Origin of the sequence: Candidatus Accumulibacter phosphatis (assembly GCF_000024165.1) — a bacterium.
Lineage (GTDB): Bacteria > Pseudomonadota > Gammaproteobacteria > Burkholderiales > Rhodocyclaceae > Accumulibacter > Accumulibacter phosphatis.
In genome coordinates this window covers 3,268,038-3,324,679 of the sequence record NC_013194.1, presented here as the reverse complement: position 1 = coordinate 3,324,679, position 56,642 = coordinate 3,268,038, and the positions used below count along the sequence as shown (strand labels likewise).

Genomic DNA, 56,642 nt, shown 5'->3' with positions numbered 1-56,642 from the left:
AAGTGCGAACGGGTCGCGCTCACACGGGTCTGCTCGACCATGTGCAGGTCGAGTACTACGGGTCGCTGGTACCCATCAATACGGTGGCCAACGTGACCCTGATCGATGCCCGCACCCTTGGCGTTCAACCCTGGGAAAAGGGAATGGCAGGGAAGGTCGAGAAGGCCATTCGTGACTGTGATCTGGGCCTCAACCCTGCTTCACAGGGGGAGTTGATTCGTGTGCCGATGCCACCCCTGACCGAGGCGAGGCGCCGCGATCTGATCAAGGTGGTAAGAGCGGAAGCCGAAGGCGCCAAGGTGGCGGTGCGCAATCTCCGGCGGGATGCCAACGCGACGCTCAAGGAAATGTTGAAGAACAAGGCGTGTTCGGAGGATGAAGAGCATCGCGCCCAGGACGAAATCCAGAAGCTCACTGACCGCTACGTAGTGGAAATCGACAAGCAGCTCAGCCACAAGGAAACCGAGTTGATGGCCATCTAGCCGCCGTCCGAAGAGATATCACCATGGCGCGCTTTGCCAGTTCAACTCGCGATATTCCCGCGACATCGGTGGTGCCGCGGCACGTCGCGATCATCATGGACGGTAACGGACGCTGGGCCAGGAAACGCTTGTTGCCGCGCTTTGCCGGACATCGCCGTGGTGTCGAAACCGTGCGGGCAACAGTCCGGGCCTGTCTGGAGCGAGGCATCGAGTACCTGACGCTGTTTGCGTTCAGTTCGGAGAACTGGCGTCGCCCCGAAGAAGAGGTTTCCCTGCTCATGCAACTCTTCGTGCGCGCTCTCAGGGAAGAAGTCACCAAGCTCGATCGTAACGGCGTTCGCCTGCGGGTCATTGGCGATCTGTCACGTTTCGAGCCTGACCTGCGGGCACTTATCGACGTGTCCGAGCAACGGACGGCTACCAACACGCGATTGGTCCTGACGGTTGCAGCGAACTACGGTGGACGCTGGGACATCCTGCAGGCGGTAAACCGCCTGTTGACCAGCGAACCGGAAAGGCGTGGCGAGCTGACCGAGAGCGATCTCGCCCCGCACTTGGCGATGCACTATGCGCCTGAGCCGGATCTCTTCATCCGCACCGGCGGGGAGCAGCGGATCAGCAACTTCCTGCTTTGGCAGCTCGCCTATTCAGAGATCTACTTCACCGACGTCCTGTGGCCCGAGTTCGACTCGAAAGCTTTTGATGCGGCCTTGCAGTCGTATCAGCAACGCGAACGGCGTTTCGGGCGGACCAGCGAACAGGTGACGGCGACTTCGCCAGTGGCGTCACCACCGACCGGCACGCGCCTAGATGCTTAGGACGCGGGTGATCACCGCGGCCGTTCTGTTTGCCGCCTTCTTCTGCGCGCTCTTTTTCCTCCCCCCGATCGGCTGGTTGATGTTCGTCACGGCGGTGGCTGCCGTCGCCGCGTGGGAGTGGGGCGCGTTGATGCAACTGGGAGCGCCGACGCGGATTCTGCTCGGCGCGCTGCTCGCCGCGGTTTGCGGAGTCCTTGCTGCCGTGCAGCCGGCCGCCCTTGGTCTTGCCGAGGGTTTCGTGGAGGAGGCATGGCATCTTGGTGCCTGGCTGTACCTGCCAGCTGCTGGTTTCTGGCTGGTCGTGGTGCCGCTCTGGCTCAACCGCCGCTGGCCCCTGTCCAACCCTGCTCTCGGCCTGGCGACCGGCGTCGTGCTGATCCTGCCGGCCTGGCTGGCGTTGGTGCAACTCCGGCAGGCCGGTCCGCTGGCCTTGCTGGCCATCATGACCGTCGTCTGGCTGGCCGACATTGGCGCCTATTTCGCCGGCCGCAGCCTCGGCAAGCACAAACTGGCCCCCGCCATCAGCCCCGGCAAGACCTGGGAGGGCGCCGTCGGCGGCGGTGTGATGGTCCTGATCTACGGATTTTTCCTGTCGTCGAAGCTGCCTGCGGCGTTGTCCGGCAACCTTGTGTTGCTGCTGGTGATTCTTGTCGTGCTGACAGCGATCAGCATCCTCGGCGATCTGTTTGAGTCGCTGCTCAAGCGTCAAGCGGGGCTCAAGGACAGCAGCAACGTGTTGCCGGGGCATGGTGGCGTCCTTGACCGCATCGACAGTCTGACATCGACGCTGCCGCTGGTGGCTCTGGTCTGGCTGCTGACGCTACGCTGATGTCTTGCCCCGCGGCTGTGCAGCAACTCACCATCCTGGGGTCCACCGGCTCGATCGGAGTCAGTACGCTCGATGTCGTTCGCCGGCACCGGCATCGTTATCGCGTCGTCGCTCTCTGCGCGCATCGACAGGTGGATCGCCTCTTCGAGCAGTGCGTCGAGTTCCAGCCGCAGCATGCCGTCGTCGGCGACGCCCGCTTGGCTGCCGATCTCGCCGCGCGCTTGGCGGGCGCCGGATGCCCGACCGAGGTGACGCACGGCGCCGAGGCGCTGGTGCGTATGGCACAACTACCGGAGGTCGATTCGGTGATGGCGGCGATCGTCGGCGCGGCGGGCTTGCCGCCCACTCTGGCTGCTGCCGTGGCCGGCAAGAAGATTCTGCTGGCGAACAAGGAAGCGCTGGTCATGGCCGGCTCGGTTTTCATGCGCGCCGTGCGCGAGAATGGGGCGACGCTGTTGCCGATCGACAGCGAACACAACGCCATCTTTCAATCGCTGCCAAGCGGCTACTCCGGGGATCCGGCCGAAAGCGGCGTGCTTGGCTTGTTTCTCACCGCCTCTGGCGGTCCGTTTCGCACCATGGCGCCGGCCGATCTCGAGTCGGTCACCCCCGAACAGGCCTGCGCCCACCCCAACTGGGTCATGGGCCGAAAAATCTCGGTCGATTCGTCGACCATGATGAACAAGGGGCTCGAAGTCATCGAGGCACACTGGCTGTTCAACATTCCCGCCGAGCGAATTCAGGTGGTCATCCACCCGGAGAGCGTCATTCACTCGCTCGTTCAGTACGCCGATGGCTCGGTGATCGCCGAACTCGGCAACCCGGACATGCGTACGCCGATTGCGCATGCTCTCGCCTATCCGCGGCGGATTGCCGCCGGGGTCGCGCCTCTGGATCTGTGCACGATCGGGTCACTGCATTTCGAACGGCCGGACCTCGGCCGCCTTCCGTGCCTGGCTTTGGCGTATCGGGCGCTGCGTGACGGTGGCAGCGCACCGACGACGCTGAATGCCGCCAACGAAGTTGCCGTACAGGCTTTTCTCGACGGCAGAATCGGCTTCCCGGCGATTCCCCGCGTCATTGCCGGCGTCATGGACGGCCTGCCGGCGGGCAAGGCGCTCGGCTCGTTGTCCGAGGTCCTGACGGCAGACCGGCTGGCCCGCGAGGCCGCCGAGCAGTGGCTTGTGCAGGTGGCGCGGCAGTGAGCAATTTTCTCTATTACCTCGCCGCATTTGCCGTCGTGCTGGGGGTTCTGGTTGTCGTCCACGAGTTCGGTCACTATCTGGCCGCGCGTTGGGTGGGCGTCAAGGTCTTGCGCTTTTCGGTCGGCTTTGGCCGGCCGCTCTGGGCCAAGCGGTTCGGCAAGGATGACACCGAGTGGGCGATCGGCGCTTTTCCGCTAGGCGGTTACGTCAAGATGCTCGACGAGCGTGAGGGCGAGGTACCGGCGAGCGACTTGGCTCGCAGCTTCAACCGGCAGCCAGTCCAGCGCCGGATGGCGATCGTCGCAGCCGGACCGCTGGCCAATTTCCTGCTGGCCATCGTCGTCTACTGGGGGCTGTTCTGGCACGGTACCGAGGAGTTCAAGCCCATTCTCGGCGTGCCGGTCGCGGCGAGTCCTGCCGCCGCCGCGGGGCTGGAGAATGGCGAGCTGGTGCTCAAGGTGGCTGGCGAGGCGGTTCAGACCTGGCAGGAGATGCGCTGGGTTGTGCTGCAGCGGGCCGCGGAGCGCGACGAGGTTGACCTCGAGGTGGTCAACCCACACCACGAGATAGCAATCCGCCGCCTTGATGTGTCGTCGGTCCGGCTCGCCGGGTGGGAGGGCGATGCGCTGGACCGGCTCGGACTTGCCCTGTTCCGGCCACGCTTGCCCCCCATTCTGGGCAAGGTGAACGCGAACAGCGCCGCGGCCGCTGCCGATCTGCAGCCCGGGGACGAGATTCTGGCCATTGACGATCAGCCTATCGGCAGTTGGGCCGATGTCGTACACAGCGTCCGTCAATCGCCCGGGAAGGCCCTTGTCCTGGACGTTCTGCGTGGCGGCGAGCGGATTCTGACGACGGTGACGCCAATGGCTGTGGACGAGCGCGGTCGAGAGATCGGCCGAATCGGTGCGGCGGTCAGTGACGGCGGGTTGTCGCGGGCGGAGCTGGTGGTTACCGTCAGCTATGGGCCGTTTTCGGCCCTGGGCAAGGCGGTCGCGGAAACCTGGGACAAGTCGACGTTCACGCTGCTGATGATCGGCAAGATGATCACCGGCGAAGTCTCGTGGCGGAACATCAGCGGGCCGGTGACCATTGCCGACTACGCCGGCCAGTCGGCAAGGCTGGGGATCGACTACTACCTCAAGTTTCTCGCCCTGGTCAGCATCAGCCTGGGTGTTCTCAATCTGCTGCCGATCCCGATTCTGGATGGGGGGCATTTGTTGTATTATCTGGCCGAAATCATCAAGCGCGGCCCGGTTTCCGAAAAGGCGATGGAAATTGGCCAGCAGATCGGCCTGGCTCTCCTGCTCATGCTCATGGCGTTTGCCTTCTACAACGACATCAATCGATTGTTTTCCGGCTGAGGATATGAAGAAAAACCTGCTCGCAGGTCTGCTGGCCACCCTTTTTGCCTGTGGCGCGACGGCCATGGAGCCGTTCACCGTCAAGGACATCCGCGTCGAAGGTATTCAACGCGTCGAGGCCGGCACGGTTTTCAGTTACCTTCCGGTCAAGGTCGGCGAGACGATGACTGACGAGAAGGCGGCACAGGCCATCAAGGCGCTCTTTGCCACCGGTTTCTTCAAGGATGTCCGGATCGAAGTCGACGGCAGCGTGCTGATCGTCGTGCTCGAGGAACGTCCGGCGATAGCACAGATCGACTTTGTCGGCCTCAAGGAGTTCGACAAGGACCAGTTGCTCAAGGGGCTCAAGGAAGTGGGCATCGCGGCGTCGCGCACCTTCGACCGCGCTACGCTCGAGAAGGCGGAGCAGGAGTTGAAGCGCCAGTATCTGGCGCGCGGACGGTACGCGGTGGCGATTACCACGACGATCACGCCGCTCGATCGTAACCGTGTGGCGATCAACTTCAACATCGACGAAGGCGAGGCGGCGCGGATCAAGCAGATCAATATCGTCGGCGCGCAGGCATTCAAGGAAAAGGAACTGGTTGGCGTGATGCAGCTTCGCACGCCCAACTGGATCAGCTGGTATACCAAGAGTGACCAGTATTCGAAGCAGAAGCTCTCGGCCGACCTGGAAACGCTGCGCTCGTACTACCTGGATCGCGGCTATCTCGAGTTCAGTGTCGAATCGACGCAGGTGTCGATCAGCCCCGACAAGAAGGACATCTACATCACGGTCAGTATCAACGAGGGCGAACGCTTCATGGTTTCGTCGGTGAAGCTGGCAGGTGAACTGATTCTGTCCGAGGAGGAGTTCAGGAAGGCTGTCAAGATCAAGGCGGGCGACGTTTTCTCGCGCGAGAAGCTCAACGAGAGCACGAAGGCCATCGCCGACAAGCTGGGTGCCCAGGGTTACGCGTTCGCCAACGTCAATGCCGCCCCGGAACTCGACAAGGAAAAGCGTCAGGTGGCCTTCACGATCTTCGTCGATCCTGGCAAGCGAGCTTACGTTCGGCGGGTCAACATCACCGGCAACACCAAGACGCGTGACGAAGTCATTCGTCAGGAGATGCGCCAGATGGAAGGCGCCTGGTACGACGCCGAGCGCGTCTCGGCTTCACGCGAGCGGATCGACCGCACCGGCTACTTTGCCGAGGTGAACGTGGAGACCCCGCCGGTTCCTGGAACCATCGATCTGGTCGATGTCAATGTCAACGTGACCGAAAAATCGACCGGTAACATCTCGATTGGTGCCGGCTACTCGAGTGCGGAGAAAGTCATCCTTTCGGGCTCCATTTCGCAGTCCAACATCTTCGGCAGCGGCAAGTTTCTGTCCCTGCAGGTCAATACGGGCAAGTTGAACCGTACCCTCGGGATCAACTATACCAACCCCTATTTCACCGTTGACGGCATCAGCCAGGGCTTCGACCTCTACGACCGCAAGCTCAATCCGACCTCGCTCGGCTACGCGTTCCAGTCACACTCAACGGGCGGTGGAATCCGCTTTGGTTTCCCGATTGACGAGAAGGACACCCTCAGCGTTGGACTCGCGGTCGATCAGACGACGATCGACATCACTCCGATCACACCGGGAGTCACACCGGTCCAGTACATCAAGTTCCAGGCCGAGCACGGCGACTCGAACATCACCGTGCCGGCCACCGTCGGGTGGACGAGGGATACCCGGAACAGTTCGATCTACACGACCAGTGGCGGCATCCAGCGGGCAGGCCTGGAGTGGGCGATCCCGGGTGCGGATCTGACGTTTTACCGACTGACCTACCAGAATCAACAGTTCTTTTCGCTCGCCAAGGACGTGGTTCTGATGCTCAATGCCGAGTTCGGGTATGCGAATGGTTTGCAGGGTCAGACCTTGCCGTTCTACAAGAACTTCTTCGCCGGTGGTGTCAATTCGGTGCGTGGTTACGACACTGCCAGTCTCGGCCCGGTGGAGATCACGAATCCGGATACGCGACTCGGCGGTACGCGCAAGGCCGTGTTCAATGCCGAAATCCTGATGCCGATTCCCGGGATGGACAAGGCGTTTCGTATCGGCCCGTTCTTCGACGCCGGCAACGTCTTCACCGACAACAACGCCGTGCCGTCGTATACCTACTCCAAGGAAGGCTTGCGCTACTCGGCAGGCCTGGCGGCGGCCTGGATTTCGCCGCTGGGACCATTGAAGTTCAGCTACGGTCAGCCGCTCAACGAGCAAAGTAATGATAAACTTCAGAAGTTTCAGTTCCAGTTGGGTACCACCTTTTGATTCAGGAGAATTAGCTTGAAGAAGACGATTGCCGCGCTGCTGGTGGCGTTGATAGGCTCGCTGCAGCTGTCTTACGCGTCGGCGGTAGAACCACTGAAGATCGGGTACGTCAACACCCAACGTCTGTTTCGCGATGCGCCGGCGGCCGTACGCGCTGCCAAGAAGATAGAGCAGGAATTCGCCAAACGCGACCAGGATTTGCAGCGTCTCGCCAAGCAGGTTCAGGGTTTGCAGGAAACGCTCGAGAAAAGTGGCCTGACGATGGCCGAGGCGGATCGCCGCGCCAAGGAGAAGGACCTCGCCGAGTTGTCGCGGGAGTTTCAGCGCAAGCAGCGCGAGTTTCGCGAGGACCTGAATCTGCGCCAGAACGAAGAGAACGCGGCGATCATCGAGAAGGCCAACAAAGCGATCAAGCAACTCGCCGAGAGCGAGAAGTACGATCTGATCGTTCAGGATGTCGTCTGGGTCAGCCCGAGATTGGACATCACCGACAAGGTCGTCAAAGCGCTTTCCGACTCCAAGGACGCTAAGTAAGCCGTCGCCAGATCCCCCGGATCGCATGTGTCACGATACCGACTCACCGGTTGTGGTGTAGCGGTCGTCGCCGGCCAATTGCCTTGAGGCGCCGACTCGCATGTCGTGGCCGGTACCGGTGTCAGTCGGAACGGGCCGATCGCCAGACGAAGCTGGCAGGGCGCGTTGCCGAACCCGACAAGAAACTCGAACGTATGGAGACAACAGCTTGAACGCAATGGATATCCACGAAGTCCTGGAGCATCTGCCCCATCGCTACCCCTTCCTCCTGGTAGACAGGGTAGTCGATTGCGAGCCGGGGAAGGCCATCCATGCCTACAAGAATGTGACGATCAACGAGCCCTTCTTCGTCGGACATTTCCCGCATCACCCGGTGATGCCGGGCGTGTTGATCATGGAGGCGCTGGCACAGGCTTGCGGGATCCTCGCGTTCAGGACGCTTGGCGAAAAGCCTGACCCCACTTCGCTGTTCTACTTCGTCGGAATCGACAAGGCACGCTTCAAGAAGACGGTGACTGCAGGCGATCAGTTGCACCTGCATGTCCGGATCCAGCGCCAGTTTCGCAATATCTGGAAGTTCGCGACGGTCGCCTCGGTCGATGGCGAGACCGTAGCCGAAGCCGACATGATGTGCGCCAAGAGCAACATCGGCTGAATTTCGGGGTGCTGCGGCCATGATTCATCAGAGTGCAATCATCCATTCGGGCGCGCAGCTCGGCGCGAGTGTTCAGGTCGGTGCCTATTCGATCATCGGCGAGCATGTGGAGATCGGGGACAACACAACGATCGGTCCGCATGTGGTGATCACCGGACGCACCCGGATTGGTTGCGATAACCGGATCTTTCAGTTCTGTTCGCTCGGCGAGGCGCCGCAGGACAAGAAGTACGGTGGTGAGCCGACCCGCCTCGATATCGGTGACCGCAACACCATTCGCGAGTTCTGCACCTTCAACATCGGCACCGCGCAGGATGCTGGAACCACGCGCATCGGCGACGACAACTGGATCATGGCGTATGTGCATATCGCGCATGATTGCCAGATTGGCAACCGCACGGTGTTTGCCAACAACGCGCAATTGGCCGGTCACGTTCACGTTGACGACTGGGCGATCCTGGGTGGCTTCACCGGGGTGCACCAGTTCTGTCGCATCGGGACTCACACCATGACCGCTGCCGGGACGGTGGTCTTGCAGGATATTCCCCCGTACGTGATGGCCGCCGGAAACACTGCCGGTCCCTATGGAATCAACGCTGAGGGACTGAAACGCCGCGGCTTCTCTCCGCAGGCGCTGCTCGCGCTCAAGCGGGCCTACCGCACGCTCTACAAGTCGGGCCTGATGCTCGAGGAGGCCCGTGCCAAGCTCGAGCAGGAGGTCGCTACGCATCCGGAGATTCAGCCGCTCATCGATTTCCTGGCAGTGTCGAAGCGCGGCATCATCCGATGACGGCTTTGGCCGTCCGGATCGCCCTGGTTGCCGGGGAGGCATCGGGCGACCTCCTGGCCAGCCAGCTGATCCAGGCGCTCAGGGCGAAGCTGCCGAACGCCGTTTTTTTTGGTGTGGGTGGTCCGAAAATGCTTGGCATGGGTTTCGATGCCTGGTACCCGCTCGAGACCCTGGCGGTCCGCGGCTATGCCGAGGTTCTCGGCCGCTTTCGCGAAATCGCCGCCATCCGCCGCCAACTGTCGCGCCGGCTGCTTGCCGATCCGCCCGACGTGTTCATCGGGGTCGACGCGCCGGATTTCAATCTGAGTCTCGAGAAGACGCTCAGGAAGCGCGGCATCTCCACCATCCATTACGTCAGCCCATCGATATGGGCGTGGCGGGGTGGACGCATCCACAAGATCGGCGCTGCCGCTTCGCGCGTTCTCGCCCTCTTTCCCTTCGAGCCGGCGCTATACGAGCGGCACGGCATTCCGGTGAGCTACGTCGGCCATCCGCTGGCTGACATGTTGCCGCTCGCGGATGGGCGCGACGATGCCCGGGCGCTGCTTGGCCTGTCGCCGCAGGAGCCGGTTTTTGCACTGTTGCCGGGAAGTCGCCAGGGTGAACTCAAGTACATGGCCGATGCCTTCATCGAGACGGCCCGCCGGATTCATCAGGCGATCCCGGACGCCGTTTTTCTCGCGCCGATGGCGACGCGTGAGACGCGCCTGTTGTTCGAGGCGGCGCTGCATCGGTGCGAGGTGCCTGAGCTGCCGATTCGCTTGCTGTTCGGCCACGCACATCAGGCGATGATGGTTGCCGATGTCGTGCTCGTGGCAAGCGGGACCGCGACGCTCGAGGCGGCGCTGCTCAAGCGGCCGATGGTCATGGTATACAAGATGTCGCCGGTTTCTTATTGGCTGATGCAACGCATCGGCGGCTATCTCCCCTACTACAGCCTGCCGAATATTCTCTGCGGGCGCTTTGTCGTTCCGGAATTCATCCAGGATGACGCGACGCCCGAGAACATCGCCCAGGCAGTTCTCAACCTCTACGCCGACAAAGCGGTGTGCGAACGACTCCGGGCAGTGTTCCGCGAGATGCACCTCAAGCTGCGGCAGAATGCCGCCGAGAAAGCGGCGGCGGCGGTTCTCGGCCAACTCTCGTCGACAGTCTCCGCCAGTGTCGCTGTTAACGCCTGAAGGTCTGGTCTGCGGGATCGACGAAGCCGGTCGCGGTCCGCTGGCCGGACCCGTCGTGGCCGCCGCGGTGATTCTCGATCCGTCGCGGCCGATCGCCGGCCTCAACGATTCCAAGAAGCTTTCCGCCCGGCGGCGCGAGGTCTTGGCCGAGGCGATCCGTGCCCGGGCACTGGCCTGGGCTGTGGCGGCAGCGAGCGTCGAGGAGATCGACCGGATCAACATCCTGCAGGCCAGCTTGCTGGCCATGCAGCGCGCCGTCGCAGCCCTCGCTGGCGGACATGGCGCCTGGCCGGTGCATGCGCTCGTTGACGGCCAGCACTGCCCGCAACTGCCCTGCAGCGCCGAGGCCATCGTCGGCGGTGACGGCAGGATCGCCAGCATTGCCGCCGCATCGATCCTGGCCAAGACGAGTCGCGACGCGGGCATGCGCGAACTGCACGCGACGTATCCGCAGTATGGATTCGATCGGCACATGGGTTATCCGACGGCGTTTCACCTGCGGGCGCTCGAAGAGCACGGTGTGAGTCCGCACCATCGCCGGAGTTACGCACCGGTGGCCCGTCTGTTGCAACGATGAGACGGATCGTCTCGCGCGACAATCCGCACTACAAAGTACTCAAGAAGCTCTTGCAGAGTGGCAGGGAGCGGCGCCGGACCGGCCTGGCCGTCCTCGACGGCATGCACCTGATCGATGCCTATAGCCGGCATTGCGGGATTCCCATCGAGATCGTCGTCAGTGACAGTGGTACCGGCCGGCCGGAAATCGCCAGCTACCTGGAGAGCGGCCAGGTCGGTGTGACGATAACGGTCCTTGGCGATGTCCTGTTCGCCGAACTGGCGGTGGTCGAGACGCCAAGCGGCATCATGGCGATCATCGACCGTCCGCGGCCGCTGCAGGGACCCGCACCGGACATGCAGGCGGACACCGTCGTGCTCGACGGTGTTCAGGATCCGGGCAATGTCGGTTCGATTCTGCGCAGTGCGGCGGCGGCCGGCTTTCGCCAGATTCTGCTGTCGCCGGATTGCGCGCAGGCCTGGGCACCGAAGACGCTGCGCGCAGCGATGGGCGCACACTTCCAGCTCGACGTTCTCGAACACTGTGATCTGCCGGCCTTTCTGTCCGCCTATCGCGGGCAGCCCGTGGCAACGCTCCTCGGCGCATCGACGAGCCTCTACGGCGCGGATCTCGCGGGGCCCGTGGCCTGGGTCTTCGGAAGCGAGGGGCTCGGCGTCAGGCCAGCGGTGGCGGCCTTGACCCGCCTGCAGGTACGGATTCCGATGCCGGGGCCGAGCGAGTCGCTGAACGTCGCTGCGGCAGCGGCGGTGTGCCTTTTCGAGACGGTCAGAAGACGCCAGACCGAAGCTTCGCCATCCCGAGTGGCGGGGGGCTAGGTCCGCTGGCGGGCAACTCGCCAATGATTTCCCTCCCTCGCCACGGTATTCATCGGCGCCATGGCAGGCTAGAATCCGGCTTTCGCCGGTGCTGGATGAATGGAGATCCCATGTGGTCGATACGCAAGCTGCTGTGCCCCTTCTTCCTCTTCTTCGTTTTCCTGGCGCCGGCCCTCGCTCTTGCCGCCGACGCAGACCCCTACGCTGCCGACCGTCAGGCTTTGATCAAGCTTTTCCGGGAGATGGAAGCCAGCATCAACGCCCAGGATGTCGATCGAATGGTCGCCCAGATGCATCCGCAGGCGACTGTCACCTGGCTCAATGGCGAGGTCTCGCGCGGGCATGACGAGATCCGGGCCTACTATCAGCGGATGGTCAAAGGCGAGCAGCGCATCCTGGACCGCTACGTGACCACCGCCAAGCTGGGTGACCACGCGCGTTTTTTCGGCAATGGCGAGGTCGCGGTCGCCGACGGGACGATGGAAGACGAATTCTTTCCGGTTGCCAGGGGGCCATTCCGTTTGAGCTCCAACTGGACCTCGACGTCGGCGAAGATCGACGGCCAGTGGAAAGTGGTGTCGATGCACCTCTCGTCGAACGTGTTCACCAATTCGCTGCTTGCCGAAGCGAAGGCGGCCATCTGGTACGCGGGTGGTGGTGCTGCCTTGCTCGGCCTGCTGCTTGGGTGGCTGCTCGGTCGGCGGCAGCGCCGGTAGGCATGTCGGGTCAGTCGGCCCAGCCATAGCGAAGCACGTAGTAGAAGACCGGTGCCGGCAGGATCAGCGAGTCGAGCCGGTCAAGCACGCCGCCATGGCCGGGAATCAGCTTGCCCCAGTCCTTGATGCCACGGCGGCGTTTGACCGCCGACATCGCCAGCCCGCCGGCGAAGCCGAGCAGCGTGATGAGCAGCGAGATCAGAGCGGCCTCCACCGTCGTGAAGGGCGTCAGCGAAGACAGTCCGGCGCCGAGCATGCTGGCGCTCGCGATGCCGCCGACCGTTCCCTCGACAGTTTTCGAAGGTGACAGTTTCGGCGCGATCGGGTACTGACCGGCGAGCTTTCCCCACAGGTATTGGAGCACATCGCTGATCTGCGCGATGAGCAGCAGGAAGACCAGTAGCCAGCCGGCGCGCGCTGGATCGCCACCGACGTGCAGCGTGAGCAAGGCGGGAACGTGTGACACGCAAAACACGCAGAGGAGGAGTCCATGCCGCAGCGTACGGGTGCGGCTCAGGAACTCTTCGGCATTCCCCGATAGCTGCCCGAGCAGCGGCAGCCCGACGAAGACAAGCGACGGGATGAAGGTCGTGTAGGCCAGGTAACTTCCGTGCCAGACCAGCAGGTATTGCAAGGGCACGATGATCAGGCAAGCGCTCAGCAAGAGCGCGCGCGGGCATCTCGCCGGTACTTCTGTGGTGACAAACTCACGCAGCGCCGCCAGCGACGCCAGGGCAAACAACAGCGTCACGCCGCCGCTTCCACCGAGCAGGGCCAGGCCGACGATGATGGCGATCACCCACCAGGAATTGATTCGCTTGTTCAGGTTGTCGATCAACGCATGCGGCTCGCTTCTGGCGACGACGATCCTGAGCACCTGTCCGGACAATGAGGCCAGAGTCAGTACCGCGGCGATGCCGGCGACCAGTCGCCAGGCCTCAGTGCTCACGTCCAGCACCGACGGAGGGTGGTTGGCCATCCGCTGCAGAAAACTGTGACGCCGGGAGTCGGTGTTCCTGCCATCGGCTGAGGAGATCGATCTCGTCGCGGCCAAGAACTACCGACGGCCGTGCCCGCTGTACTTGCGCGACCGCTTCGGCCGGTGAGTTGGCAGCACCCGTGCGCAGCAGCCAGGCAGCGACCGCCAGCGCACTGCGGGCGAAACCCAGCGCACAACAGACGAGGACCTGGCCGATCTGGCGGGCATCGTCGATGGCTGCCGATGCCCGTTCGAGCTGCGCCAGGCCCGGCGGGACCAAATCGAGCAGCGGCACCACCGTGTGCCGTACGCCGGGCGTTGGGCAGGGTAATTCGGCGCAGAGGTCGACAATCGCCACCACGCCGTGGCGGCGCAGCTCGGCCTCGCCGGGTAGCCGTCCGAGGAGGATCCCGGCGGACACGGGACTTGCTGCGGGGAGCCGGCGCGTCCACCAGCGCGAGTTCAGCCAGGCAGCGAGCAGATAGGGTCCGAGCAGGCAGCGCACCGCGCCTGGCATCGACCCGTCAGCCCGCTTCTCGAACGCTTCGGCGTCGAGAACCAGATAGATCAGCGCTACCAGAGCCAGCGCGCCCGCTGCCCAGAGCAGCCACAGCCAGGCGCCGCCGGCGCTCGTCGCGAGCAGGCCGATACCCAGTGACCCGGCGGCGTAGCCGGCGGCGAGCCGGCGGCGCTTACGGCTGCTCGTCAGTATGGCGCGCCACAGCGGCGGGGGCCGGTCGGTCGGGAACAGCCAGACCGCGAAGCAGCCCAACCAAAAGCCCGTCGGGATGTCGACGAAGTGGTGTTGCCAGGTCGTCAGTACCGATACGCCGATCAGCAAGGCGGCAGCATAGACCAAGGTATGCCACGCCCTTGGGACGGCCCGCAGGTACGGTTCGAGCAGAACCACGAGCAGGGCAATGTGGAGCGATGGCGCCTGGTTGTAGGGTTGGTCGAAGCTCATCAGTACGTCGAACATCCAGCCAAAGCTGCCTTGCACGTCGCCGCGCTGGAAAGTGCAACGCAGCGGAAAGACGAGAAACGCGCTGACAGCGAGCAACTGTGTTACGAGCAGGCGCGCGGCATGCGTGTCGAGTTGACGCCGTGTCGCACAGAGCAGCAGCGACAGGCCATAGAGCAGGTCGACCAGCCAGTAGGGCACGATCGTCCAGGGCAGCAGCGGAATCTGCCGCTCCCAGGCGAAGACGATGAATCCGACGTCCGAGCGCTGGGCTGTCACCCAGGTCGCGAAGCCATAGCTGGCGAAGAAGAACGGCCCGAGGACGAGCAACCAGACGATCGCCCGTCGCCAGGGGCGGGCTTCACTCACACTGGCAATCGCCTGATCGGCGCCACGCAAAGTCAGGCCCGGTGCGCCAGTGAGACCGTGAACATTCCCCAGTCGTCGATCCACTCGTCGATCTTCACGAATCCCGCGACGCCGACCAGCTCGTCGAGTTCGGCCTGTGTGCGGCGACGCATCACCCAGGCCTGCTGCTGACGGTGGCTGGTCAGTGTGCGGGCGATCATTTCGATTTGCGGGTGCCATGGCTGGCCCGTATAGATCAGGTAACCCCCCGTGTCGACAGCTCGCGCCAGGCCCCGGAGCGACCGCGCCACCAGTTCGTTGTCGGAGAACAGCTCGTAGAGACCGGAGACGATCGCCAGGGTCGGTTTCGGAGTCAACGCGGCCAACGCCTCTTCGTCGAAGGCGTCGCCGGTTTCGAAGCGCGCGACGTCGCCAAGTTGCCTCTCGGCGATCAGGGCCCGCCCGTGCGCCACGTTCAGCTCGCTGTAGTCGCGCAGCACGATCGATGTCGGCCGTTCCGGCAGTTGATCCACCGCGTCGAGCACGTAGCGTCCGTAGCCGGCAGCGATGTCGGCAACGCACAGCGCCAGCCCGGTAGTCCGGAGTTCCTTCGCCGCGCGGACGATCGCCTGCATGAGGTGTAGCCGGCGCACGCGAATCCCGCGCCAGCCGATCGCATCGAGGTAGCCTCGGTCGATCAGCTTGCCGATGAGAAATGCGCCGCGCGCCTCATTGCGGTACACATGGTCGAGGCTGCTGCCGGAATCGAATCCCGTGGCCAAACCAGTTCGGATGCCTTCGGACAGACGGCCCAGGGTGCGCATGCTCAGGCGGGTCAGCGCGAAGTTGACCCGGCGCAGCGAGACGGTCGGCAGCGGCTCGCGGAGACGAACCTCCTCGTCACGTGTATAGCCGCTGCGGTGCGCCTGCAGCAGCGATTCCCTCGGCGGCGGAGCGCGGAACATCCGTTCGATGAAGCCGCGAATCGTGTCGATCGCGAGCTTTCGATCGCGCTCGCCGAGCGTGTCGTGGAGAAACCCGGGAAGGACGTGACGCTCCTTTATCGGCGAGCCCAGACGCTCGAAGAAATCATCCTGCGGCTTGCGCTGGACGACCCAGTCCTTCTCCGAAATCAGCAGTTGCAGCGGCAGGCGAATTGCCTGGGCGTCCGCGACCACCCGGTCGGCGGCGTCATAGAGGCCTAGCAGCACGCGTGCCGAGATGGACCGGGTGACCAGTGGGTCCTCGTCATACGAACGGACGCGTTCGGGATCGTGTGTCAGGAACTTCGCCTTCACGTACGAGGTGATGAAGAAGTTGCCGAACAGCCGCCTGATCAATGCCAGCCCTGGGCGCGCCAGTGGAACATAAAGCTTCACCTTGAAAGCCGGGGCGGTCAGCACCAGGCAGCGGATCCGGGGTGCGAAATCGTGCACCCAGGTCGCCGCCAGGACGGCGCCAACGCTCTGGCCAATGATCGCAAGGTTGGTGACTGCGATGCCGTGGGTGTTGCCGATGTGGCGGACGAAACAGTCGACGTCCCTGACGAGGGCGGCAAAGCTCGGGCTGTCGCCACGCGGCCCGGGCGAGCGACCGTGACCGCGCGCATCCCAGGCGAACATCGCGACCTCAGCGAGCGCGAGTTCGTCCACGACATGCTGGAGGCGCCCCGAGTGCTCGTGACCACGGTGCAACAGCACGACGGCCCGCGGCTCGGTCGTCTGCGACGCGGCCGGCGGCCAGTAGCGGTAGAACAGCGTGCTGCCGTCGTGGGTGATGAAATGCTTTTCCTGGGCGACGCGCATGCCAGTCTTCTCCACGTGTATCACTTAACCGCGCAACCGGTCGCCGTCGTCGGCGATGCCTCGCCTGACCCGGTTCGCGACGGTGCTGACCAGCAGCAGGGCCACGATCGCCAACACCCAGGACAACCACGGCGCGGCAGCGACGCCCATACCGACGAGAAGCCCCAGCACGCCGAAAACCAGTGCGCGGTCGCTCTTGCCCATCGGCCCGTCGTTACGACGCGTGCTCGTCGGCGGGATCCGGAGTACGCCTGCCATCTCCGCGAGATTCGCGAGAAGGATGACGAGGATGGTCAGGGCAGGGCTCTGATCGGGTAGCAAGGCAAAGGGCAGGTAGAGCGCCGCGTCGGATACCATATCGCACAGCTCATTGAGGTAAGCACCGAGGGTCGAAGACTGAGCGAACTCACGGGCAAGCATCCCGTCGATCGCATTCAATGCCATACGCAAGAGCAAGCCGATCGGCAGCAGCAGAAACCAGCTCAGGTGAGCGGACTGGGCGGCCGCTGCGAGAGTCGCTCCGAGTCCCACGGATGCGGCGCAGGCGGCGACCGTGACCTGATTGGCCGTCACACCGAAGCCGTGCAGGGTCCGTACCGAAGGGCGCAGCAAAGCCTGAAAACGAGGCTTCAAGGTGTAAAGACTCATCAGCGGACGCAGAAAAATCACGAATGATAGCACTGGCCGGAGCGACAAGCCGCGTAGGGTCCAGGCAACCGTCCGTTGTCTTCCCCGCATCTCCAGGTTTGGTGTTCGGCCCTCCTTCTGCTAGAATTCGCGGTCTTCTGGAGAGATGGATGAGTGGTTTAAGTCGCACGCCTGGAAAGCGTGTGTGGGATAACATCCCACCGCGGGTTCGAATCCCGCTCTCTCCGCCATGAATGACCAGCAAAGCCAGTAGCAGCAAGGGTTTCAGGTTTATGCTAATGGGAATCCCATCATGCATACCATCAATTCTGATGCGCTTGTGTGGCGTGTCGTGAGACAACGAAGCGTCAGCTTGATGACTCCGTGACTGTCACGGAAATGCAGGCAAGGCCGATCCGATCTGTCCGCCACCTCGACGCGGACGCCCCCCGCAGGCTTGCAGCATCGCGCTACAGCGAACGATCGGCGCCCGGGCCATGCCCCCAACTGCACCAGCGAAACCCGCCTGAGCGCCGTCCGGGAAGGCTTGCTTCTGGCATTGCGCAGTGCAGCGTCAGCAATTTCTGCGCCAGAAGGGACTGATGCCCGCCGACAGTCAGGATGCGCAAGGTGTGGCGCGCTTCCTGCTGGGGGTTGCCCTCGGCATTGTGCGCTGCGCGGTTTTCCTCGGTTAAAAAAACGGCGCGCACGCTTCCGAAAACCGTATCGGGCCGTATTTTTTGGCCGCGCAGTGCGGTTTTCTGGCCGTTACAAAAACGGCGCCGGGGCCTCCGGGATCCCAATCCAGCCCAAGTGTTAGGTCAGGCAGCCGGATCGTCTATGCCGGCCCGCGGATGAGACATTCTTGCTTGCGCTTCGCCATTATTTCGCCCCTCGCGCGTCGTTGGTCAATCCGGGCCAGCGTTCGCGCCCGGGTCGTTGTTCGGTGTCGCTGGCATTCGGTGAGTAGCCCGCGCAGCGAATCGGCACATCTACCAACGACGGCCGATACCCTCGAACCGCCGACACCGCACCGCCCGGCCTGGCGACTACGCAGACGCCACCCCGCAGGTTGGAACACTCCAAGCACGCCTGGCCATCTACCAGCGCCGGCGGCAACGGCATGCCGTTTTCAATGCCGATTATTATCCTGAGAAAACCCCCGGCTCTGCCGGGGTGACCGTAGCAGTTTGACATTTCCGGGAGTCGGCCTTTCTTGAGACGTTCACCGCCGGTAGTGGCATCGTGGTTCCGTCAAGTTCTGGTATGGCAGTTGCAGAAGACGAAGGAACCGCTCTCACCCGTCGCGAATAGGCCCCTTTGAGGGGCCAGCGACGGAAAGCCCCCGGCTCTGCCGGGGGATGATTATTCGCCGTCCGTCACCGTCGTCGTCCCCGCTTTCAACGAGGAAAAGGTGATCGTCCAGACCATTGCGTCACTGCTTGCCTGCGACCCGCCGCGCGACTTCCAGATCGTCGTCGTCGACGACGGCTCCAGCGATGCGACGTATCGCGTCGCCTGTGATGCCTTCGGCAGCGACCCGCGTGTACGCATCTTCACGAAGGAAAACGGCGGCAAGCCCGCTGCCCCCAACTTCGGCCTGGCGCAAACCCAAGCCGAGGTCATCGTCGCCCTCGACGCCGACACCATTTTCGCCAGGGACACTGTCCGTAAACTCGCCCGACACTTTGAAGACCCGCGGGTCGGTGCCGTTGCCGGAAACGCCAAGGTCGGCAACCGCATCAATCTGCTCACCCGTTGGCAGGCCCTCGAATACATCACCAGCCAGAATCTCGACCGCCGCGCCTTCGACGTTCTCAATTGCATCACCGTCGTCCCCGGCGCCGTCGGTGCCTGGCGTCGCGAACTCGTCGAGCGCGCCGGCGGTTTCGATCACCAAACCCTCGCCGAGGACGCGGACCTCACGCTCGCGATCCGCAAGCTCGGCTACAACGTGGTCTATGAGGACGAAGCCGTCGCCCTCACGGAAGCGCCCGATAGCGTGCGTGGGTTCATCGGCCAACGCTACCGCTGGATGTACGGCACCATGCAGGTCGCCCGGAAACATCGCGACGTACTTTTCCGCCCGCAATCCGGTGCGCTTGGCTTCGTCGCCCTGCCGAACGTGATCGTGTTTCAGATTCTCTTCCCGCTGGTGTCGCCGATCATGGACCTCTTGCTGATCGGTTCCTTGGCATCAGCCGCCGTTAACCACTGGCAGCATCCGGAAGAGTTCTCGGCGGGCAACCTCTGGCGCGTGCTCTTCTACTACGCCCTGTTCGTCACCGTCGATTATCTCGCCGCCATTCTCGCCTTCGCCCTCGAACGTAAGGAAAGCTGGTGGCTGCTCATCTGGCTCTTCTGGCAGCGCTTTTTCTATCGCCAGTTGATGTACTACGTGGCTATCAAGAGCACCGTCACCTAGCTGAAATGCGCGCTCGTCGGCTGGGGCAAGCTGCAGCGCAAAGCCACCGTGCCATCGCTTGGCTGACTGCCCGGTCATCCCGCCCCGTTCGATGCCGGCAGCCCGGCGACCCTGTTCGGCCGTCGCGCCAGCCTGTGCTTCGGCCTCAACTGGTTCTACTACGGCGGCATTCTGCTGGTCGGCGGAACGCCAACGGCCATCCCCAACAATTCCGCCGCCCTGGTCTTGACGGCCAGCGCGACAAACTACATTGAAGCCACTGTGGCCGGTGTCGTCTCCAGGAATACGGTGGGCTTCACCATCGGTAGCATTCCGCTCTACGTGGCGGTGTGCGGACCGTCGTCGGTGACGAGCTACACCGACAAGCGGGCGCTGGCCTTTGCGGCCGTGGCCGGCGGCGCGTCGTCGACTGACTGGGGGTCTGGCCGCGTCTATCACGTCGGTCAGTCGCCATGGATGTATGCGAGCCTCGGCGCCGCGGTCACTGCCATCAACGCCGCCACTCCGGCGCCAGGCGCCACCAAGCGGGTGGTGATTCTCGTCTGGCCGGGCAAGTACACGATGTCCTCAGCCATCACCGTCCCGTCCTACGTCGGCATCAAGGGCGTCAGCAAGGGGCTCGTCCAGTTCCAGAACAACACCACGGACATGTTCGTTTGCTCGGGCAACAACTGGTTCGAGGATTTCCTGGTGGAAGGCGGAACGCTGTCGAGCGTCTACGCCTTCGACGGCAACAACAAAGACCGGATTCACATTCGTCGCGTCGACATGCTCAACAATGGCGGCACGGCCGTGCAGAAGTTTCTCAAGCAGGTGGGTAGCACTTGGAAGGTGCTGTTCATCGAGGATTGCATTGTCGATTACTACGCCACCAGCGGCTATGCCGTCCTGCTTCAGAACAGTGGGGCGGCCGCCCGGTACTGCGACACCGTCATCAACGATGTGTTCTTCGACGCGTACCAGCTCACCGGCTACGGTGGGTCGTTCCAGCTCAAAGGTGTGCAGGATGTGCGTTTCCGCAACTCGACGATCCGCGGTGCGGCGACCTGGAACACGGGCATTCGTCATGAACTGTCCGGGGTCACTGGGGTGCCAGAAATCCACGTGCGTCATTGCTTCCTGGAGGGCGGGGTCCCGATCTACAGTGAGTCTGGCACCCTCATCTGGTTGAGGCAGGTTACGGCTCTCGGGGCGTTGTTTGACGGTTCGGCCGGCTGCCGCAACAGTGCGGTCAACGACACCACCTCCGTCACGGTGACCACGGCGGACGTGACGATCAGCGGGCATGCCAGTGCCGCGAGATACCTGACGACAACCGGTGCGCTGACAGGCAACCGCAACGTGATCATTCCCACGAACTGGGAAGGCGTGGTGTTCTGCAACAACACCGGCGCGTTCACGACGACGATCAAGACCGCCGCGGGGACGGGCATTGTCGTTGCGCAGGGCAAACGAGCCTACCTGACAGGTGACGGCACCAACATCGTTCGGGTGACGCCGGATACGTGATCGGGACAAGGGCGGTGTCATTCATTTCGGGAAACGCAATCATGCAAGGAGTGCAGGTCGAGCGGCGCAAGATGGTGACGGTGCCGCAGGAAGAATTCGAGGCGATCCTGGAGCGGGCGGCGGAGCGAGGCGCGCGGCATGCGCTGTCGGACGTCGGGCTCGATGGCCCGGAGGCGGCACGCGACATCAGCGAACTGCGCAGTCTGCTCGATGCGTTCAACGAGGCGAAGAAGACGGCGGGGTTGACGATCGTCCGGATGCTGGTGACGGGCTGGTGTTGGCGTTGCTGGCGGGGGCGTTCGTGAAGTTAAAGGTGTTTGGCGGGGGGCAGTGAGGCGGGAAGCCGAGAGGTACGCGCCGAGCACGCGTGCCGGGATCCGAAGGCGGTTGCGGCCACCTTCGACGAGGTCATGAGGAAGATGCGGCAGGATGCGAGGGCAGGGGCGAGATCGAAGTTGAGTCGTCTCGCGTATGCGCAAAGGGCCATTGGAATTCTGTAAGGATCGGACGCTGGGTTGAAGTCTCGCTGCGCTACCGAGATTGCGCGTGCCGGCGTTGATTCCGATTTGCGCAACCACTGGGATCACTGTTGGGACGCCAAACGCATTGACCGCCCAGTCGAAAATTCTTACACCTGGCCGGAGATCTCAGGGAAAACATGAGTAAGTTGCGGATATATATGCGCGTATGGTCTTAGGCACGAATACTGCTTTACGGGCATAGACGCTGCATGGGCAGCATCGTCGGGGGCGCCTGACTCTGTCGAACAGGTGGAGCAACTTCTATGATTGCTCCGGGTACCCGAGTCAGAGATCGTTGAACAGCGACGCCGCCGGCTGTAATCGATTCATTCTCGGCACGTGCCGGGGACAAACAAGGAGTTCTAGATGAGAAGAGGGCTTTGCACTGCCGCAAGATGCAGTTTGTTGGCACTAACCCTGGCCGCGGCGCAAATGCCAGTGCAGGCTGCCCTGGTCTGGAATTGGGGCTATGACGGGGCGGGCGTCACCGCCAGCGGCACCTTCACCACCGATGACGCGCCAAACGCCTCTGGTTACTTCACCATCTTGAACATCACAGGCCAGCGCAATGGCGTGGTCATCACGGGTCTGCAGGACGCAGGTACTTCGATCCCCGGCAACGACCCCTTCCCTGTCGACAACTTGCTGGGCGAGACGGGTTCTCTGTTGAGCGTTAACGGGTTCGGATTCGCGATGGCGAACGGAACCTACGCCAATCCGTTCTACGCTTCATTCTTACCCGGCTATTTGGAGGTTCTCTCAGCTGCGCCTTTTTTTGGCGGCTCCGGATCAGAAGACAGCGAGTTGGAGGTCAGCTTCCGGGCGTCGATCCTGCGGACAACCGTCCCCGAACCCGCGGGATCGGGGCTGGTGGCCTTGGCGTTGGCTGCAATAGCATTCTGTCGTCGGGCATTGCACAGGCGGACGAGCGTGAGCCGCGCAACAAAGGCGTGGACCGAAGCCAAAACCTGAGCGAGACGGCATGCTCGGGCAGCAGACTTGCTGCCGCATGCGGCATTGCTGCGATGCTTCGCGGCTAGCAATGCGGCCGACCCCGCCCTAACCCATCTTTAACAAGCCCCACGAAACCCATAACTGAATCAATTGGTTGCGAGCCAAGAAGAACTCAAGTGGCACTACAAGCCCGTAATTTCGGATTCAGCTGATGAGTTTTCTGGTCCCTCCTGGTGCGGCGCTGATGCCCAGGGCGCGATAGATGGCCAGCAGATCGGGTTCGGCGACGGTGGCTTTGCGGACATGCAGGGAGTGCCCGTCGCGCCGACTGAAGGTGGCGGTGACCCGGCGCTGAACCGAGAGGATATCGCGCAGGGTCGCCCAACTGTCGGTCATTTCCGCCGCCTTGAGTTTCACGCGCAGGAACTGAACACACTGGTAGGCGAGGACGGTGATGAACAAGTGGCCGTCCGAGCGAACCTCCTTGTGGTGGTAGATGGGCCGCAAGCCGAGCTCGCCTTTCAGACTGCGAAAGACACTCTCCAGGTCGGTCAGCATCGTGTAGGTGCGCCAGAGTTTCTCTTCATCCCAGGCGAGTTCGTTGGTCCTCAGGCAGTAGACGCCGGGATGCGTGGCCATCGTGCCGGGAACCGGCACCTTCTGCCAGGTGATCGCCATCACCGTCTTGCCGGACTCCTCGGTGACCAGCCTGACCTGGTAGTGTTGGCTGGCACCGCGGCTCTTCTGCTGGAGTCGGCCGAGACGTTCCAGCAGCTTGTCGTGACTCTTTTCGCTGCGCGGCTTCTGCAGTCCATCGCTCATTTGCTGCAAGCCGGCCTCGAAACGCCCACAGGATTGCGCGAGCATGGCCTCTTCCTTGAGCTGCCGACTCGGCGAATGGCAATACAGGCAGAGCTCCTGGCCATCCGGACTCAGCTCCTTCTGGAGATGTAACCACTCCTCGCCAGCCGTCTCGATGCTCACCGAGCGTGTCGCATCGAACTGGCGCCTGCCGCCGCGACGCACCACCAGATAGCGGTAGCCGTGTTCGACCAGCCAGACGACGTTGGCGTCGGTGGCAATGCCGGCATCCATGACCACCAGCGCGCCCGCCGGCGCCCCCAGTCCGGCCAGCATGGACGCCAGCGTACCGGGCTCGGAAACGTTGCCGGCGAAGGTCTCTGAACGCCTGACGAAGCCGCTGCCGTCGAGCACCAGACCGAGCGTCACCAACGGGCAGTCGCTGCGCTTCTCCTTTGACCGTCCGCGCCTGGCCTTTGGATTGCGCTTGGCTTCGCCTTCGAAATAGGTGTTGCTCAGGTCGTACAGGGTGACCGTTTCCTGCAGATCAAAAAGTGTCTGAGCGGTGCGGAACAAACGCGTCTCGATCACCTCACGATGTTTCATCAGCACATCTGTCAATTTGCGGCACATTAAGGCCAGCGAATCGCGGCGTAATGTGGCCAGCAGAAGTGGCTGTTTTAGCGGTTTCGGACGGGTCGGTTTTACGCCGTTTTCAGTCTTTTTGCAACGTGGCAAGTGGCGACCGGAAGGGTGTCCAGGGGACCGTGGAATAAATGCCGGCTGTTTGGCGTTTATGCCGCGAAAGCCCCTTGACACCCTGGAGGTCGCAGACGCTGACGGCAGTTGTCGGGGATGTTTTTTCATCCCCGGCGGCTGCCTCACGGCGAGTGCGGGGTCTGGGGCAGCGCCCCAGGGTTTGCTCGCCGCTGAGGGTCTAACGTGCGGCCGGGGGAGGCTTGGAAGCGTCCCTGCCCGCCGTGGCCTGGACGGGCGACCGGACTTCCGGCAGGGGCCGCGGTTTGCGCCGGGTCTCGCCGTCGAGAATGATCTGATAAGCACGGTCGCGCAAACGGTCGAGCGTCGCCGCCCCCATCAACTTGTTGGGAAACGCCGCGCCCCACTCGTCGAAGTGCAAATTGCTGGTCAGCAAGGTGGTCGTGCGCTCATAACGGGCATCAATCAGATCGTGGAAATCCTCATCCTGCGGCGAGCGCATAGGACGCAGCCCGAAGTCATCAATTGCCAGCACATCGACGCGGGCCAGTTGACGCAGCTTGCGCTCAAAGGAATCGGTCGCCCGCGCCGCGTGCAGCTGAGCCAGTAGCTTGGCGTGCGAAATGAACAGGACCTCATGGCCGGCGCGCAGTGCGCAATGGCAGAGCGACTGGACCAGGTGAGACTTGCCCGTACCGGTCGGACCGGCGATCAGAACCGGCGCCTGTTCGAGGACGAATCGGCAGGTTGCCAGCTCGGCAATCAAGGCGTGATTGACCGACGGACTGTGGCTGCAATCGAAACGTTCCAGAGTCTTGTCGCCGACCACCTGCGCCTTGCGCAGGCGCTGGGCAAACTGACGCTGATCACGACGGGCGACTTCGTCCTCGACCAGCAACGCCAGGAAGTCGGTGTAGGCCAGCTTGGCCTCGATCGCCTGACGGTTTCTCGCCTCGAGCGAGTCGAGGATGCCGGACAGGCGCAGTTGCTTGAGCAGGGGTTCAAGTGGGAGCATGGGATTCATGAGAGGATTCCAGATAGATAAGGGATGAGCAAGGAGCGGCGCGCCGTGCGGCGGCTCAATGCAACAGATCGGAGGGTTGGCGGCGGAAGTGGCCGCCACTCAGATAGGGCGCTTCCAGCGTCGGCGCGTCGATCAACTCCGGCTGCTGGTCGAGTCCGGTCTGGAGGATCTGCTTGATCGTGCGATAGCTCGGCGTACCAAAGTTCAGCGCGCGGCTACACGCCGCGTCGAGTCGGTTGCGACCGAACTGATCGGCCAAGCGCAGCAAGCCCTGGACGGCGCGCAGCTGATCGAGCACACGCTTCGCGAACAAGCTCTCGACGACCGCCCGACAAGCCGGCCCGACCGCCGTGGCCTGGGTCAAGCACCACTGCGGATCGCGCATGAAGTAAGCCTGGGCGTCGGGTGGCAGATGATCCGCGACGGTCGACCGCGTACCCGCTTTGAACAGGCGCGGATGGATCGCCACCAGCTCGTGCTCGTGATAGAGGCGTACGACATCCGGCGTGATTTCCAACCACAGCGTCTGGTGGATCAGGCGAAACGGCGCTGAGTAGTGGCAATACGCATGCTGGACGTGGCCGTTGCCGTGCAGCTTGGCCTTAGCCCAGGTTGGGCACGTTGGCGCGACGGCGGGCAGCGGCTGCAGCAGCGCTTGCTCGGTTTCGTTGAAGCGCATGAGCGGCCGCTCACGCGTACTGCCGTGGAGGCGATTGCCTGCCTCGCCCTGAATCCACGCCTCTAATTGCGCATTCGCGTGCGCCAGGCTATGAAACTCGCGCAGCGGCATGAAGTTGCCCTTGACATATTTGACTCCCGACTCCACGCGGCCTTTCTTGGCCGGGTCCGCGACCGGACAGGGGTCGATTACAAAGGCATAGCCGAGCGCGAGTTCGGCGTAGGCGCGCTGCACCGTCGGCTCGTAGTAGCAGGCGCGCGTGATCGCGCACTTCGGGTTGTCTATCCGTACCTTGCGCGGGACGCCGTTGAACCACTCGAAGGCGTGCCGGTGGCAGGCCAGCCAGGTCTCGACGCTCTGGTTGCGCACCACTTCGGCGTACTGGTGCCGACTCCACGACAAGGTCATGACGAAGAACCAGGTCTTGAACACCTCGCCGGAATGGCGGTCGGTGATCAGCGGTCCCGAACCGAAGTCGACCTGCGCTTGTTCGCCGACGGCAAAGTCGAGCATCACGGTCGCCACCGGGGCGGGGGCCGCTTCGCTACGCAGGAAGCGATAGACGGCATGCACGCTGCCGCCGTAGCCGTACCGGCGGGCCAGCGCCTGGCGGATGCTGCTCACGGCAATGCCCTGACGGTGCCACTCGAGAACGTTCTCGCGAAAGGGCTCCACAGTGGACAGGTGGCTCGCGTTCTTGACCGCCCCGCCGCCCGCCGTCTGGTAGTAACGCGCCATCGTCGCGTCGTCCGGCAGCGGGCTCGTCGCCTCCAGCCAGTTCTGCGCGGCGGCGATGTCTCGCACACGTGCGACGGTGTCGCGCCCGACCCCCTGTGCTCGGGCGACCGCCCGATTGCTTTCGCCCAGTCGCAGGCGTTGAATCATTTGTCGTATTTCGTACATTTCGAACTTCCTGTTAGCCATTGCGCCTGCCCCCGGCAAAATTGCCAGAGGTTACACAATCGGAAGTCCAAAACCGCCTCTACTTGCCTTCTACGTGGCCTTATTGTGCCGCGATTGCTCTGGCCTCATTGCGCCGCGAGTCCAGTGGCCTCATTACGCCGCCACCGAAATGGCCTTATAGCGGCGCGAACTAACACACATCCGAGGCGCGGTACAGGCTCATGTGGGACATCGACCCAAAGTCGACGTCGATCAACTCGCCCAGGGCGCTGTGCTGCTGCAGCCAGTTCCAAGTCGCCAGTTCCGACCCCGGCTGGCCCATTCTCCCGATCAGGTTGCCCAGGATCGAGGCCTGCATCACCCCATTGACGCCCAGGTCGTTCAGCGTCTCGATCAATCCCAGCTCGCTTGCCGCATGCAGACCGGCGTGTTCGACGCCTACCGACCGCGGTTGCGTCATCTGCAGGGAGTCCACATCGACTTCCTGGAAATCAGCCGGCGGGCGAGCTTCGCCCGCCGACCCGGCCGCCTCGTCAGCCGGCGACACCAACATCGGCGCGCGGGCGACCAGCTGCGCATGGTAACGCTGCGCGGCGCGCTCAATCGACTCCGAACATTCCAAGGGCATGATCAGAGCCTGCGGATTGAGCAACTGCTCCAGGCGGCTGCACAGGATCGGCCAGTCTTCCGACTTGATCGGAAAATGGCGGCCGAGGTTCAACACCGTGATCTGACGGACCTTGCCACCGATGCGCTCGGTGCGCACCAGCCGGTAGGTGACGTAGCCTTCACCTGTCGCCTTGTTGCTCGTTCTCGTCTGTCGGATGAACATGCACACGATCGTACAACAAAAGCAAGAGGCTCAGCGGTCCTGGCGGCAATATTATGGCACTACAAAACGTCGGAAAAATCCAGCGTCAAGCAAATCAACAGCTTAGGATTCGCTCCTGCATGGAAAGTGCGGAATATGCGTATGGGGTGTTAGCAACCGGTTAGGCGATTTCTCGGAATCAAGATACCGAGCAACTACCGCAGAGGCTCGCTTCGCTGGCCCTCAGCCCGGTCGAGGGTCATGACCCTTGGATGGCGTGTTGCGGAAATCACCTTGGCGGTGGCTCCGGTCAGTAGGGCGAACAAAATGATGGCTGAACGGGGGCACTCGCGGGAGTCGTGGGCGTCCCTCGAAGGTCGCGACGCTGACGAAATCTATGCCGCCGACTGGCCGCTGCCGCACGCTGCACAGGCGGCGAGACTCTACTCGCGTGCTTGTGGTCCCGGGAAAACGCAGGCGATCTGCTTGCGTTCGCCGTTCAGGCGGCAACGATTGATCGGCGCACCGTCGGGGTCCATCAGCGTCCCGGCCCAGCCAGCGTCGTCGCGTTCGAGCAGCAGAAAGCTGTAGCGATTGAGAAGGATGCCGCTGCTGGCGGCGACGCCATCGTAGAGCAGCCCGGCGGGATGCGACCTCTCCTTGCTGCCGGCGCCGCCTTGACCCTCGTAGAACGGGGAAAGCGGATCGAAGGCTTCGAGCTGGGTGCCGCTGCCGCCGACGATCACTTGCGCCGGCCGTCCCGTTGGGTAGTTGGCAGGGTCGGCGCTCGGCGCGAAATTGATCGTTTCGAAGGCATGTTCGTGGCCGGCGAGGAGGAACTGAACGTTTGCCGGCAGCGTATTCCGCAGGTGGGCCTGCAGGGCGTTCGGTTCCGCTGAAGGCGGCAGCAGGTCGTACCAGAGCGGCTTGTGAAGGAGCAGCCAGACCGGCTGCGTTGCCGACGACGTGTGCAGGGCCTGCAGCGTGTTCCAGAAGATTTCGCCATCCTGTGGGGTCTTGCCGGCCGGCAGGTAGTCCTGAAAACCCGCGTTGTCGGCGACTACCAGCGTCAGCTCGCTGCCGAGGTCGATGCGATAGGCGTCGGCCGTCAGGTTGTTCGTCAGCAGCGAATGGCTGGCGGTCTTGTAGGACTGGTTGCTGCAGGTCTGGTAGGGCAGGGGTGAGAGGAAGCGCAGCCAGCCGGCGCCGGCGCGATCGCAATTCTCGTGGTTGCCGCGCACGACGACCCAGGGTGCGGCGGCGAGCAGGGGTGCGGCCGGTGTGAAGAAGTCGGCATTCCAGCCGGCCCAGTCGTAGCCGATGACTACGCCTTTGGCCTGCAGCGGCGAACAGAGCGCGGGATCGTTGCAGTACTCGCGGTAGTGGTAGTCGCCGACGTGGATGACGAGATCGGGTCGGGTGCGTGCCGCCGCGCCGGCGATCCGCGGCCAGGGCCAGCGCGCCGGGTCGGTGCAGTCCTGGATCGGAGCGCTCGCTCCGCTGGCCGCCACCTGGACGCGGCAGCCGGTATCGCCGACGACGACGATGCGCCGGATGTCTGCCCCCGGCAAGGCCACTGGCTGTCCGTCGATGCTTGTCTGGCGTGCTGTTCGGGGCAGGGCGAGCTCGCAGGTGGTGACGGCGAACGCCGGCTCGAAGGCCGGGTTGCTTGCCGCCGCGCTGTCCGGCAGTGCGCCGCGCGTTGCGCGTGCCCGTGGCAGCATGGGTCGCGAGGCACCATCGACCTGCGCCACTGGGCATTCCGCGTCGCCGGCGATGATGGCACGCAGGCTGATCGTGTCGTCCGGGGCCATCTGCGTCCAGCGATTGATCGGGGCGAGTCGGCCACCTGCCGGGGCTGCGCAGCCGCCGAGCAAGGTGAGCACAGCGAACGCGCCGAATGCGGCGAGCAAGCCCAGATGCAGGCGCCGCGAGGCCATGCTGAGCGCTGGACAGGGCGGTGAGGGTGGCATGGCGCGGGCTCCTTGCCCAAGCGGGCGATGGTGGTGCTAGAGGTGCAGATAACCCATCGCGCCGGCCAGCAGGCCCAGGCCGGTGGCGCCGTAGACGCCGAACAGCATCCAGCGCTTGCGTGTCAGCAGGGTGATCGCCGCCATGGCGATGGCGATCTGCAACAGCGTCGTGGCCAAGGCCCAGCGCTCATGCACGTGCATTTCGCGGTCGCTCTTCTGGTCGGCCTCCTTGGCGACGGCTTCGAGCTCTTCGGCCTCGACCTTGATCTCCTCTTTTTCCTTCTTGTAGCGGGCCACGTCCTGGACGTATTTTTCGCGCGCCTCGCCGGCGGTGAGGACGATCGACAGCTCGGCAAGGTTCTGCTTGTTGCTCTTGGCCTGGTAGTAGTTCCACTGGTTGGAGGCGGAAGTCTTCTGGATTGCTGCCTCGTTCTTGTAGAGCAGAGCGGCATTCTGCGAGTGGCCGCCGAGATAGCCGAAAATGGCGCCGACCGTCGACAGGACGGCGGTCAGGACGGCGACGCGCGATGTGAAATTGTCGCCGCCGTGCTGGGCGACGTGCTCGACCTCGTGATCGTGCGGACCATGGACGTGGAATCCGTGCGCGGACATGCTTCTTCTCCTCGGGATGTTGGTCGTTAGCGACTCGGGCGCGAATTCTATACCAGACTGGCAGCAATCGAGCGCAGCGCTGCGAGCGCGCCGGCGGCCACCGCAACGTTCTTGTCGTCCGCCACTTGTGCTTGCGTCGGATTGATGCGGATCAATGGTCCGTTCATCCGCTCGCCCATCAGGCGCGCCGTCGGGATGTTCGTGCCGGCGCCGACTTCGATCACCAGCAGTCGGTCGACCTGGCGTCGCCAGGCATGCAGCCGGGCTTCCTGGGCGTCGCTGCGCTCGGCGAGCCAGCCCCAGTCGCCGAACATCAGAATGTTCGGGCGGGCGATTCCGTGGCAGCGCGGGCAGAGCGGAAACTCGCTGGTCAGCAGGCACTGCTCCTCGTCCAGTGCCGGCTGGAAGTCGTCGGCGGGCCAGATGCCTTGGTGGCAACCGTCAAGGCACTGCAGGAAGTGTATCGAGCCGTGGCACTCGGCGATCCGCTCGGCGGCGAAGCCGGCCTTTTCGAAGTGCCCATCGACGTTGCTGGTGAACACGAAGGCACCGCGCGGCAGGCTTTCACCGATCTCGCGCAGGATCGCGAAGCCGGCGTGCGGGACGGTACGCCGGTAGAGATTCAGGCGATGCCCGTAGAAGCCCCACGCGAGACGTGGCCGCGCCTTGAATGCCGCCGGATTGGCGATCTGCTCGAAGGCGATGCGTGCGCGACCGAGCGCCGGGTAAGCGCCCCAGAAACCCTGCGGGCCGCGAAAATCGGGCAAGCCCGAATCGACGCCGATGCCGGCGCCGGCGGTGATCAGCAGCCCGTCGGCAGCGCGGATCAGCTCGGCGCAACGCCGGTAGTCGGCGCTCATCTACAGTCCCCTTGCCCATGCCGGGCGCAGCGGCGCGGCTGCCGGGTTGGCGACTGCCTGCCGCACCTGTTGCAGCAGGCGCTGCTTTTCGGCGCCGAGCGTTCCCTTGAGCACCAGCCAGTTCGACGCGTGGTCACTGCGAAAAAGCGTGCGTTCGAGTTCCAGCCGATCGAGAAAGCGCTCCATCTCGACGAAGAGTTCGTGCAGCGTGAGCGGCCGCCAGCCGGGGAAGGCGTCGCGGAAACGCGTCTCGCCGAGCGGGAAACTGACCACCAGGGTCGCCAGATACTCGGGCTGCGTCGCATTGGCCAGCCGCGCCGAGTTGTCGGCGTGGCGCAGCGACAGCGCCGGCCCGCCGAGGCCATTGAGGATCATCACCGAGCGGCGGATGCCGGCCTGGCCGAGCTTGTCGAGCGCATCGACGGTCGAGGCATAACTCTCGCCCTTGTGCACCCGCTCGAGCACCTCGTCGTCGCCCGACTCGGCGCCGACGTAGGCGATCGACAAGCCGGCGGCGGCCAGCTCGCGCAGCTCGTCGACCGACTTGCGGCGCAGATTGCGCGGCAGGCAGTAGCTAGCGACCCGGCGAACCGCCGGCAAGTGTGTGCGGATGGCATCGAGAATGGCGAGCAGGCGGCGGGTCGGCAGCACCAGCGCGTCGCCGTCGGCGAGGAAGACGCGCCGGATCTCGCTGCCGATGCGTTCGCCGGTGTGGCGGATGCTTTCCAGCACCTCGCTCTCGGCGCGGGCTCGGAAACTCTTCTGCGGCGCGGTATACATCTCGCAGAACGTGCACTGATTCCACGAACAGCCGTCGGTGACCGGCAGGATCAGCGAGTCGGCTTCGCTGGGTGGACGGTAAACGGGTTCGACGTAACGAATCGGGAGCGTGTGCAGCATCGTTTCCTGGCTTATCTGGAGACTCGCGAACAGGCGAATAGTAGCGCGCTTTCCGGCACTTGGCGTTGGCGCGACGAGCGCGCGCCGAACCCGGCAGTCGGTGGCACGCCAGGTGCCGGCTGCCTCAGGTGCTCGGCTCGCGCGGCGCCGCCTCCGGTCCGGCGCGTACCAGCGCGTAGTCCGTACTGCGCACGCCACGCAGCAGCATGTCGGTTTCGTCGCTGGAAATTCCCATGGCCACGAGACATTCGGCGGCCAGGCGCAGGCTTGCCTCGAGGGTCTCGGGGAACGCCTGGTTGACGCCGACCCGGTGCAGCGCGTCGCAGGTGACCAGGTCGCGGGCGCGGGCGACGATCGCCATCTGCGGCACGTGCGAGCGGATCAGCGTTGCCGCGCGAACGGCTGCGGGGCCGTCGTCGATCGTCAGGACGACCAGGTCGACGCGGTGCAACGAGGCGTTGCCGAGCAGTTGCGGGTCGGCGATGTCGCCGTAAAACACCGGATGGCCCTCGCTGCGCCACTTGGCAACGAGTACGGCATCGGTGTCGAAGGCGACGTACGGGATACCGCTGCTGCCCAGGATCGTTCCCACCGTATGGCCGACGCGGCCGTAGCCGGCGATCACCACGCGGGCGTCGGCCTCGTCGCCTTGGGCCTGATAGCGGAAGCGTTCATGCATCTCGCTCGCTTGCTCGGCAACCTGCAGGGCCAGGCGGTTGCCGATCCTGGCGAGCAGGGGCGTCAGCAGCATGGTCAGCGAAATGACGGCGACGGCCATCACGAAGACGAGGTCGTCGATCACGCCGATGGCCTTGGCGGCGCCGAACACCACGAAACCGAATTCGCCGCCTTGCGAGAGCATGAAAGCCACCCGCACGGCGGTGCTGCGACCGGTGCCGAAACAAAGGCACAGGCCATAGAGAACGACGATCTTGATGCTGATGATCGCGAGCACGTGCAGCCCGAACTCGAACGGATGCTGCGCGAGAGCGCCGACGTCCACCGACATGCCGACGGCGACGAAGAACAGGCTCATCAGCAGCCCCTTGTGAGGTTCCATCGTCGCCTCGATCTGCAGGCTGTAGCGCGAGGTCGACAGCATCATCCCCATCAGGAAAGCACCCAGCGCCATCGACATGCCGGCACGGTCCATCGCCCAGGCAGCGATGAACACCGCCGCCATGGCGACCAGGAAGAATGCCTCGCGGTTGTTCTGGCGGGCCAGCTGGTCGAGGATGCGTGGCACCACGTAGCGGCCGCCGAGAACCACCAGCGCCACCATCGCGCCGGCCGCGCCGATCTGCTCCCAGAGCGGCAGTTCCTTGGGCAGCGGGCCGCTGTCGGCGAGGATGGGAACCAGCGCCAGCAGCGGCACGACCGCCAGGTCCTGCATCAGCAGGACGGCGAAGGCGGTCTGCCCGTGCCGGCTGGCGATCTCGCCCTGGTCGCGGAGCATCTGGATCACGAAGGCGGTCGACGACAGGGCGAAGCTGGCGCCGATCAGCAGCGCGGTGGACCAGTTCGGCTCGAACAGCCGGAAGTACGCCGCGATGACCAGTGCCGAGACGACGATTTGCAAGGAGCCGAGGCCGAACAGCGTGCGCCGCAAATCCCACAAGCGGCGCGGCTTCATTTCGAGGCCGATCAGGAAAAGCAGCAGCACCACGCCAAGCTCGGTGAACTGGCGTACGCCGTCGACCTCGGTGGTGACGAAAGGCCCCGGCGTATGCGGCCCGACGATCACGCCGGTGACCAGCAGCCCGAGAATCGACCCGAGGCCAAAATGCCGGAACACCGCGACGGCGATCGATGCGACCACCAGCAGGAGTACGGCTGAATAGACGAATGAGTGCGGATCCATTGAACGGCGAATAGTAGCGCGCTTTCGCGCGTGTAGTGGCGGCCCGAGGGATGCTAAGATCGGCAGCCTGACGCTCGCCATCTTTTGGCGCGCGAAGGGTCCCGCAAAAATCGTGTCAAGGAGTGTCTGTCATGCAACACGCAAGAGTAGCGGCGGTCCTGTGGTTGGCGATCGCCGCCTCGCCCTCGCTGGCACAGAGCCCTTTGAAGTTGCCGAGTGGCGACGAGGACTACCGCGAACTGCTGAGCGAGCAGCGAAGCGGGCCGTGTGAGCGGTGCGGCGTCGTGCAGGGCATTCGCACGCGGACGCAGCCGGGTCCGCGGGCAAAGAACCCGGCGCCGGTGATCGCGCCCAGCCTGGTGACAACGCCTATTGTCGGCACCGGCAGCACCGTCGAGGATGCGCGCCAGCGTGACGCGCCGGTGCAGATCTACGTGATCACCGTGCGCTATGAGGACGGGACTTTCGCGTTCATCGAACAGCACGACGAACCGTCGGTACGCAAGGGCGATCGGGTGCAGGTCGTCGAAGGCCGCGTCGAACTGCGCAATGACTGATTGGTCCTGAACTAGTCGAAGTAGCTGCGCGCCGTCTCGAAGCGTTGCGCGTAATAGCGGGCGCCCAGTTGATCGATGCGCACCCGCCCGGTGCTTGAAGGCGCGTGTACGAAACGATCGTCGCCGATGTAGATGCCGACATGCGAGAAGGAGGCGTTGCGCGTGTTGAAGAAGACGAGGTCGCCGGGGCGCAGGCCGTCGCGGTCGATGGGGCGACCGCGACGGGCGATGTCGGCGGCACTACCGCTCACCTTGACGCCGGCGGCGCGGCCGTAGATGTAGGACACCATGCCGCTGCAGTCGAGACCGGCATCGGGGTTCTTGCCGCCGAAGCGATAATCGGTATCGATCAGGCTCAGTGCGTAGATCACCACGTCGTGGGCTTTCGCGCTGCCGGCCGGCCGTTCGACGGACTTCGGCGGCTGCCGTTCCGGCGCCGGCGGTGTGCTGCCGCAGGCGGCCAGGAGCAGCGAGACAAGGCAGGCGATAAGCAGATGTGGACGCATGGTGCATAGTATAAACTGCACTTTTTCAGATTTCAGGAAAACGCCATGCTCCTTGTCGATCCGCGTCTGCTGCGCTCGAACTGCTACCTCGATGGTCGCTGGGAAGCCGCCGACGATGGCCGCACGCTGGTCGTCCTCGATCCGGCCAGCGGTGATCCCCTCGGCGAGGTTCCGTTGATGGGCGCCGCCGAGACGACGCGGGCGATCGGCGCCGCGGCAGCGGCGCTGCCGGCCTGGCAGGCGAAGACGGCGAAGGAGCGGGCGGCCGTCTTGCGCCAGTGGTTCGATCTGATCGTGGCCAACGCCGAGGATCTGGCGCAACTGATCACCGCCGAATGCGGCAAACCGATCAGCGAGGCGCGTGGCGAGGTGGCTTACGGAGCTTCCTTCGTCGAATGGTTTGCCGAGGAGGGCAAGCGTGCCTACGGCGAGACCATTCCGAGTCCCGCCGCCGACCGGCGGCTGCTGACGATTCGCCAGCCGGTCGGCGTCTGCGCGGCGATCACGCCGTGGAACTTCCCGCTTGCGATGATCACCCGCAAGGTGGCGCCGGCGCTCGCCGCCGGCTGCACGGTCGTCGTCAAGCCGGCCGAACAGACGCCGCTGACGGCGCTGGCGCTGGCCCGTCTGGCGCACGCGGCACGTCTGCCGCCCGGGGTGCTGAATGTGCTGACTGGCGATCCGCTGGCCATCGGCGGCGCTCTGACCGCCAGCTCACTGGTGCGGAAGTTGTCATTCACCGGGTCTACCGAGGTGGGTCGCCTGCTGATGGCACAGTGCGCTCCGACGATCAAGAAGCTCTCGCTCGAACTCGGCGGCAACGCTCCCTTCATCGTTTTCGACGATGCCGACCTTGCCGCTGCCGTTGACGGGGCGATCGTCGCCAAGTACCGAAACACCGGGCAGACCTGCGTCTGTGCCAACCGACTCCTGGTTCAGGACGGCATCTACGAGCGCTTCGTCGAGTTGCTGGCGCACCGCGTGCAGACGCTGAAGGTCGGTCCGGGCGGCGAGGAGGGCGTTGCCCAGGGACCGCTGATCGACGCCGCTGCCGTCGCCAAGGTCGAGGCACACATTGCCGACGCCGTCGCTCAGGGCGCGCGCGTGATCACCGGCGGCCGTCGGCACGCGCGCGGCGGCACGTTCTTTGAACCGACGGTTCTTGCCGACGTGACGCCGAGCATGCGCATCGCACGCGAAGAGACCTTCGGGCCGGTGGCGCCGGTGTTCAGGTTTGCGGGCGAGGCCGAGGCGATCCGGATGGCCAACGACACCGAGTTCGGTCTGGCCGCCTACTTCTACACGCGCGACATCGCGCGCTGCCTGCGCGTCGGCGAAGCGCTCGAGTACGGCATGATCGGCGTCAACACGGGCCTGATCTCGAACGAGGTGGCGCCTTTCGGCGGCGTCAAGCAGTCCGGAATCGGTCGTGAAGGCTCCCGGCATGGCCTCGACGAGTACCTCGAGATCAAGTACCTGTGCTTCAACACCCTGTGAAACGGAGGTGGCCGTAGATGAAGCTGGTCATCGTGCTGCTGTTCGTCGCTCTGATCGTCGCCGCGATCGTCTGGTGGCGGGCGCTGCTCAGGCAGCGTGCCGATCATATCGACCGCTACCCCTATGCGAAGTTTCTCGACAAGCGCCTGGCGGCGCGCCGGCCCGAACTCAGCGCGGCGCAGCGAACGCTGGTCTTCGAGGGGTTGCGCGAGTACTTTCAGCTCTGTCGCGAGGCCGGAAATCGGCTGGTGGCGATGCCCTCGCAGGCGGTCGATGACGCCTGGCACGAATTCATTCTGTTTACCCGTCAGTATCAGCAGTTCTGCGAGCGTGGGCTGGGGCGCTTCCTGCACCACACACCGGCAGAAGCGATGCGCGCGCCGACCGACGCGCAGGACGGCATCAAGCGCGCCTGGCGGCTGGCCTGCAAACGCGAGGGGATCGATCCCCGCAAGCCGGCATCGCTGCCGCGGCTTTTTGCGCTCGACGCGCTGCTGGGCATTGCCGGCGGTTTTGTCTATCAGCTCGATTGTCTTGCCGCTGCACAAGCCGGCGCCGGCACAGGCTTCTGTGCCGGACACATCGGTTGCGGCGGCGGCTGCAGCGGCAGCAGCGGCTGCAGTAGTGGCGACAGCGGGGGGTCGTCAGGCGACGGCTGTGGTGGCGGCGGCTGCGGTGGCGGCGGCGATTGATCGCGTGTGCCGGGGCGAAGGCCAGAGCGGCGAACCCTGGTCAAGGCTTGACCCCGGGGGCCGCAGGATCAGACGCCGTGCTGCTTCATCCATGCCTGCAGCCGGCGCCAGCCATCTTCGGCTTCCTCCTTGCGGTAGCTGGGCCGGTAGTCGGCATGGAAAGCATGCGGCGCGCCTTCGTAAACGTGAATCGATGATCCCTTGCTCGCGCGATTCGCGGAGACGGCAAGCGCCTGGCGCATCTGCCTGACGGTTTCGGGCGGGATTCCCGGGTCGGCGCCGCCGTAGAGTCCGAGCACCGGTCCGTGCAGGCTGCCGGCAATGTCGATCGGTTGCTTTGGCGTCAGTTCGCTGGCCTGGCCGACGATTCTGCCGTACCAGGCGACGCCTGCCTTGACCTGCGGATTGTGTGCCGCATAAAGCCAGGTGATCCTTCCTCCCCAGCAGAAGCCGGTGATCCCCAGTCGTGCCGCGTTGCCGCCGTTGGCAGCAGCCCAGGCGACACAGGCGTCGAGGTCAGCCAGCACCTGCGCATCGGGAACCTTGTTCACCACAGTGGTGAGCAACTCCTGGACGTTGGTGTACTGCCGAGGGTCGCCCTGGCGCGCGTAAAGTTCGGGCGCGATGGCAAGGTAGCCGAGCTTGGCCAGGCGACGGCAGACGTCCTTGATGTAGTCGTGAACACCAAAAATCTCCTGTACCACGAGGATCACTGGCCACTGGCTACCGGTCGCCGGTTGTGCGCGATACGCTGGCATGTCGCCGCCGGCCGCGGCGACCTTGATTTCGCCAGCGGTGAGTCCGACGCTGTCGGTGGTGATGACGGTCTGTGCCGCCACAGGTTGCACCGACAAGGCAAAGCCGGCGCCCAGGGCTGTGACGATGAACTGGCGCCGGCTCAGGGGATGGGCGGGTACGAGGCTGTCAAAATCGGCAGTAGCGGTCACGCTTTTCTCCTTGGAGGGGTGAAGGTTTCTGTGTATCTTGTGTATCATGCCACGATCTGAAAACCTCTGACCCCGGAGATCCTGATGAATTCACTTGGCGCCGACAACGTCCAAGAGCTGAAAGCCGGTTTTGGCGGGCGTATCGACAGGCAGGGCAGCACGATTGCTTGGCCGTGCAGCGGCACGGGCGAGGCCGGCATTGAACGCCGCCTGGGCGTGTCTTGCCAGACGCCAGGGACCTGAACGATGGAGCCGCCGATCAGTCGTTTTCCCATTCCGGCGCTCGGCGAGTTGCCGGAGGACGTCCGTAACCGCATCCTGGCCGTTCAGGAGAAGGCCGGCTTCGTGCCGAACGTGTTCCTCACTCTGGCGCATCGACCGGACGAATTTCGCGCTTTTTTCGCCTACCACGATGCGCTCATGGAGAAGGAGAGCGGGGTCAGCAAAGCCGAGCGCGAGATGATCGTGGTCGCCACCAGCGGCGCCAACCAGTGCCAGTATTGTGTGGTGGCGCATGGTGCGATCCTGCGCGTGCGCGCCAGAAATCCGTTCATCGCCGATCAGGTGGCCGTCAACTACCGCAAGGCGGACCTTACGCAACGGCAGCGGGCGATGCTCGAGTTCGCGCTCAAGGTCGCGCTGCGCTCGGCCGAGGTCGGCGAGGCCGACCTGGCCGCCCTGCGCGAGCACGGCTTTACGGACGAGGACATCTGGGACATCGGCGCGGTCGCCGCCTTCTTCGCGATGTCGAACCGCCTGGCAAACATGAGTTCGATGCGTCCCAACGACGAGTTCTTCGTGATGGGGCGCCTGCCCAAGGCCTAGGCGGCCGCCCTCTTGCCGACGTCGCGGCGGGCTCGCATCGCCCCGGCGACGAACCAGAAAGTGATCGGCCGGGTGGTGGCGAAGCTCGCCAGCGAGGCATCGCGGCGACCCGGGCCGTGGCTGGCACGGGCAAGGCCAGCCGGCTAGGGATCCTGCCCATGACCGGGAGTGACATGATGACTGCAAACTTTTGGCGCCATTTGTGGCGCGGGCTGTTGGCCCAGGCGCTGGCCCTGGTGCTGGCCGGATCGGTACTTGCTGACGACCTGGTGATCCCGGGCAGCGGCAATCCGGAATACGTCCTCGCGCAACTCGCCAAGGCGTTCAACGCCCGGCAGGCGCAGCACCGCGTGGTCGTGCCGCCGTCCACGGGTACTGCGGGTGCGCTGCGCGACGTCGGTGAGGGAATCTCGCCGATCGGGCGGGTGGGGCGCCCGCTCAAGGAAGACGAAAGCCGGCAGGGTTTCATCTTCATTCCACTCGGGCGTGATCCGGTAGTCGTTGCTGCCGGCGCGGGCGTCACCGTTCGCGACATCACGGCGAGCCAGTTGGTCGACATCTATTCCGGCAAGGTCAGCAACTGGAGCGAGCTGGGTGGCAAACCGGCGCCCATTCGCGCCGTCGGACGCGAGAACTCCGACGCCAGCCGCCAAGCGCTGAATCGAATCATCAAGCCCTTCAAGGACGTAACCTTCGGGCCGGCGATCAAGACAGTGAATCTGGATCCGCATCTCATCGCGCTGCTCGACCGTTATCCGACCAGTCTCGGCTTCCTCAATCGCTCGGCCCTCGCCGCCTGTACCACCCGGGTTGTGCACTTGACGCTGGATGGGGTCGCTCCGACACCCGAGAATGTGGACAAGGGACGCTACCCTGCCTGGGTCGAGCTTGGTTTGATCCACAAGCCGAATACGCTGACCCCCGCTGCCAGGGCCTTCGTCGATTTCATCCGCTCGCCGGAAGGAAACGGCATCCTTCGCCAGCACGGCATCCTGCCTCCCGCCAAGGTCGGCTGACCGACCCCGTTGCCATCCTTCCCGTGGAACGCCGTTTCTCGCTTTCCTTGACGCTGATTCTCCTGTTCGGAGTATTGGCGGGCATCGCGCAGTGGACGGCTTTCCAGGTGTCCGAGCAGGTGCTGCGCACTACGGTCGAAGCGCGCGAGATCGACAAGGTGCGCACGGTCGGTCGAGTGGTGACGGGACTCATTGCCCAACAGTCATGGCGAAGCCAACTGGCTGCCCGCTTGACGGCGGCGCGCAATGGCCTGGGCCGCAGCCTGGCGAAGCGGCAGGCGGATAGCGAGCAGACCTGGCGGGCGGTGCTGGATGGGGCACTGCCCGCCACCGAAGTCGATCTGATGGAACTTGCCGACGCCCAGGAAATCGTCGTCTATCGCGCACACGACCCGCAGCGCCATGGCGACCAGTCTGCGACCTGGGGCATCTTCGAGGCTCTGGAGGGAGCCGAGGTGATCGTCAGTTCCCTTGACGAGGCGGGGCTCAGCCTGCTGGCCATCGAACCGGTTCGCGCCGAGGGCCGGGTCGTCGGCGCTCTCACTGCGGGGGTGCGGCTTGACTCCGACTTGCTGAAGAGCCTCAGCCAGGACCTCGGCGCCGAGTTGGTTCTTGTCTCCAGCGCCGGCGCAACGCTGGCGACATCGGAAGAGGCGCCAAATGCCCGCGACAGTGCGGCGATCCAGGAGGCGTTGACCCAGAAGATCCCGATCTACCGGCACGAAATGGCGTCTCACCAGACGCGGGCGTACCTGCCGCTGACCATCGTTGACAACGCGTACGTGGTCATCGTGACGCTCGACAGTACGCGTTCCTACCAACTGCTGGCCGAGGCCAGCGAGCGCTCTGCTTTCTACACCTTGGCGATCGTGCTGGTGAGCATGCTGCTCGGCTTTCTGCTGCTCCGCCGGCTGTTGAATCCATTGCGCTCCTTGCGCCGGAAGGCCGAGGCATCGGCCATGGAACTCACCGGTAGCGGTATCAGCGCCGATTCGGGGAACGAAGTGCAGGCGGTGGTGGAGGTGCTGGAAACACTGACCGATCGCCTGGTTCGGCGCAACTCGGATCTGGCCGAAGCGAAAGATGCCGCGGAAGCGGCCAACACCGCCAAGTCGCAGTTTCTCTCCAACATGAGCCACGAGATCAGGACGCCGTTGAACGGCATCCTGGGTATGGCCGAAGTGCTCGAACGGACGCCGCTGAACAACGAGCAGGCGCGCTACCTGCGCGCCATCAGCAGCGCTGGCCAGGCGCTGCATGGGCTCCTCGGCGATATTCTCGATCTGGCCAAGATCGAGGCGGGCAAGATCGTCCTCGAAGACATCGATTTCGACCTCGAGTCGCTCCTCGTCCAGTTGGCCGAGACGTTCCGGGAACTGGCCTCGGCCAGTGGCAAGTCGCTGACGGCCGATTTCGTGGGTGTCGCACGGCTATGCCTGCGCGGCGACCCGACCCGGCTGCGCCAGCTCCTGTCCAACCTGCTGACCAATGCCGTAAAGTTTACCGAACGGGGAGGCATCACGCTGAACGTCGTCAGGCTCGCTTCTCGCCCCGAGGATGCACGCGTCTGGTTGCGTTTCAGCGTTCGCGACACCGGCATCGGTATCGCTCCCGAGGCAGCGGCGCGCCTCTTTCAGCCGTTCGTTCAGGCCGACCAGTCCACCACGCGCCGGTTCGGTGGCAGTGGGCTGGGGCTGGTGATCTGCAAGCAGCTGGTCGAGCTGATGGGCGGCTCGATCAGCGTCGATAGCACCGTCAACCAGGGCAGTACGTTCACCGCCGAGCTACCCTTTGCCGAGGCCTCCGCGCCTATTGCCGCGCGCGCTGCCGGTGATGCGAGCCAGCACACACTCGCCGGCCGCGTTCTCGTCGCCGAAGACAACCCGGTCAATCAGGCGGTGATCGAGGCCATGCTGGGCCGAATCGGCATCACCGCAACGATCGTCGACAATGGCGCGGCGGCGGTCGAACTCGTCGCGCAGTCGGCGTTCGATCTGGTGCTCATGGACTGCCAGATGCCGGTCATGGATGGCTACGCGGCGACCGCGGCGATCCGGGCGCTGCCGGGCCCGCAAGCGGCGGTGCCGATCATCGCCCTGACGGCCAATGCGCTGCCTGCGGACCGCCAGCACTGTCTGGACGTCGGCATGAACGACTATCTGAGCAAGCCGGTGGGTCTCGAGCCGCTGGCCTCCTGCCTGGCCCAGTGGTTGCCCGCCAGTGTCGGTTCATCGACCCGATCGCCGACGATCGGGAATACCCTTCCGCCTGCCACAGAGGGTTTGCCGGAGGTCACGAAAGTGACGTCCCTGCTCGATCGCAGCGCCTTGCTCGACAATCCCGGCTTCACCCGGGCGATCTGCGGGAACCTGGTGGAGCGGGTGATCGGCCAGTACCTGACGGATTCGCCGAAACTCTCGTCGACCATCAGCAGCGGCCTTCAGGCGGGGAATTGGCCGGAAGTCACGCGCGCGGCACACAGCCTGAAGTCGTCGAGTGCGATGGTCGGTCTGCCGACGGTTGCCGCGCTGGCCTCGCGGATTGAAGCGCTGGCCAAGGCCGAAGCGGGTCGCGCCATTGAAAGTGAATTGCCCGGACTGCTGGGCGAGTGCGAGAAGGCCGACGCGGAACTGCGGGCCGCACTCGAGTGGCTGGTGGGCAGGCCGGCAAACGCTTGAAGCGGCAGAGCGCGATGGCGCGGGTAGGCGATCGCCCTGTTCCGACATCGCCGGCGTCTGAAAGGCGGCCAGTCAAGCCGCGCTGCCACAAAGCAGAAGGCCCCCGCCGACGATGACCGTCAGCGGGGGCCTGCCTGTTACTGCTTGCGGACGGAGACTTACTTGCCGCCGATCACGCCGGCTTCGTTGGCTGCGGTGTTGCCCTTGCCGATCGCGACAGCGGCGGCGTTCTTCTGTTCAGCCTTGATCTTGGTATTGCCCTGGACCTTGGTGTCGCCCTTGATGGCACCGGCGGTGTTCTTGGCGGTGTTGTCCTTGCCGATGGCGACGGCAGCAACGTTTTCCTGCTTGGCGTCGATTTCGGTCTTGCCCTTGACTTCGGTCTTCTGGGCGAAAGCGGGGGAAGCGGCAAAGGCGGCGGCGATGATCAGGGTGGCGATAGTGCGCATGAGGTTTCTCCTAGATGGATGATGATGAACGATTTGCTGGGGATGCTGAGTCGGTTGTGACGGGAGCTTACTTGCCGCCGATCACGCCGGCTTCGTTGGCTGCGGTGTTGCCCTTGCCGATCGCGACAGCGGCGGCGTTCTTCTGTTCAGCCTGGATCTTGGTGTTGCCCTGGACCTTGGTGTCGCCCTTGATGGCACCGGCGGTGTTCTTGGCGGTGTTGTCCTTGCCGATGGCGACGGCCGCAACGTTTTCCTGCTTGGCGTCGATTTCGGTCTTGCCCTTGACTTCGGTCTTCTGGGCGAAAGCGGGGGAAGCGGCAAAGGCGGCGGCGATGATCAGGGTGGCGATAGTGCGCATGAGGTTTCTCCTAGATGAATGATGATGAACGACTTGCTGGGGGTGCTCAGTCGGTTGTGACGGGGGCTTACTTGCCGCCGATCACGCCGGCTTCGTTGGCTGCGGTGTTGCCCTTGCCGATCGCGACAGCGGCGGCGTTCTTCTGTTCAGCCTTGATCTTGGTGTTGCCCTGGACCTTGGTGTCGCCCTTGATGGCACCGGCGGTGTTCTTGGCGGTGTTGTCCTTGCCGATGGCGACGGCCGCAACGTTTTCCTGCTTGGCGTCGATTTCGGTCTTGCCCTTGACTTCGGTCTTCTGGGCGAAAGCGGGGGAAGCGGCAAAGGCGGCGGCGATGATCAGGGTGGTGATGGTGCGCATGAGGTTTCTCCTTGGTTTGTATGGTTGCTACGACGTTTTGTTGCGGAGCTCTTTGTTCCGGCTGCGTCGTACTTCGCTTAACGACGCAAGCTGGAGTTGGTTGACTGCCGGCACCAACAACTTCAACTTGCGATCTGCAGTTGTTCGGGGTCGATGATCAGGAAGCGGGCACAACGTCCCTCCTTTCGGCTGCCGTCGTCACTGACGATGATGATCCGCTGCCGGCCGTCGATGCGTGCCGGGCTTACCCCTTCCGCGTGCGCGAAGTCGGGGAGCCCGGGGACGACTACACCCCGCGCCGGGTCGCTGGGACCGCCACGCCAGAACCACAGCGTGAACTGAACCTGCTCGCGAGCTACCGGGCCGCCAATGACGAGGTAACCCTCCAGGCTGGGAATGTAGGCCATTCCGCGGATGCCGTTGCCCTCGAGATCGAGGGTCGCCAGAGTGGTGGCCACTCGCGGCTCGGCCCCCGAGGCGAAAACTGCCTGCGGGTTTTCGAGGAAGGCGACGATCGCTCGCCGGTTCTCTAGCGGGCTACGGAAGCCGACCATCAATCGACGCTGATCAGGAGTCATCTCCAGCGCCTCGATGTTCAGCCCACCCTTCTGCTTCACCTCTCGTATCGCGGCCGCCGCAGCCAGGATCGGGTGTGCGGCCGTCAAGGCAGGCTTCAATCGCGTGCACACGACCGGTTCGATGACACGGTTGCCTTCGATGCGGAAGCGAACGAGCTTTTCGCGCGTAGCGCTCTCGTCTCCGGCGCTGTTCCGCGAATGGGAGCATGTGGCGTAGATATATCCCGCCGGGTCCACCGCCACCCCTTCGAGGTCGTCGAGTGCCGCGAACTGCCCGCCAGCTTCGCTCGCCTCGGGCATCTGTGGTGGAGTGCTGGTGACGCTGTGATCGGCATGCACGCTGACCAGGCTGAGCGGGTGCCGTTGCTCGTCCTCGACGACGATGAAGCGACCGTCGGCAAGTTGGTGGATTGCCGACGGCTCATGGATGCCGGTCAAGGGGCGAAAGATGGGGATCTCACTGAAAGCCAATAGCGGGTCTCCTGTCAAGGATGCCGACTCGTGGCACGCGGCATCTGCTTCGACTGCACGCCGGGAGTATCCACGCGTCCGCGACTTGCCGTCAATCGCTGACCGTATCCGCGCCGGTAGTTTGCCATGTGCTGCTGGCGCCGACGCTCCGCCATGTGCGGTTGCCGCGCTGGATTACTGGCGTGGCTTATGTCATTATCACGCCCTTTCAACAGGGTTTCCACGAGGTGCCGGTGGCACCCGTGCTTTCGCCCCGCCAACTGGTCGAACCGTCGGCGGTGGTCGGCGACCGACGGGGATGCGATGATTTCCGAGAAAGCGTATGGATGACTGACCCCTCCCGGCAGCGCCTCGAGCTCGATGAGGCGCTGCGCTCCGTTCGCCAGGCCTTCATGACCGTCGGCGCCTTCAGCTTTTTCATCAATCTGCTGATGCTGGCGCCGGCCATCTACATGCTGCAGGTCTATGACCGCGCGCTCGGCAGTGGCAACGTGACGACCTTGCTGATGCTGACTCTGATCACTCTCGGGCTGTTCGCGCTGATGTCGGTGCTCGAGTGGATCCGGTCGATGGTTCTCGTACGCATTGGCGCACGCCTCGATCTCGACATCAATACACGCGTCTTCAACGCCACTTTCGAACGCAACCTGCGGCAAGCCGGACAGAATCCGGCGCAGGCGCTGAATGATCTGTCGTCGATGCGGCAGACGCTGACCGGTGCCGGGCTGATTGCCCTCACCGACGCACCGTGGATGCCGATCTACCTGGTGGTGATCTTCATGCTGCACGTGCAGTTGGGGGTGTTTGCGCTGGTCGGAGTGGTGCTGCTGGTAGGGCTGGCGATAGCCAATGAACGGGTGTCGGCGGGGCCGCTGAGCGAAGCGCAGAAGCTCGGCATGGCGGCAAGTGCGCAAGCCAACAACCACCTGCGCAATGCCGAAGTGATCGAGGCGATGGGCATGCTGCCGGCGATTCGTGGCCGCTGGTTCGAGTTGCACCGGAAGTTTCTGGCGCAGCAGGCGCTGGCCAGCGACCGCGCCGGCATCCTCAACGCGCTGACCCGGTTCGCGCGCATTTCGATGCAGTCACTGGCTCTCGGCTACGGCGCCTTGCTGGCGATCAATGGCGAGGTGACCGCGGGCATCATGATTGCCGGTTCGATTCTCGTCGGCCGCGCACTGGCGCCGGTGGAGATGCTGATTGCCAACTGGAAACAACTGGTCTCCGCACGCGCCGCCTATGGCAGGCTGACCGCCTTGTTGCAAATGTATCCGGCGCGCGTCGCCGGCATGCAGTTGCCCCGACCGCTTGGCGAAGTGAGCGTCGAGAACGCGGCGACTGCGGCGCCGGGAAGCAAGACGCTGATTCTGCGAAACGTGAATTTCAAGCTGAAGGCCGGCGAAGTGGTCGCCGTCATCGGTCCGAGCGCCTCCGGCAAGTCGACCCTGGCGCGCCTGCTGGTGGGCGTCTGGCCGGCTCTGGCCGGATCGGTGCGGCTCGACGGCGCCGAGACCTTCAAGTGGAACAAGGACGAGCTGGGCCCCTATTTGGGCTATCTGCCGCAGGACATCGAGTTGTTTGGCGGCACAGTTGCCGAAAACATCGCCCGCTTTGGCGAGCTCGATTCCGAGAAGGTCCTCGCTGCGGCACAGGCGGCCGGGGTGCACGAGCTGATCCTGCTGCTCCCGGGCGGCTACGACACACCGCTCGGGGAGGCGGGCAGCGCGCTCTCCGGCGGTCAGAAGCAGCGCATCGGTCTGGCGCGGGCGCTCTACGGCGACCCGGCACTGATCGTCCTCGATGAACCGAATTCCAACCTTGACGACCAGGGCGAGGCAGCACTCGCCGAAACGATCCGGCGCCTGAAGGCGAGCAAGCGCACGGTGGTGATCATCACCCATCGGATGACGACGCTGGCGGTGGCGGACAGCATTCTGGTCATGCACGAAGGGACGGTGAAGGCGCACGGCCCGCGCGACCAGGTGCTGGCGGCGATGCGCGGGGGCAATGCGGCGCCTGCCGGCCAGCCGGACAAGGTGGTCCGCCCGGCATCGTCGGGGACGTCGGCCGGTGGCGTTCCCACGTCACCTGCGCTCGGCACCTGACGCAAGGAACCTCCGGATGACGATCAACATCTTCGAGCGAAAGAAGGGCGGCGCTGGCGACATCACCGACGTGACGGACGTGGCAGCGGAGAGCGTGAGCCCGGCCGGGCCGGCGGTCGATATCAATCACCGCCGGGCTTCCCGGCTGGGCTGGCTGGTGGTCGCTTTCGGCTTTGGTGGCTTCCTGCTGTGGGCAGGTCTTGCACCTCTTGACCAGGGTGTGCCGACCGGCGGCCAGGTGGTCGTGACCGGTAACCGCAAGGCCGTGCAGAACCTTGCCCCGGGAATGGTGCAGGCGATCCTGGTCAAGGACGGCGATGAGGTCAGAGGTGGCGACGTTCTGCTGCGCCTTGACCCGACGATGGCGCGCTCGCAGTACGAAGTGGCACGTAGCCAGTGGCTGGTCGTCAAGGCGGCCGAGGCGCGGCTGCTGGCCGATGTCGAGGGTCGTTCGGAGATCGTCTTTCCGGAGGATCTGTTGCGGGAGAGTGACGATCCGCGGGCGGCGAGCGCGATGTCCGTACAGACGCAGTTGCTGCGTTCCCGGCGCGCCGGCCTGCAGGCCGAACTGGCGGCCATGAAGAATACGCTGGCAGGCCTGCAGTCCTCCGTCAAGGGCCTCGAGGCCACTCGCCGGGCGAAGGAAGAGCAAACGAAACTGCTGCTCGATGAGCTCAAGGGCTTGCGCGAGCTGGCCGCCGAAGGCTATCTGCCGCGCAATCGCCTGTCCGAGCAGGAGCGCCTGCTGGCGCAACTGAGCGGTGCCATCTCCGAGGATCTCGGCAATCTCGGCCGCACGCAGCAGACGATCGGCGAGATCCGGATGCGCATGCTGGCGCGCCAGCAGGAGTACGACAAGGAGGTCGAGAATGGTCTCGCCGAGGCGCAGAAGGAGGCCACTTCCCTCGATAGTCGGCTCAAGGGACTGGCCTTCGAACTGGCCAATACCGAAGTGCGCGCCCCTTCGGAGGGGGTGATCGTCGGGCTGAGCGTACACACCGTCGGTGGCGTACTCGCTGCTGGAACGCCCTTGATGGAGGTGGTGCCGAAAAACGAGCCTCTGCGCGTCGATGTCCAGGTGCCGACGACGCTGATCGACAAGGTGAGGCCCGGATTGCCGGTGGAAATCTCCTTTCCGGCCTTCAACCAGAGGACGACGCCGCAGATTGCCGGTGAATTCGTTCAGGTCGCTGCCGATGCGACGACCGACCCGCAGGGCAGGATCCCGCCGTATTACCGTGGGCAAGTGGTGGTGACGGCAGACGGTATGAAGAAACTGAAAGCGCACGAGATCAAGCCGGGAATGCCCGCCGAGGTATTCATCAAGACCGGCGAGCGAACGATGTTGAACTACATCTTCAAGCCGCTGGGGGATCGGATGCGGTCCGCCTTGACCGAGGAATGAGCATGTGGCAACCGCTTGCCACACTGCTCGTCGCCTGCAGCCTGCCACTACTGTCGGCCGGCGCGCGCGCTGCCGGGCTGATCGACGCCTACCAGGCGGCACGGCAGAATGAGCCGACCTTTCGGGCGGCGCGCTACGAGCGGGATGCCGGTCAGTACGCCATCGCCATTGGTCGCGCCGGTCTGCTGCCGAATCTCTCGATCACCGGTTCATACTCGCAGAACAAGGGCGAGCGGGAGTCAACGGTGGTCGACGTGACACAGAATCTCGACTACCGGGACACAGTCAGCGCGGTCATCCTGCGCCAGCCGCTCTTTAACTACGACAGCTTCGTACGCTACCAGCAAGGGGGTGTTCAGGCGGCCTATAGCGATGCGGTCTTCGACCGCAAGGAGGCCGAGCTGGCGGTAAAAGTCACCGCCGCTTATCTGGACGCCCTTTTTTCGATGGATCGACTGGCGCTGGCCGATGTCGAGATTGCCGCCTACGGCGCGCAGCGCGAACTGGCCGAACGGCGCCGCAAGGGCGGCGAGGGGACGATCACCGATGTCGCCGACGCCGAGTCGAGATTGCAGCTTGCCCGCGCCGGGCGGGCGGACGCCCTTGACCGGGTCGCGGTGGCGATGCGCAAGCTCGAGGGTATGACTGGCCAGCCGATGCAACCTTTGTGGATCCTGCGCCCGGATTTCATGCCGACCGGCGTGCAGCCCGGCCGTCTCGACGCGTGGGTCGCCCTGGCGCAGGATCACAACCCGGAGATTCGTTCACGGCGCAAGGCCTATGAACTGGCAAGCCTGGAAGTCGATCGTAATCGTGCCGGCCATATGCCGCAGCTGGATCTGGTGGCGCGGTCGACGCGAGCCGACAACGAGACCATCTCGACGCTCAACCAGAAGAGCACGATCAATAGCGTAGGCGTCCAGCTCAACATTCCGCTGTTTGCGGGCGGAAGGGTCTCGGCCCTCACCGACCAGGCGATTGCCAACCGTGAGCGCGCACTGGCCGAACTCGATGCCGCGGCGAACGACGTTCTCGTCGAGGTGACGCGCCAATTCCTGGCCGTCGAAACAGGCGCCAGCAAGGTCACCGCGTACCGCAAGGCGGTCGACGCCAGCATCGTCGCCGTCGAAGGCAGCAAGCGCGGAATGATGGCCGGAATTCGCACCAACACCGACGTCCTCGATGCCGAGCGTGTGATGTTCGGGGCCAAGCGCGATCTTTTCCAGGCGCGCTACGAAGTTCTGGTCAGCACCTTGCAGCTCAAGGCGGCGGCTGGCGTCCTGTCGGAAGCGGACGTGGCGGAGATCGCCATGCTCCTCCGCCCGTTGCACTGATTCGCGCACACTCAGCGCACATCGTTCAACGACCAGTCGTATTCCAGAAACTCGAGCTTGTAGTCGCCGCTGCGCACGCGTGCCTGCGCCTCCGGCGTGTCCGCCAGGGATGCCGCGTACCGGGCGAAGGTGCCGGAGAGCGTGCTGAAACCGGCGTGGCCCTTGGCAAAGTCCTTGCCGTACCAGTCGAAGATCTTCGACACCTGCAGCTTGCCGGTGGCGGGCTCGAAGCGGTTGCGACTGCGATCGGCCAGGAAGCGACGCATGCCGTCGTCGAGTTGCGCATCGATGCGTTCGCCGGTGAAGGCTTCATTGCGCAGCATCGGACAGCCGACCGACGCGCAGACGACGGCGGCATGGATGCGCGGGTCGTCGAAGGCGCCTGGGGCGCGGATGAGGCCGTGTTCGATGTCGTCGAGAGAGCGTTCCTGGCCGAGCAGGATGAAGAATTTCCGCTTCCAGGGCGACTGGAAGACGCTGCCGAGGTCCTTGATCGATTTGAGATCCGGGTACCTGCCGAGTACCAGATCGATCGTCCACGCGTTGTAGGCGTTGACCAGGAAAGCCAGCCGGCGGGCCTTCGGCCAGCTGCGATAGTCGGCCTCGGTCACTTTCGAGACGCTCTCGAGGTAAGCCTGCAGCAGCTTGCGGTCGCTCAGCATGCCGGCGTAGCGTACTTGCGACGCATTACCGCCCTGGGTGAGGACGACGTGCTTCCTGAGCAGCGAGTCCCACGCCGTATGACTGTGGTCGAAGGCGGTGGCCGCGGTGGCGCTGAGCATCAACAGCAGCCCGAGGACGAGTTTGCGCATGCGCGTCATGCCTGGCCGAGCCGCCAGGCGTGGAAGCGGGCGACCCAGGCGAGCAGTTTCTGCGGGGCATGCGCCTTCTTCCAGTTGCCGGCGACGTACTTGTTGGCTTCGGCGAGGGTCGGGTAGATGTGGATGGTGCCGAGAATGCGGTTGAGACCGATGCCCTGGCGCATGGCCAGCACGTACTCCGCAATCAGGTCGCCGGCGTGCTCGCCGACGATGGTGACGCCGAGGATCCGGTCCTTGCCGGGAACGGTGAGCACCTTGATGAAACCGTGCGCCTCGCCGTCGGCGATCGCCCGGTCGAGGTCGTCGATTCCGTAGACCGTTACTTCGTGCGCGATGTTGCGCTCGCGTGCCTCGCTCTCGTTGATCCCGACGCGAGCCACTTCGGGTTCGACGAAGGTCGCCCAGGGGATGACCGAATAATCGGCGCGGAACTTCCTGAAGGGGTCGAAAAGGGAATTGACCGCGGCGTACCAGGCCTGATGCGCGGCCGTGTGCGTGAACTGAAACGGCCCGGCAACGTCGCCGGCGGCATAGATGTTGGGGTACTTCGTCTGCAGGAAGTCGTTCGTCTCGATCGTGCGGCCGGCCGCAATGCCCAGTTCTTCAAGGCCATAGCCGGCGATGTTGGCCACCCGGCCAACGGCGACTAGCAGCGCATCGAAGGGAATGCGCACCTCCTGGCCCTGGTGTTCGGCGACCAGGATCTTCTCGCCGTCCTCGATGACGAACTTCCTGGCCTCATGATTGACCAGTACGGCGATGCCTTCGGCGCGGAAGCGCTGCATGACCAGTTCGGACACTTCCGGATCCTCGCGCACCATGATTCGTGGACCGTGCTGCACCTGCGTGACGCTGGCACCGCAACGCGCGAAGGCCTGCGTCAACTCGCAACCGATGGGGCCGCCGCCGAGGACCAGCAAGCGGCGTGGCAGTTCGCGCAGGTCCCAGACGGTATCGGAGGTGAAGTAGCCCACCGCCTCGATGCCCGGAATCGGCGGTATGAAGGGGCGGGCACCCGTAGCGATGACGATGCTGCGCGCGCTGAGTCGTTCGCTCTCGCCGCTGTTGCGGACGATGTCGACCTCCCAGGGCGAGACGATCGTCGCCGTTCCCTCGATGACCTCGACGCCAAGCCCGCTGTAGCGTTCTGCCGAGTCATGCGGCTCGACGGTTCTGATCACCCGCTGTACGCGCTCCATGACGTCGGCGAAGTCGAACTCGGCGCGCGCACTGCGGATGCCGAACTCCTGCGCGCGGCGCATGTGCGATAGCAGTTTGGCCGAACGGATCAGCGCCTTGGAGGGTACGCAGCCGGTATTCAGGCAGTCGCCCCCGAGCTTGTGTTTCTCGATCAGCGTCACCTTGGCCTTGACCGCCGCGGCGATATAGGCGGTGACCAGGCCCGCCGACCCGGCACCGATGACGATCAGGTTGCGGTCGAAGCGAGCCGGGCGCTGCCAGCCCGCATAGACCTTCCGGGCCGCCAGCGTGCCGACGATCTTCTTGGCGATCAGGGGGAACAGCCCGAGCAGAACGAAGGAGCCGAGCAGCGCCGGCGAGAGGATTCCCGCCGGCGAATCGATCTTCGCCAGTTGAGTTCCGGCGTTGACGTAGACCAGCGTGCCGGCGAGCATGCCGATCTGGCTGACCCAGTAGAAGGTCCACGTTCGGATCGGCGTCAGGCCCATCAGCAGGTTGATGACGAAGAAGGGAAAGACGGGCACCAGGCGCAAGGTGAACAGGTAGAAGCCACCTTCCTTCTCGACGCCGGCGTTGATCGCCCGCAAGCGGTCGCCGAAGCGCTTCTGCACCCAGTCGCGGAGCAGGAAGCGCGAGACGAGGAAGGCGAGGGTGGCGCCCAGCGACGAGGCGAAGGAAACCAGCAGCAAGCCCCAGAAAAGCCCGAAGACGGCGCCGCCGACGAGCGTCATCACGGCGGCACCCGGCAGCGACAGGCCGGTCACCGCGACATAGGCGACGAAGAAGGCCAGCGCCGCCTTCAGGGGCTGCGCCGCTCGCCAGGCCTCGATCGCCGCCTGCTGGCTCTTGAAGTAGTCAAGGCTAAGGAAGCGTCCGAGATCCAGCCCGAAGTAAGTCAGGACCAGCGCGGCCAGCGCCGCCAGCAGCAGGAGTCGTCGAATGTTCATGGCAGGGCTTTCCTTGGTTGTTGAGGCGTACAGCCCTCTGTCGTCCGGGAGCGGCCGCTCCTTACACGCTGCTGCCACTGGCCCGGCCGGGTGGCGCGGAAAGCAGCGGCCGTGCTCGGGCCGGCGCCGCGCGACCCGTTAGGCACCTTGCGGACGCCACGGCTCCGCTATCGGGATGGCGCCGCGAGCAACAGCGCCGGCAGCGCAGAGAGGTCGCTGATTTCGCCGTCCGGCATTGCCGGAATCCGTTCCGGCGCCTGGGCGAAGCGGTTGCACCAGACGACGCGCAGGCCCGACGCCTTGGCGGAAAAGGCATCCCAGGCATTCGAGGAGAGGAAACAGAGTGCTGCCGGCGCGATCCCCAGGCGGTCGCTGGCCAGGCGATAGACCGAGGGGTGTGGCTTGAAGACGCCTACTTCCTCGACCGAAAGGATAGCGTCGAACGCTCCGTCGAGACCACTGCTGCGCACTACTGCCGCGAGCATGGCCGGCGTGCCGTTGGAGAGAATCGCCGTCTTCAGTCCGCTGGAGCGGAGCTGTCGCAGCGTCTTCGGGACTTCGGGATAGGTCTGCAGGTGGAGATAGAGATCCATCAGGCGCGTGCGCAGGCCCGGGCGGTCGAGTTTCAGCGTCGCCAGGGCGAAGTCGAGTGCGTCGCCGGTGACCTGCCAGAAATCGGCGTGTCGGCCGGCGAGCCCGCGCAGCCAGGTGTATTGCAGTTGCTTCTGGCGCCAGAGTTCGGACAGGCGCTGCCAGTCGTCGCCAAGTTCGTCGCTGGCGGTGCGCGCCGCGCTGTTGAAATCGAAAAGCGTTCCGTAGGCGTCGAAAACGCAGGCTGCGATGCCGTCGAGGGGCTGATTGTCCATGATCGATGATTCCTGTCTATCAAGGAGGTGGCGACAAGACCACGGAGATACTCACCGGTCCGCGCTTGCCGGGTACGCCGCCGTCAGGCGCCGCAGGTCGGTGCGGCTGCCACCTCGTCGCCAAGCGCGCCGCCGCAGCTCGATCCCTGTCCCGCCGTGCAGCCGTAGCAGTGGTCGGCGACCCGGATGGCGCAGCCATCGAGCGCGGCGGCGCTGATGTCGGTGAGGTGCAGGCGAGGGCGCCCGGCGCGGCCTATCGGCAGGCCAAGCTGCTGGTTGAAGTCGCAATCGTAAAGATAGCCCTGCCAGTCGACCGACAGCAGATTGCGGCACATCACCTGCTCGACGTTATCGTCGCGGTGCGCGCTACGGAGCAACTGCATGTAGTTGTTGAACTGACCCTTGGAGACCAGCATCGAGCCAAACCGCTGGATCGGCATGTTGGTCAGCGTGAACAGCTGGTTGAAGACGATGCCGAACTCGCCCCCCAAATGCTCCCGGTAGGCGGCCGCCAGGGGTGCTTGTGGCGGCGGCAGTACCGGTCCCTGCGGATTGAACACCAGATTCAGGACCAGGCCAGTAGCGGGCAGGCCGTAACCGAGGGCATTCAGCTGGCGCAGGGCCCTGATGCTGGCGTCGAAGGTTCCCTTGCCGCGCTGGCGGTCGACGTTCTCGCCAAGATAGCAGGGCAGCGAAGCAACCACCTCGACGCGATGCATCGCCAGAAACTCCGCCAGATCCGCATGGCCCGGTTCCTCGAGGATGGTCAGGTTGCAGCGGTCGATCACTCGCAGGCCGCGTTGCCGTCCGGCGATCACCAGTCGGCGGAAATTGGGGTTGAGTTCCGGTGCGCCTCCGGTGAGATCCAGAACCTTGACTTCGGGGCTGGCGGCAATGAAGGCGAGCAGCGCGTCGATTGTTTCGGCGGTCATCTCCTCCTTGCGCTGCGGCCCGGCATTGACGTGGCAATGCAGGCAGCTCTGGTTGCAGCGATAGCCGAGATTGACCTGTACGGTTTCCACCGACCGTCGGGTCAAGGCCGGAAAGTCAGTGGTCATGAGAAGGGGCAGGGTGACGTGCATGTTGGCAGGTTCTCCAGTGGAATCGTGGTTGGTCTTCTCGCCTTGGTCGTCCGGCAGAGGATGTTCCTTACAGCCCTCGATCGGTGTGCGGGCCCGACGCTGGTGCGACGAGGCCTGTCACGCAGGTAGCCGGCCGGTCCATCCACGCCAGCTTGCCACAACTGGCCATCGGTTTCAGCTTTCTGACCAGCGGCAGGCCGGTGAGCAAGTCGCCACCCATGGCGGACGATGCGGGTAGACCTCGTAACGCAGAAGGGCAGAGCGTTGCATGAATGAGGAATTCTCATGCATCGGATGAGAATTCATCGTTTGTCTACGTCACGTTGGCGACCTAAAGTTCCCATCGACCCTGGCATGACGAGAGGTCCTTGCAATACACCCAAATACACCTGACCTCGATCGTCACGAGGTCATTCACAAGCAGAAGGAGAAGGAAAATGGCGGCGGACATCCCCGTACTCGGGGCGAGTTTCACCATTCTTGTCATGGTTGCCTTTCTGGCGTCACCGGGCATAGGTGTGGTTGTTGATTGGTTCGCCCGTCATCGTCAGCACGGCGGCAACGCACGGTAGTACGTCGCGGCCGGGCCAGCTGCTTGGTTCCCCCTGTCTCCGCGCTGCCCGCGGAGTTTCCCCGTAGGTTCTCGCGCGCCAGCCACTGAGGGAGCGCGTCTCGAAATGGGGCCGGCGTCGCCGATTCGCCGACACCGGCCGTCGACCTGCGGACTTCTTCGCGTGCCCGAGCGATCCCTGCTGCGCCCGCGTTTTTCACGGCCGGCATACCCAAGGGCTCGCGCCTGAGTTGGGCCGGGCGTCGCCATGCGCGCCCGCTGTCCCGCGTCGCGCCGGCTGTCCATTCCCCGCATCCCCTTTTGGTCATACACTTGTGCGCATGTGGCGGCGGCTGTGCGCAGCCACCTGATCTGGAGGCACAGGTGCATCGGCGATGACGAGTTCGAACGGAAGTCCCTTCCTCTCGGTGATTCTGCCGGTACTGAATGAAGCCGAGACGGTGACCCGGCAACTCATGGCGTTGCGCGTTTTCAGGGAGCGCGGTGCCGAGTTGGTGCTGGTAGACGGCGGCAGTTCCGACGGAACGCCGGCTCTCGCTGCCCCGGAGGTCGATCAGCTAATCGTATCGGCGCGCGGGCGGGCGATGCAGATGAACGCCGGGGCGCTCGCCAGTCAGGGACAGGTACTGCTGTTTCTGCACGCCGACACGGCGCTGCCGCTGGCGGCCGACGATCTGATTCGCCGCGCCATCACCACGGGTGCCTGCTGGGGACGTTTCGACGTACGAATTGACGGCCGCCAGCCGCTGCTGCGTGTCGTCGAGCGGATGATGAACTGGCGCTCGCGCCTGACCGGGATAGCCACCGGCGACCAGGCGATTTTCGTTCGGCGCGAGGTCTTCGAGACGGTGGGTGGCTATCCGGAGTTGCCCTTGATGGAGGACATCGCCTTGTCGAAGCGCCTCAAACGCCTTGCCCGGCCCGCCTGCCTGCGCCAAAGAGTCGTCACTTCCGCGCGTCGCTGGCAGAAGCATGGCGTCCTGCGCACCATCCTGCTGATGTGGTGCCTGCGTGCCCGTTACTTCCTCGGTGCGGATCCACAGCAGCTGGCGATTCTCTACGGCTATGCGCCACGGCAGCGCTGAACCGGTCCATGTCGCCGTCATGGCGCGTGCGCCGCAGCCTGGCGCGGCCAAGACCCGCCTGATCCCCGCGCTCGGCGCCGTCGGCGCCGCGCGCCTGCAACGTCGCTTCACCCTGCAGGCGCTGGTCGAGGCCAGCCGCGCGGCGACCGGTGGCGTGATCCTGTGGGGGGCGCCGCATTGTCAGCATCGTTTCTTTCGCGCCTTGCGCCGCCGCCTTGCTGTCGAATTGCGCAGCCAGTCGGAGGGTGACCTTGGCGCACGCATGGCGGCGGTGTTTGCGGCGTATTCCGGCCCGGTGGTGCTGATCGGCACCGACTGCCCGGTCTTGCTGGGCGCGCACCTGGTCGCTGCAGCGCGGGTGTTGCGTGGCGATGGGGATGGCCCGAACGATGCGGTGTTCGTCCCCGCCGAGGATGGCGGCTACGTGCTCGTTGGTCTGCGTGGCCCGCAACCGCGCCTCTTCGAGGGTATCGACTGGGGTAGCGAGCGGGTCATGGCGCAGACCCGGGAGCGCCTGTCCGAGCTTGGCTTGCGCTGGGTCGAGCTGCCGACCTTGTGGGACGTCGATCGGCCCGAGGACCTGCCGCGCCTGGCCACGCTGGAGGGATACCGGGCGTGGAGCCCATGAATACGAACCGTCGCCGGATGTCGCTGGCGCTGGTGGCCGTGTTGCCGGCCGTCGGCACCGCGGGTGTGGCTTCGGTGTTCTCTGCCCGCGCCGCGGAGAGTCCGGGCCCACTACGCATCGACTTG

Annotated in this window: 50 protein-coding genes, 1 tRNA gene and 3 pseudogenes (2 of these 54 cut by a window edge); 31 read left to right on the top strand and 23 right to left on the bottom strand. The window is 64.4% G+C overall.

Annotation, left to right across the window (positions count from 1 at the left end; all coding sequences use genetic code 11):
- From frr to CAP2UW1_RS14245, 13 genes are all read left to right on the top strand, one after another.
- Positions 1-482 carry the 3' portion of a ribosome recycling factor gene (gene frr / locus CAP2UW1_RS14305; RefSeq protein WP_015767332.1) on the top strand. The gene continues 79 nt to the left of window position 1, outside the view, so 482 of the gene's 561 nt are visible here — the last part of the coding sequence; the start codon falls outside the window, past its left edge; the stop codon is at positions 480-482.
- A 23-nt stretch (positions 483-505) separates the two neighbouring features.
- Positions 506-1,300 (top strand): polyprenyl diphosphate synthase, encoded by a 795-nt coding sequence (gene uppS / locus CAP2UW1_RS14300; protein WP_015767331.1) that lies wholly within the window; start codon positions 506-508, stop codon positions 1,298-1,300.
- Entirely contained in the window at positions 1,293-2,129 is an 837-nt protein-coding gene (locus CAP2UW1_RS14295; RefSeq protein WP_041567856.1) for a phosphatidate cytidylyltransferase, read from the top strand. Before uppS ends, CAP2UW1_RS14295 begins: the two co-directional genes overlap by 8 nt.
- The gene (ispC, locus tag CAP2UW1_RS14290; RefSeq protein WP_015767329.1) at positions 2,129-3,334 is read left to right on the top strand and encodes a 1-deoxy-D-xylulose-5-phosphate reductoisomerase; all 1,206 of its coding nucleotides are present in this window, start codon (positions 2,129-2,131) and stop codon (positions 3,332-3,334) included. The genes CAP2UW1_RS14295 and ispC overlap by 1 nt, the downstream gene beginning before the upstream one ends.
- Positions 3,331-4,698 (top strand): RIP metalloprotease RseP, encoded by a 1,368-nt coding sequence (rseP, locus tag CAP2UW1_RS14285; RefSeq protein ID WP_041567855.1) that lies wholly within the window; start codon positions 3,331-3,333, stop codon positions 4,696-4,698. The genes ispC and rseP overlap by 4 nt, the downstream gene beginning before the upstream one ends.
- Positions 4,699-4,702: 4 nt before the next feature.
- The gene (gene bamA / locus CAP2UW1_RS14280) at positions 4,703-7,003 is read left to right on the top strand and encodes an outer membrane protein assembly factor BamA (protein WP_015767327.1); all 2,301 of its coding nucleotides are present in this window, start codon (positions 4,703-4,705) and stop codon (positions 7,001-7,003) included.
- Between the two features lie 15 nt (positions 7,004-7,018).
- On the top strand, positions 7,019-7,537 hold the full coding sequence (locus tag CAP2UW1_RS14275; protein WP_015767326.1) for an OmpH family outer membrane protein: 519 nt from the start codon (positions 7,019-7,021) through the stop codon (positions 7,535-7,537).
- A 217-nt stretch (positions 7,538-7,754) separates the two neighbouring features.
- Positions 7,755-8,192: a 3-hydroxyacyl-ACP dehydratase FabZ gene (gene fabZ / locus CAP2UW1_RS14270; RefSeq protein ID WP_015767325.1), complete on the top strand. Its 438-nt coding sequence runs from the start codon at positions 7,755-7,757 to the stop codon at positions 8,190-8,192.
- Positions 8,193-8,211: 19 nt separating this feature from the next.
- Complete coding sequence (lpxA, locus tag CAP2UW1_RS14265) at positions 8,212-8,982, top strand: acyl-ACP--UDP-N-acetylglucosamine O-acyltransferase (RefSeq protein WP_015767324.1); 771 nt, start codon at positions 8,212-8,214, stop codon at positions 8,980-8,982.
- Positions 8,979-10,163: a lipid-A-disaccharide synthase gene (gene lpxB, locus CAP2UW1_RS14260; protein WP_015767323.1), complete on the top strand. Its 1,185-nt coding sequence runs from the start codon at positions 8,979-8,981 to the stop codon at positions 10,161-10,163. Before lpxA ends, lpxB begins: the two co-directional genes overlap by 4 nt.
- A complete protein-coding gene (rnhB, locus tag CAP2UW1_RS14255; protein ID WP_015767322.1) occupies positions 10,144-10,740 on the top strand; it encodes a ribonuclease HII in 597 nt (198 codons plus the stop codon). The genes lpxB and rnhB overlap by 20 nt, the downstream gene beginning before the upstream one ends.
- Complete coding sequence (locus CAP2UW1_RS14250) at positions 10,737-11,555, top strand: TrmH family RNA methyltransferase (RefSeq protein WP_015767321.1); 819 nt, start codon at positions 10,737-10,739, stop codon at positions 11,553-11,555. The genes rnhB and CAP2UW1_RS14250 overlap by 4 nt, the downstream gene beginning before the upstream one ends.
- Before the next feature lie 110 nt (positions 11,556-11,665).
- On the top strand, positions 11,666-12,271 hold the full coding sequence (locus CAP2UW1_RS14245; RefSeq protein WP_015767320.1) for a YybH family protein: 606 nt from the start codon (positions 11,666-11,668) through the stop codon (positions 12,269-12,271).
- A gap of 10 nt (positions 12,272-12,281) precedes the next feature.
- Here CAP2UW1_RS14245 and CAP2UW1_RS14240 read toward each other — a convergent pair whose 3' ends face one another.
- The 4 genes from CAP2UW1_RS14240 to CAP2UW1_RS14225 are packed head-to-tail and all read right to left on the bottom strand — an operon-like array spanning position 12,282 to position 17,015.
- Positions 12,282-13,250 (bottom strand): phosphatidate cytidylyltransferase, encoded by a 969-nt coding sequence (locus tag CAP2UW1_RS14240; RefSeq protein ID WP_015767319.1) that lies wholly within the window; start codon positions 13,248-13,250, stop codon positions 12,282-12,284.
- A complete protein-coding gene (locus CAP2UW1_RS14235; protein WP_291911468.1) occupies positions 13,210-14,580 on the bottom strand; it encodes a phosphatase PAP2/dual specificity phosphatase family protein in 1,371 nt (456 codons plus the stop codon). The genes CAP2UW1_RS14240 and CAP2UW1_RS14235 overlap by 41 nt, the downstream gene beginning before the upstream one ends.
- A 32-nt stretch (positions 14,581-14,612) precedes the next feature.
- Complete coding sequence (locus CAP2UW1_RS14230) at positions 14,613-16,364, bottom strand: bifunctional alpha/beta hydrolase/class I SAM-dependent methyltransferase (protein ID WP_015767317.1); 1,752 nt, start codon at positions 16,362-16,364, stop codon at positions 14,613-14,615.
- A gap of 24 nt (positions 16,365-16,388) precedes the next feature.
- A complete protein-coding gene (locus tag CAP2UW1_RS14225; protein ID WP_041568543.1) occupies positions 16,389-17,015 on the bottom strand; it encodes a CDP-alcohol phosphatidyltransferase family protein in 627 nt (208 codons plus the stop codon).
- 136 nt (positions 17,016-17,151) lie between these two features.
- On the opposite strand from CAP2UW1_RS14225, the gene CAP2UW1_RS14220 reads away from it, so the two are divergent.
- The 5 genes and pseudogenes from CAP2UW1_RS14220 (at position 17,152) to CAP2UW1_RS14195 (ending at position 22,418) form a co-directional block, all read left to right on the top strand.
- Positions 17,152-17,242: transfer RNA gene (locus tag CAP2UW1_RS14220), tRNA-Ser, on the top strand.
- A 1,100-nt stretch (positions 17,243-18,342) separates the two neighbouring features.
- A complete protein-coding gene (locus CAP2UW1_RS14215; protein WP_081444185.1) occupies positions 18,343-19,416 on the top strand; it encodes a glycosyltransferase in 1,074 nt (357 codons plus the stop codon).
- Between the two features lie 288 nt (positions 19,417-19,704).
- Positions 19,705-20,925 carry a hypothetical protein gene (locus CAP2UW1_RS14210; protein ID WP_015767314.1) on the top strand — a complete coding sequence of 407 codons (1,221 nt, stop codon included), beginning with the start codon at positions 19,705-19,707 and terminating at the stop codon, positions 20,923-20,925.
- Positions 20,926-20,996: 71 nt separating this feature from the next.
- Positions 20,997-21,259, top strand: a pseudogene (locus CAP2UW1_RS14205) (DUF6127 family protein).
- A gap of 592 nt (positions 21,260-21,851) precedes the next feature.
- Positions 21,852-22,418, top strand: a complete 567-nt coding sequence (locus CAP2UW1_RS14195; protein ID WP_199931474.1) for a PEP-CTERM sorting domain-containing protein — start codon at positions 21,852-21,854, stop codon at positions 22,416-22,418.
- A 186-nt stretch (positions 22,419-22,604) separates the two neighbouring features.
- On the opposite strand, the pseudogene CAP2UW1_RS14190 reads toward CAP2UW1_RS14195, so the two are convergent.
- The 9 genes and pseudogenes from CAP2UW1_RS14190 to CAP2UW1_RS14150 all read right to left on the bottom strand — a co-directional run.
- Positions 22,605-23,825 (bottom strand): annotated as a pseudogene (locus CAP2UW1_RS14190) (IS1634 family transposase); the annotation flags it as partial.
- Between the two features lie 313 nt (positions 23,826-24,138).
- On the bottom strand, positions 24,139-24,942 hold the full coding sequence (istB, locus tag CAP2UW1_RS14185) for an IS21-like element helper ATPase IstB (RefSeq protein ID WP_012806914.1): 804 nt from the start codon (positions 24,940-24,942) through the stop codon (positions 24,139-24,141).
- 55 nt (positions 24,943-24,997) lie between these two features.
- The gene (gene istA / locus CAP2UW1_RS14180) at positions 24,998-26,524 is read right to left on the bottom strand and encodes an IS21 family transposase (RefSeq protein ID WP_012806915.1); all 1,527 of its coding nucleotides are present in this window, start codon (positions 26,522-26,524) and stop codon (positions 24,998-25,000) included.
- A gap of 196 nt (positions 26,525-26,720) precedes the next feature.
- A pseudogene (locus CAP2UW1_RS14175) lies at positions 26,721-27,356 on the bottom strand (IS1634 family transposase); the annotation flags it as partial.
- Between the two features lie 422 nt (positions 27,357-27,778).
- The gene (locus CAP2UW1_RS23915) at positions 27,779-29,308 is read right to left on the bottom strand and encodes a metallophosphoesterase (RefSeq protein ID WP_015767309.1); all 1,530 of its coding nucleotides are present in this window, start codon (positions 29,306-29,308) and stop codon (positions 27,779-27,781) included.
- Between the two features lie 36 nt (positions 29,309-29,344).
- Positions 29,345-29,920, bottom strand: coding sequence for a DUF4337 domain-containing protein (locus tag CAP2UW1_RS14165; protein ID WP_015767308.1), 576 nt, complete (start codon positions 29,918-29,920; stop codon positions 29,345-29,347).
- A gap of 47 nt (positions 29,921-29,967) precedes the next feature.
- Complete coding sequence (locus CAP2UW1_RS14160; protein WP_015767307.1) at positions 29,968-30,780, bottom strand: SIR2 family NAD-dependent protein deacylase; 813 nt, start codon at positions 30,778-30,780, stop codon at positions 29,968-29,970.
- Positions 30,781-31,680 (bottom strand): radical SAM protein, encoded by a 900-nt coding sequence (locus CAP2UW1_RS14155; RefSeq protein ID WP_015767306.1) that lies wholly within the window; start codon positions 31,678-31,680, stop codon positions 30,781-30,783.
- A gap of 124 nt (positions 31,681-31,804) precedes the next feature.
- Positions 31,805-33,541 (bottom strand): cation:proton antiporter domain-containing protein, encoded by a 1,737-nt coding sequence (locus CAP2UW1_RS14150; RefSeq protein ID WP_015767305.1) that lies wholly within the window; start codon positions 33,539-33,541, stop codon positions 31,805-31,807.
- Between the two features lie 131 nt (positions 33,542-33,672).
- Between CAP2UW1_RS14150 and CAP2UW1_RS14145 the strand changes: the two genes are divergently transcribed.
- A complete protein-coding gene (locus CAP2UW1_RS14145) occupies positions 33,673-34,098 on the top strand; it encodes a ShlB/FhaC/HecB family protein (protein WP_015767304.1) in 426 nt (141 codons plus the stop codon).
- A gap of 11 nt (positions 34,099-34,109) precedes the next feature.
- Here CAP2UW1_RS14145 and CAP2UW1_RS14140 read toward each other — a convergent pair whose 3' ends face one another.
- Positions 34,110-34,604, bottom strand: coding sequence for a C40 family peptidase (locus CAP2UW1_RS14140; RefSeq protein ID WP_015767303.1), 495 nt, complete (start codon positions 34,602-34,604; stop codon positions 34,110-34,112).
- 45 nt (positions 34,605-34,649) lie between these two features.
- On the opposite strand from CAP2UW1_RS14140, the gene CAP2UW1_RS14135 reads away from it, so the two are divergent.
- Complete coding sequence (locus CAP2UW1_RS14135) at positions 34,650-36,101, top strand: succinate-semialdehyde dehydrogenase (RefSeq protein ID WP_015767302.1); 1,452 nt, start codon at positions 34,650-34,652, stop codon at positions 36,099-36,101.
- A 17-nt stretch (positions 36,102-36,118) separates the two neighbouring features.
- Positions 36,119-36,793, top strand: coding sequence for a glycine-rich domain-containing protein (locus CAP2UW1_RS14130; RefSeq protein ID WP_015767301.1), 675 nt, complete (start codon positions 36,119-36,121; stop codon positions 36,791-36,793).
- A gap of 68 nt (positions 36,794-36,861) precedes the next feature.
- Here CAP2UW1_RS14130 and CAP2UW1_RS14125 read toward each other — a convergent pair whose 3' ends face one another.
- On the bottom strand, positions 36,862-37,740 hold the full coding sequence (locus tag CAP2UW1_RS14125) for a dienelactone hydrolase family protein (RefSeq protein ID WP_015767300.1): 879 nt from the start codon (positions 37,738-37,740) through the stop codon (positions 36,862-36,864).
- Positions 37,741-37,986: 246 nt separating this feature from the next.
- Between CAP2UW1_RS14125 and CAP2UW1_RS14120 the strand changes: the two genes are divergently transcribed.
- From CAP2UW1_RS14120 to CAP2UW1_RS23910, 3 genes are all read left to right on the top strand, one after another.
- Positions 37,987-38,565: a peroxidase-related enzyme gene (locus CAP2UW1_RS14120; protein WP_015767298.1), complete on the top strand. Its 579-nt coding sequence runs from the start codon at positions 37,987-37,989 to the stop codon at positions 38,563-38,565.
- A 173-nt stretch (positions 38,566-38,738) separates the two neighbouring features.
- Positions 38,739-39,581 (top strand): substrate-binding domain-containing protein, encoded by an 843-nt coding sequence (locus CAP2UW1_RS14115; RefSeq protein WP_199931473.1) that lies wholly within the window; start codon positions 38,739-38,741, stop codon positions 39,579-39,581.
- Positions 39,582-39,604: 23 nt separating this feature from the next.
- Positions 39,605-42,259 (top strand): hybrid sensor histidine kinase/response regulator, encoded by a 2,655-nt coding sequence (locus CAP2UW1_RS23910; RefSeq protein ID WP_015767296.1) that lies wholly within the window; start codon positions 39,605-39,607, stop codon positions 42,257-42,259.
- Positions 42,260-42,417: 158 nt separating this feature from the next.
- Here CAP2UW1_RS23910 and CAP2UW1_RS14105 read toward each other — a convergent pair whose 3' ends face one another.
- The 4 genes from CAP2UW1_RS14105 to CAP2UW1_RS14090 form a co-directional block, all read right to left on the bottom strand.
- On the bottom strand, positions 42,418-42,708 hold the full coding sequence (locus CAP2UW1_RS14105) for a hypothetical protein (protein WP_015767295.1): 291 nt from the start codon (positions 42,706-42,708) through the stop codon (positions 42,418-42,420).
- A gap of 67 nt (positions 42,709-42,775) precedes the next feature.
- Positions 42,776-43,066, bottom strand: a complete 291-nt coding sequence (locus CAP2UW1_RS14100; RefSeq protein ID WP_015767294.1) for a hypothetical protein — start codon at positions 43,064-43,066, stop codon at positions 42,776-42,778.
- A gap of 67 nt (positions 43,067-43,133) precedes the next feature.
- Positions 43,134-43,424 carry a hypothetical protein gene (locus CAP2UW1_RS14095; RefSeq protein ID WP_015767293.1) on the bottom strand — a complete coding sequence of 97 codons (291 nt, stop codon included), beginning with the start codon at positions 43,422-43,424 and terminating at the stop codon, positions 43,134-43,136.
- A 122-nt stretch (positions 43,425-43,546) separates the two neighbouring features.
- Positions 43,547-44,473 carry an SdiA-regulated/phytase-like domain-containing protein gene (locus tag CAP2UW1_RS14090; RefSeq protein ID WP_015767292.1) on the bottom strand — a complete coding sequence of 309 codons (927 nt, stop codon included), beginning with the start codon at positions 44,471-44,473 and terminating at the stop codon, positions 43,547-43,549.
- A 326-nt stretch (positions 44,474-44,799) separates the two neighbouring features.
- Between CAP2UW1_RS14090 and CAP2UW1_RS14085 the strand changes: the two genes are divergently transcribed.
- The 3 genes from CAP2UW1_RS14085 to CAP2UW1_RS14075 are packed head-to-tail and all read left to right on the top strand — an operon-like array spanning position 44,800 to position 49,317.
- Positions 44,800-46,578 (top strand): type I secretion system permease/ATPase, encoded by a 1,779-nt coding sequence (locus CAP2UW1_RS14085; protein WP_049778671.1) that lies wholly within the window; start codon positions 44,800-44,802, stop codon positions 46,576-46,578.
- A gap of 16 nt (positions 46,579-46,594) precedes the next feature.
- Positions 46,595-47,983, top strand: coding sequence for an HlyD family type I secretion periplasmic adaptor subunit (locus tag CAP2UW1_RS14080; protein ID WP_015767290.1), 1,389 nt, complete (start codon positions 46,595-46,597; stop codon positions 47,981-47,983).
- Between the two features lie 2 nt (positions 47,984-47,985).
- Positions 47,986-49,317: a TolC family outer membrane protein gene (locus CAP2UW1_RS14075; protein WP_015767289.1), complete on the top strand. Its 1,332-nt coding sequence runs from the start codon at positions 47,986-47,988 to the stop codon at positions 49,315-49,317.
- 11 nt (positions 49,318-49,328) lie between these two features.
- Here the strand turns inward: CAP2UW1_RS14075 and CAP2UW1_RS14070 are convergent, their stop codons facing one another.
- The 4 genes from CAP2UW1_RS14070 to arsS all read right to left on the bottom strand — a co-directional run bounded on the left by CAP2UW1_RS14070 (position 49,329) and on the right by arsS (position 54,233).
- Positions 49,329-50,129: a DUF547 domain-containing protein gene (locus CAP2UW1_RS14070; RefSeq protein ID WP_015767288.1), complete on the bottom strand. Its 801-nt coding sequence runs from the start codon at positions 50,127-50,129 to the stop codon at positions 49,329-49,331.
- Positions 50,130-50,134: 5 nt separating this feature from the next.
- A complete protein-coding gene (locus CAP2UW1_RS14065; protein WP_015767287.1) occupies positions 50,135-52,285 on the bottom strand; it encodes an FAD-dependent oxidoreductase in 2,151 nt (716 codons plus the stop codon).
- Between the two features lie 167 nt (positions 52,286-52,452).
- Positions 52,453-53,151, bottom strand: coding sequence for a haloacid dehalogenase type II (locus CAP2UW1_RS14060; RefSeq protein WP_015767286.1), 699 nt, complete (start codon positions 53,149-53,151; stop codon positions 52,453-52,455).
- Positions 53,152-53,234: 83 nt separating this feature from the next.
- On the bottom strand, positions 53,235-54,233 hold the full coding sequence (arsS, locus tag CAP2UW1_RS14055; RefSeq protein ID WP_015767285.1) for an arsenosugar biosynthesis radical SAM (seleno)protein ArsS: 999 nt from the start codon (positions 54,231-54,233) through the stop codon (positions 53,235-53,237).
- A gap of 437 nt (positions 54,234-54,670) precedes the next feature.
- Here arsS and CAP2UW1_RS26135 point away from each other — a divergent pair, with 437 nt between their 5' ends.
- The 4 genes from CAP2UW1_RS26135 to CAP2UW1_RS14040 all read left to right on the top strand — a co-directional run.
- On the top strand, positions 54,671-54,805 hold the full coding sequence (locus tag CAP2UW1_RS26135) for a hypothetical protein (protein WP_015767284.1): 135 nt from the start codon (positions 54,671-54,673) through the stop codon (positions 54,803-54,805).
- A gap of 373 nt (positions 54,806-55,178) precedes the next feature.
- The gene (locus CAP2UW1_RS14050) at positions 55,179-55,889 is read left to right on the top strand and encodes a TIGR04283 family arsenosugar biosynthesis glycosyltransferase (RefSeq protein ID WP_015767283.1); all 711 of its coding nucleotides are present in this window, start codon (positions 55,179-55,181) and stop codon (positions 55,887-55,889) included.
- Positions 55,870-56,517: a TIGR04282 family arsenosugar biosynthesis glycosyltransferase gene (locus CAP2UW1_RS14045; protein ID WP_015767282.1), complete on the top strand. Its 648-nt coding sequence runs from the start codon at positions 55,870-55,872 to the stop codon at positions 56,515-56,517. Before CAP2UW1_RS14050 ends, CAP2UW1_RS14045 begins: the two co-directional genes overlap by 20 nt.
- Positions 56,514-56,642 carry the start of a DUF3047 domain-containing protein gene (locus CAP2UW1_RS14040; RefSeq protein WP_199931471.1) on the top strand. It continues 651 nt past the right edge of the window, so 129 of the gene's 780 nt are visible here — the first part of the coding sequence; it begins with the start codon at positions 56,514-56,516; its stop codon lies beyond the right edge, outside the window. The genes CAP2UW1_RS14045 and CAP2UW1_RS14040 overlap by 4 nt, the downstream gene beginning before the upstream one ends.

Bases quoted from the DNA above. Each gene is read 5' to 3' on its own strand.
- uppS (WP_015767331.1), top strand. From the start codon at position 506: ATGGCGCGCTTTGCCAGTTCAACTCGCGATATTCCCGCGACATCGGTG.
- CAP2UW1_RS14295 (WP_041567856.1), top strand. From the start codon at position 1,293: ATGCTTAGGACGCGGGTGATCACCGCGGCCGTTCTGTTTGCCGCCTTC.
- ispC (WP_015767329.1), top strand. From the start codon at position 2,129: ATGTCTTGCCCCGCGGCTGTGCAGCAACTCACCATCCTGGGGTCCACC.
- bamA (WP_015767327.1), top strand. From the start codon at position 4,703: ATGAAGAAAAACCTGCTCGCAGGTCTGCTGGCCACCCTTTTTGCCTGT.
- fabZ (WP_015767325.1), top strand. From the start codon at position 7,755: ATGGATATCCACGAAGTCCTGGAGCATCTGCCCCATCGCTACCCCTTC.
- lpxA (WP_015767324.1), top strand. From the start codon at position 8,212: ATGATTCATCAGAGTGCAATCATCCATTCGGGCGCGCAGCTCGGCGCG.
- lpxB (WP_015767323.1), top strand. From the start codon at position 8,979: ATGACGGCTTTGGCCGTCCGGATCGCCCTGGTTGCCGGGGAGGCATCG.
- CAP2UW1_RS14250 (WP_015767321.1), top strand. From the start codon at position 10,737: ATGAGACGGATCGTCTCGCGCGACAATCCGCACTACAAAGTACTCAAG.
- CAP2UW1_RS14245 (WP_015767320.1), top strand. From the start codon at position 11,666: ATGTGGTCGATACGCAAGCTGCTGTGCCCCTTCTTCCTCTTCTTCGTT.
- CAP2UW1_RS14240 (WP_015767319.1), bottom strand. From the start codon at position 13,250: ATGGCCAACCACCCTCCGTCGGTGCTGGACGTGAGCACTGAGGCCTGG.
- CAP2UW1_RS14230 (WP_015767317.1), bottom strand. From the start codon at position 16,364: ATGCGCGTCGCCCAGGAAAAGCATTTCATCACCCACGACGGCAGCACG.
- istB (WP_012806914.1), bottom strand. From the start codon at position 24,942: ATGAATCCCATGCTCCCACTTGAACCCCTGCTCAAGCAACTGCGCCTG.
- istA (WP_012806915.1), bottom strand. From the start codon at position 26,524: ATGTACGAAATACGACAAATGATTCAACGCCTGCGACTGGGCGAAAGC.
- CAP2UW1_RS23915 (WP_015767309.1), bottom strand. From the start codon at position 29,308: ATGCCACCCTCACCGCCCTGTCCAGCGCTCAGCATGGCCTCGCGGCGC.
- CAP2UW1_RS14165 (WP_015767308.1), bottom strand. From the start codon at position 29,920: ATGTCCGCGCACGGATTCCACGTCCATGGTCCGCACGATCACGAGGTC.
- CAP2UW1_RS14160 (WP_015767307.1), bottom strand. From the start codon at position 30,780: ATGAGCGCCGACTACCGGCGTTGCGCCGAGCTGATCCGCGCTGCCGAC.
- CAP2UW1_RS14155 (WP_015767306.1), bottom strand. From the start codon at position 31,680: ATGCTGCACACGCTCCCGATTCGTTACGTCGAACCCGTTTACCGTCCA.
- CAP2UW1_RS14150 (WP_015767305.1), bottom strand. From the start codon at position 33,541: ATGGATCCGCACTCATTCGTCTATTCAGCCGTACTCCTGCTGGTGGTC.
- CAP2UW1_RS14145 (WP_015767304.1), top strand. From the start codon at position 33,673: ATGCAACACGCAAGAGTAGCGGCGGTCCTGTGGTTGGCGATCGCCGCC.
- CAP2UW1_RS14140 (WP_015767303.1), bottom strand. From the start codon at position 34,604: ATGCGTCCACATCTGCTTATCGCCTGCCTTGTCTCGCTGCTCCTGGCC.
- CAP2UW1_RS14135 (WP_015767302.1), top strand. From the start codon at position 34,650: ATGCTCCTTGTCGATCCGCGTCTGCTGCGCTCGAACTGCTACCTCGAT.
- CAP2UW1_RS14130 (WP_015767301.1), top strand. From the start codon at position 36,119: ATGAAGCTGGTCATCGTGCTGCTGTTCGTCGCTCTGATCGTCGCCGCG.
- CAP2UW1_RS14120 (WP_015767298.1), top strand. From the start codon at position 37,987: ATGGAGCCGCCGATCAGTCGTTTTCCCATTCCGGCGCTCGGCGAGTTG.
- CAP2UW1_RS14115 (WP_199931473.1), top strand. From the start codon at position 38,739: ATGATGACTGCAAACTTTTGGCGCCATTTGTGGCGCGGGCTGTTGGCC.
- CAP2UW1_RS14105 (WP_015767295.1), bottom strand. From the start codon at position 42,708: ATGCGCACTATCGCCACCCTGATCATCGCCGCCGCCTTTGCCGCTTCC.
- CAP2UW1_RS14100 (WP_015767294.1), bottom strand. From the start codon at position 43,066: ATGCGCACTATCGCCACCCTGATCATCGCCGCCGCCTTTGCCGCTTCC.
- CAP2UW1_RS14095 (WP_015767293.1), bottom strand. From the start codon at position 43,424: ATGCGCACCATCACCACCCTGATCATCGCCGCCGCCTTTGCCGCTTCC.
- CAP2UW1_RS14085 (WP_049778671.1), top strand. From the start codon at position 44,800: ATGACTGACCCCTCCCGGCAGCGCCTCGAGCTCGATGAGGCGCTGCGC.
- CAP2UW1_RS14080 (WP_015767290.1), top strand. From the start codon at position 46,595: ATGACGATCAACATCTTCGAGCGAAAGAAGGGCGGCGCTGGCGACATC.
- CAP2UW1_RS14075 (WP_015767289.1), top strand. From the start codon at position 47,986: ATGTGGCAACCGCTTGCCACACTGCTCGTCGCCTGCAGCCTGCCACTA.
- CAP2UW1_RS14070 (WP_015767288.1), bottom strand. From the start codon at position 50,129: ATGCGCAAACTCGTCCTCGGGCTGCTGTTGATGCTCAGCGCCACCGCG.
- CAP2UW1_RS14065 (WP_015767287.1), bottom strand. From the start codon at position 52,285: ATGAACATTCGACGACTCCTGCTGCTGGCGGCGCTGGCCGCGCTGGTC.
- CAP2UW1_RS14060 (WP_015767286.1), bottom strand. From the start codon at position 53,151: ATGGACAATCAGCCCCTCGACGGCATCGCAGCCTGCGTTTTCGACGCC.
- arsS (WP_015767285.1), bottom strand. From the start codon at position 54,233: ATGCACGTCACCCTGCCCCTTCTCATGACCACTGACTTTCCGGCCTTG.
- CAP2UW1_RS26135 (WP_015767284.1), top strand. From the start codon at position 54,671: ATGGCGGCGGACATCCCCGTACTCGGGGCGAGTTTCACCATTCTTGTC.
- CAP2UW1_RS14050 (WP_015767283.1), top strand. From the start codon at position 55,179: ATGACGAGTTCGAACGGAAGTCCCTTCCTCTCGGTGATTCTGCCGGTA.
- CAP2UW1_RS14045 (WP_015767282.1), top strand. From the start codon at position 55,870: ATGCGCCACGGCAGCGCTGAACCGGTCCATGTCGCCGTCATGGCGCGT.